Source organism: Flavobacterium sp. (assembly GCF_044376915.1).
Lineage (GTDB): Bacteria > Bacteroidota > Bacteroidia > Flavobacteriales > Flavobacteriaceae > Flavobacterium.
On record NZ_JBILKB010000003.1, the window covers coordinates 1 to 47,072 of the forward strand.

General features: G+C 34.7%; 44 protein-coding genes, 1 tRNA gene and 1 riboswitch. Of the genes, 29 read left to right on the forward strand and 16 right to left on the reverse strand.

The features are described 5' to 3' along the window. Positions 1-94: 94 nt before the first annotated feature. On the forward strand, positions 95-775 hold the full coding sequence (locus tag ACIQ6Z_RS00450; protein ID WP_396208979.1) for a copper homeostasis protein CutC: 681 nt from the start codon (positions 95-97) through the stop codon (positions 773-775). A gap of 19 nt (positions 776-794) precedes the next feature. After that, complete coding sequence (locus ACIQ6Z_RS00455) at positions 795-3,260, forward strand: glycosyl hydrolase 2 galactose-binding domain-containing protein (protein WP_396208980.1); 2,466 nt, start codon at positions 795-797, stop codon at positions 3,258-3,260. A gap of 44 nt (positions 3,261-3,304) precedes the next feature. Here the strand turns inward: ACIQ6Z_RS00455 and ACIQ6Z_RS00460 are convergent, their stop codons facing one another. Both ACIQ6Z_RS00460 and ACIQ6Z_RS00465 read right to left on the reverse strand, forming a co-directional pair. Then, on the reverse strand, positions 3,305-3,919 hold the full coding sequence (locus ACIQ6Z_RS00460) for a deoxynucleoside kinase (protein ID WP_396141125.1): 615 nt from the start codon (positions 3,917-3,919) through the stop codon (positions 3,305-3,307). After that, on the reverse strand, positions 3,919-4,716 hold the full coding sequence (locus tag ACIQ6Z_RS00465; RefSeq protein WP_396208981.1) for a hypothetical protein: 798 nt from the start codon (positions 4,714-4,716) through the stop codon (positions 3,919-3,921). The genes ACIQ6Z_RS00460 and ACIQ6Z_RS00465 overlap by 1 nt, the downstream gene beginning before the upstream one ends. Before the next feature lie 121 nt (positions 4,717-4,837). Between ACIQ6Z_RS00465 and ACIQ6Z_RS00470 the strand changes: the two genes are divergently transcribed. After that, entirely contained in the window at positions 4,838-5,737 is a 900-nt protein-coding gene (locus ACIQ6Z_RS00470) for a GLPGLI family protein (protein WP_396208982.1), read from the forward strand. Between the two features lie 4 nt (positions 5,738-5,741). On the opposite strand, the gene ACIQ6Z_RS00475 is transcribed toward ACIQ6Z_RS00470, so the two are convergent. Together ACIQ6Z_RS00475 and ACIQ6Z_RS00480 are read right to left on the reverse strand one after the other, a co-directional pair. Further along, positions 5,742-6,422 (reverse strand): response regulator transcription factor, encoded by a 681-nt coding sequence (locus ACIQ6Z_RS00475; protein WP_396208983.1) that lies wholly within the window; start codon positions 6,420-6,422, stop codon positions 5,742-5,744. Further along, positions 6,415-8,064: a sensor histidine kinase gene (locus ACIQ6Z_RS00480; protein ID WP_396208984.1), complete on the reverse strand. Its 1,650-nt coding sequence runs from the start codon at positions 8,062-8,064 to the stop codon at positions 6,415-6,417. Before ACIQ6Z_RS00480 ends, ACIQ6Z_RS00475 begins: the two co-directional genes overlap by 8 nt. A 119-nt stretch (positions 8,065-8,183) precedes the next feature. On the opposite strand from ACIQ6Z_RS00480, the gene ACIQ6Z_RS00485 reads away from it, so the two are divergent. Then, positions 8,184-9,011 (forward strand): GLPGLI family protein, encoded by an 828-nt coding sequence (locus ACIQ6Z_RS00485; RefSeq protein WP_396208985.1) that lies wholly within the window; start codon positions 8,184-8,186, stop codon positions 9,009-9,011. A gap of 70 nt (positions 9,012-9,081) precedes the next feature. Next, entirely contained in the window at positions 9,082-11,814 is a 2,733-nt protein-coding gene (locus tag ACIQ6Z_RS00490) for a carboxypeptidase regulatory-like domain-containing protein (RefSeq protein WP_396208986.1), read from the forward strand. A 68-nt stretch (positions 11,815-11,882) separates the two neighbouring features. On the opposite strand, the gene metK is transcribed toward ACIQ6Z_RS00490, so the two are convergent. Next, positions 11,883-13,133, reverse strand: coding sequence for a methionine adenosyltransferase (gene metK, locus ACIQ6Z_RS00495; RefSeq protein ID WP_396208987.1), 1,251 nt, complete (start codon positions 13,131-13,133; stop codon positions 11,883-11,885). 351 nt (positions 13,134-13,484) lie between these two features. Further along, positions 13,485-13,592, forward strand: a riboswitch (SAM riboswitch). 53 nt (positions 13,593-13,645) lie between these two features. Between metK and ACIQ6Z_RS00500 the strand changes: the two genes are divergently transcribed. The 3 genes from ACIQ6Z_RS00500 (at position 13,646) to metF (ending at position 18,417) form a co-directional block, all read left to right on the forward strand. Further along, complete coding sequence (locus tag ACIQ6Z_RS00500) at positions 13,646-14,635, forward strand: homocysteine S-methyltransferase family protein (protein WP_396208988.1); 990 nt, start codon at positions 13,646-13,648, stop codon at positions 14,633-14,635. Between the two features lie 10 nt (positions 14,636-14,645). Then, a complete protein-coding gene (gene metH, locus ACIQ6Z_RS00505) occupies positions 14,646-17,381 on the forward strand; it encodes a methionine synthase (RefSeq protein ID WP_396208989.1) in 2,736 nt (911 codons plus the stop codon). A gap of 79 nt (positions 17,382-17,460) precedes the next feature. Then, the gene (gene metF, locus ACIQ6Z_RS00510) at positions 17,461-18,417 is read left to right on the forward strand and encodes a methylenetetrahydrofolate reductase [NAD(P)H] (protein ID WP_396208990.1); all 957 of its coding nucleotides are present in this window, start codon (positions 17,461-17,463) and stop codon (positions 18,415-18,417) included. Here the strand turns inward: metF and gldA are convergent. Continuing rightward, entirely contained in the window at positions 18,404-19,309 is a 906-nt protein-coding gene (gene gldA, locus ACIQ6Z_RS00515; protein WP_396208991.1) for a gliding motility-associated ABC transporter ATP-binding subunit GldA, read from the reverse strand. The two genes, metF and gldA, sit on opposite strands and share 14 nt — an antisense overlap. A 163-nt stretch (positions 19,310-19,472) precedes the next feature. On the opposite strand from gldA, the gene ACIQ6Z_RS00520 reads away from it, so the two are divergent. Continuing rightward, positions 19,473-20,555 (forward strand): chorismate mutase, encoded by a 1,083-nt coding sequence (locus ACIQ6Z_RS00520; RefSeq protein ID WP_396208992.1) that lies wholly within the window; start codon positions 19,473-19,475, stop codon positions 20,553-20,555. Positions 20,556-20,591: 36 nt separating this feature from the next. Here ACIQ6Z_RS00520 and ACIQ6Z_RS00525 read toward each other — a convergent pair whose 3' ends face one another. Next, positions 20,592-21,041 carry a hypothetical protein gene (locus ACIQ6Z_RS00525; RefSeq protein WP_396208993.1) on the reverse strand — a complete coding sequence of 150 codons (450 nt, stop codon included), beginning with the start codon at positions 21,039-21,041 and terminating at the stop codon, positions 20,592-20,594. Positions 21,042-21,224: 183 nt separating this feature from the next. Between ACIQ6Z_RS00525 and rsgA the strand changes: the two genes are divergently transcribed. The 5 genes from rsgA to aroA are packed head-to-tail and all read left to right on the forward strand — an operon-like array spanning position 21,225 to position 24,458. Then, the gene (gene rsgA, locus ACIQ6Z_RS00530; RefSeq protein WP_396208994.1) at positions 21,225-22,205 is read left to right on the forward strand and encodes a ribosome small subunit-dependent GTPase A; all 981 of its coding nucleotides are present in this window, start codon (positions 21,225-21,227) and stop codon (positions 22,203-22,205) included. A gap of 21 nt (positions 22,206-22,226) precedes the next feature. After that, entirely contained in the window at positions 22,227-22,679 is a 453-nt protein-coding gene (gene dtd, locus ACIQ6Z_RS00535) for a D-aminoacyl-tRNA deacylase (protein WP_396208995.1), read from the forward strand. Further along, a complete protein-coding gene (locus ACIQ6Z_RS00540) occupies positions 22,679-22,870 on the forward strand; it encodes a hypothetical protein (RefSeq protein ID WP_396208996.1) in 192 nt (63 codons plus the stop codon). Before dtd ends, ACIQ6Z_RS00540 begins: the two co-directional genes overlap by 1 nt. A gap of 2 nt (positions 22,871-22,872) precedes the next feature. After that, positions 22,873-23,199, forward strand: coding sequence for a nucleotide pyrophosphohydrolase (locus ACIQ6Z_RS00545; RefSeq protein ID WP_396208997.1), 327 nt, complete (start codon positions 22,873-22,875; stop codon positions 23,197-23,199). A 2-nt stretch (positions 23,200-23,201) separates the two neighbouring features. Beyond that, positions 23,202-24,458, forward strand: a complete 1,257-nt coding sequence (gene aroA / locus ACIQ6Z_RS00550; RefSeq protein WP_396208998.1) for a 3-phosphoshikimate 1-carboxyvinyltransferase — start codon at positions 23,202-23,204, stop codon at positions 24,456-24,458. 21 nt (positions 24,459-24,479) lie between these two features. On the opposite strand, the gene ACIQ6Z_RS00555 is transcribed toward aroA, so the two are convergent. Both ACIQ6Z_RS00555 and ACIQ6Z_RS00560 read right to left on the reverse strand, forming a co-directional pair. Next, entirely contained in the window at positions 24,480-25,742 is a 1,263-nt protein-coding gene (locus ACIQ6Z_RS00555) for a T9SS type A sorting domain-containing protein (RefSeq protein WP_396208999.1), read from the reverse strand. A gap of 139 nt (positions 25,743-25,881) precedes the next feature. Then, positions 25,882-25,955: transfer RNA gene (locus ACIQ6Z_RS00560), tRNA-Pro, on the reverse strand. A 152-nt stretch (positions 25,956-26,107) separates the two neighbouring features. Between ACIQ6Z_RS00560 and queA the strand changes: the two genes are divergently transcribed. From queA to ACIQ6Z_RS00580, 4 genes are all read left to right on the forward strand, one after another. Next, positions 26,108-27,157, forward strand: a complete 1,050-nt coding sequence (gene queA / locus ACIQ6Z_RS00565) for a tRNA preQ1(34) S-adenosylmethionine ribosyltransferase-isomerase QueA (RefSeq protein WP_396209000.1) — start codon at positions 26,108-26,110, stop codon at positions 27,155-27,157. A gap of 121 nt (positions 27,158-27,278) precedes the next feature. Continuing rightward, positions 27,279-28,571, forward strand: coding sequence for a kynureninase (gene kynU / locus ACIQ6Z_RS00570; RefSeq protein ID WP_396209001.1), 1,293 nt, complete (start codon positions 27,279-27,281; stop codon positions 28,569-28,571). Positions 28,572-28,661: 90 nt separating this feature from the next. After that, complete coding sequence (locus ACIQ6Z_RS00575) at positions 28,662-29,024, forward strand: four helix bundle protein (RefSeq protein WP_396209002.1); 363 nt, start codon at positions 28,662-28,664, stop codon at positions 29,022-29,024. 80 nt (positions 29,025-29,104) lie between these two features. After that, on the forward strand, positions 29,105-30,181 hold the full coding sequence (locus ACIQ6Z_RS00580; protein ID WP_396209003.1) for an agmatinase family protein: 1,077 nt from the start codon (positions 29,105-29,107) through the stop codon (positions 30,179-30,181). Between the two features lie 36 nt (positions 30,182-30,217). On the opposite strand, the gene ACIQ6Z_RS00585 is transcribed toward ACIQ6Z_RS00580, so the two are convergent. The 4 genes from ACIQ6Z_RS00585 to ACIQ6Z_RS00600 all read right to left on the reverse strand — a co-directional run bounded on the left by ACIQ6Z_RS00585 (position 30,218) and on the right by ACIQ6Z_RS00600 (position 33,935). Then, a complete protein-coding gene (locus ACIQ6Z_RS00585) occupies positions 30,218-31,750 on the reverse strand; it encodes a cryptochrome/photolyase family protein (protein WP_396209004.1) in 1,533 nt (510 codons plus the stop codon). Further along, positions 31,751-33,055, reverse strand: a complete 1,305-nt coding sequence (locus ACIQ6Z_RS00590) for a DASH family cryptochrome (protein ID WP_396209005.1) — start codon at positions 33,053-33,055, stop codon at positions 31,751-31,753. Positions 33,056-33,160: 105 nt separating this feature from the next. Continuing rightward, on the reverse strand, positions 33,161-33,298 hold the full coding sequence (locus ACIQ6Z_RS00595; RefSeq protein ID WP_396209006.1) for a DUF2256 domain-containing protein: 138 nt from the start codon (positions 33,296-33,298) through the stop codon (positions 33,161-33,163). Then, entirely contained in the window at positions 33,288-33,935 is a 648-nt protein-coding gene (locus tag ACIQ6Z_RS00600) for a flavin reductase family protein (RefSeq protein WP_396209007.1), read from the reverse strand. The genes ACIQ6Z_RS00595 and ACIQ6Z_RS00600 overlap by 11 nt, the downstream gene beginning before the upstream one ends. 142 nt (positions 33,936-34,077) lie before the next feature. Between ACIQ6Z_RS00600 and ACIQ6Z_RS00605 the strand changes: the two genes are divergently transcribed. Further along, positions 34,078-35,424 carry an FAD-dependent oxidoreductase gene (locus ACIQ6Z_RS00605; protein ID WP_396209008.1) on the forward strand — a complete coding sequence of 449 codons (1,347 nt, stop codon included), beginning with the start codon at positions 34,078-34,080 and terminating at the stop codon, positions 35,422-35,424. Here the strand turns inward: ACIQ6Z_RS00605 and ACIQ6Z_RS00610 are convergent. Further along, complete coding sequence (locus ACIQ6Z_RS00610) at positions 35,421-35,783, reverse strand: cupin domain-containing protein (RefSeq protein ID WP_396209009.1); 363 nt, start codon at positions 35,781-35,783, stop codon at positions 35,421-35,423. The genes ACIQ6Z_RS00605 and ACIQ6Z_RS00610 overlap by 4 nt on opposite strands. 362 nt (positions 35,784-36,145) lie before the next feature. Between ACIQ6Z_RS00610 and ACIQ6Z_RS00615 the strand changes: the two genes are divergently transcribed. The 7 genes from ACIQ6Z_RS00615 to ACIQ6Z_RS00645 all read left to right on the forward strand — a co-directional run bounded on the left by ACIQ6Z_RS00615 (position 36,146) and on the right by ACIQ6Z_RS00645 (position 42,715). Continuing rightward, positions 36,146-36,979, forward strand: a complete 834-nt coding sequence (locus ACIQ6Z_RS00615) for a MotA/TolQ/ExbB proton channel family protein (protein ID WP_396209010.1) — start codon at positions 36,146-36,148, stop codon at positions 36,977-36,979. A 77-nt stretch (positions 36,980-37,056) separates the two neighbouring features. After that, positions 37,057-37,671: an ExbD/TolR family protein gene (locus ACIQ6Z_RS00620; RefSeq protein ID WP_396197275.1), complete on the forward strand. Its 615-nt coding sequence runs from the start codon at positions 37,057-37,059 to the stop codon at positions 37,669-37,671. Between the two features lie 17 nt (positions 37,672-37,688). Beyond that, entirely contained in the window at positions 37,689-38,249 is a 561-nt protein-coding gene (locus ACIQ6Z_RS00625; protein ID WP_396197274.1) for an ExbD/TolR family protein, read from the forward strand. Positions 38,250-38,318: 69 nt separating this feature from the next. Next, entirely contained in the window at positions 38,319-39,095 is a 777-nt protein-coding gene (locus tag ACIQ6Z_RS00630; protein ID WP_396197273.1) for an energy transducer TonB, read from the forward strand. A 241-nt stretch (positions 39,096-39,336) separates the two neighbouring features. After that, on the forward strand, positions 39,337-40,254 hold the full coding sequence (locus tag ACIQ6Z_RS00635) for a PstS family phosphate ABC transporter substrate-binding protein (protein WP_396209011.1): 918 nt from the start codon (positions 39,337-39,339) through the stop codon (positions 40,252-40,254). Positions 40,255-40,278: 24 nt separating this feature from the next. Next, positions 40,279-41,949, forward strand: a complete 1,671-nt coding sequence (locus tag ACIQ6Z_RS00640) for a tetratricopeptide repeat protein (RefSeq protein WP_396209012.1) — start codon at positions 40,279-40,281, stop codon at positions 41,947-41,949. 133 nt (positions 41,950-42,082) lie between these two features. Beyond that, on the forward strand, positions 42,083-42,715 hold the full coding sequence (locus ACIQ6Z_RS00645) for a 7-carboxy-7-deazaguanine synthase QueE (RefSeq protein ID WP_396209013.1): 633 nt from the start codon (positions 42,083-42,085) through the stop codon (positions 42,713-42,715). A gap of 91 nt (positions 42,716-42,806) precedes the next feature. On the opposite strand, the gene ACIQ6Z_RS00650 is transcribed toward ACIQ6Z_RS00645, so the two are convergent. Then, positions 42,807-43,514 (reverse strand): class I SAM-dependent methyltransferase, encoded by a 708-nt coding sequence (locus ACIQ6Z_RS00650; protein ID WP_396209014.1) that lies wholly within the window; start codon positions 43,512-43,514, stop codon positions 42,807-42,809. A 79-nt stretch (positions 43,515-43,593) separates the two neighbouring features. Between ACIQ6Z_RS00650 and ACIQ6Z_RS00655 the strand changes: the two genes are divergently transcribed. Both ACIQ6Z_RS00655 and ACIQ6Z_RS00660 read left to right on the forward strand, forming a co-directional pair. After that, a complete protein-coding gene (locus ACIQ6Z_RS00655; RefSeq protein WP_396209018.1) occupies positions 43,594-44,091 on the forward strand; it encodes a YkgJ family cysteine cluster protein in 498 nt (165 codons plus the stop codon). Between the two features lies 1 nt (position 44,092). Further along, entirely contained in the window at positions 44,093-44,482 is a 390-nt protein-coding gene (locus ACIQ6Z_RS00660) for a PH domain-containing protein (protein ID WP_396209015.1), read from the forward strand. On the opposite strand, the gene ACIQ6Z_RS00665 is transcribed toward ACIQ6Z_RS00660, so the two are convergent. Further along, complete coding sequence (locus ACIQ6Z_RS00665) at positions 44,479-45,696, reverse strand: exo-beta-N-acetylmuramidase NamZ domain-containing protein (protein ID WP_396209016.1); 1,218 nt, start codon at positions 45,694-45,696, stop codon at positions 44,479-44,481. The two genes, ACIQ6Z_RS00660 and ACIQ6Z_RS00665, sit on opposite strands and share 4 nt — an antisense overlap. A 10-nt stretch (positions 45,697-45,706) precedes the next feature. On the opposite strand from ACIQ6Z_RS00665, the gene ACIQ6Z_RS00670 reads away from it, so the two are divergent. After that, positions 45,707-46,939, forward strand: coding sequence for an ABC transporter permease (locus tag ACIQ6Z_RS00670; RefSeq protein WP_396209017.1), 1,233 nt, complete (start codon positions 45,707-45,709; stop codon positions 46,937-46,939). The last annotated feature ends 133 nt before the right edge of the window (positions 46,940-47,072 follow it).

A 47,072-nucleotide genomic window follows, 5' to 3' on the forward strand; every position in this document is an offset into this window, starting at 1 on the left:
CGGATCCTATTGTGTGCAAGGAGGTTTCAATTATGCCGTTCACGATGCCACAGGAAATCGATTACTGGATGCCAATTACTTTTTGAAATAATTTATGATCCAAGAAAAAAAAATAGAAATCGCTTGCTTTAATTTGGATTCAGTTTTAATTGCTGAAAAATCAGGAGCTGATCGTGTAGAATTATGTGACAACATTGCACTCGGAGGCACCACACCAAATACGCATCTTGTACAACAAGCTCGAGAAAATTTGACCATCGATTTATATGTGATGATTCGTCCAAGAGGAGGAAATTTCGTTTACTCAGTAGTAGAATTTGAGCAAATGAAATCAGAAATTAACGCCTTAAAAACATTAGGTGTGGACGGATTTGTTTTCGGAATATTGAAAGAGGACCAAACGATTCAAATCGAACTAAACAGCGAATTAGTCGCACTTGCAAGTCCGCTACCGTGTTCCTTTCACCGTGCGTTTGATGCGGTTACTCATTATGAACAAGCTTTGGAAGATGTGATTTCTTGTGGCTTTACGACCCTGCTCACCTCCGGAACTTTTTCTAATGTTATGGAAGGAAAAGACGTCTTGAAGCAATTAGTTGTTCAAGCGCAAAATAGAATTCAAATCATGCCCGGAGGAGGCTTGCGATCGACCAATATTTCGGAATTAAATGAAAGGGTAAATGCAAATTGGTATCATTCATCCGCCATCACCGATGGAACGGAAATCGCTAGCCCCGAAGAAATCAGCCAACTGAAGAAAAAGTTGCAATCATAAATTGATCTAATTGCCTTATATGTTTAAAAAAATATTCTTGTTTTTGATTATTATTTGCTGTTCGGTTTCGGCACAGACTTCCTATCGCAGTTTGTCCACCGAAAACTGGACATTCAACAAGCAAAACGAAACAAGAAAATACAAGGCAACCGTTCCTGGAACTATTCATACCGATTTATTCCAGCAGCATTTAATTCCGGATCCATTTTATGGGGCCAATGAAAAAAAATTGCAGTGGATTGAAAACGAGAGTTGGGAATATGAAACCATTTTTTCAGTTTCAAATTTCGAACTTTCTGCTGAAAATATAGAATTAGAATTCAACGGATTAGATACCTATGCCACCGTTTTTCTGAACGGGAATTCGATTTTAGAAGCTGATAATATGTTCCGAAAATGGACGCTATCGGTCAAAAACCGACTTAAAAAAGGGAAGAATCAGCTGAAAATTGTATTTCATTCGGCAGTACAAAAAGGAAAAGAAGCCGCCACAAAATTGCCGTATACGTTACCTGAAAGAGAACGTGTTTTTATCCGTAAAGCGCAATATCAATTTGGCTGGGATTGGGGACCACGTTTTGTTACGGCTGGAATTTGGAAGAATGTCCAATTGAAATTTTGGAATTCGGCAAAAATCGAAAATATTAAATACAGCCAACTCCAATTGAACGAAGAAAAAGCGCTTTTGGAATTTATTACGGATATTTATTCGCCTAAAGAACAAACAGTGCAACTCGCTTTGAATGATAAAGTTCAAACCTTTCATCTAAAAAAAGGGAAGAATATTGTAAAGATGCCTTATGAAATTTTGAAGCCTATATTTTGGTGGTGTAACGGATTAGGGAAACCTCATTTATATTCCTTTTCAGTTGAATTATTTCAACAAAATAAACTCTTAGAAAGTAAAAAATTAAACATTGGACTGCGTACCATCGAACTGGTCCAAAACAAAGACACTTTTGGAACGGGTTTTTACTTTAAACTGAACGGAAAACCCGTTTTTATGAAAGGGGCTAATTATGTTCCAAACGATAGTTTTTTGCCCAGGGTTTCCAAAACCTCTCCCTTAGAGTTGGTGTTAAATGCAAAAGCGGCGCATATGAATATGTTGCGTGTTTGGGGTGGAGGTGTCTATGCAGATGATGCATTTTATGACGCTTGCGATGCGAATGGAATTCTAGTTTGGCAAGATTTTATGTTTGCTTGTTCCATGTATCCAGGGGATGATAAATTTGTAGCAAATGTCAAACAAGAAGTAATTGATCAAGTCGACCGTTTGCAAAATCATCCAAGTTTGGCTTTATGGTGCGGAAATAATGAAAACGACGAAGGTTGGCACAACTGGGGTTGGCAAAAACAATATAATTATTCTAAATCTGATTCCACACAAATTTGGAACGACTATAAAAAAGTCTTTCACGAATTGATTCCACATACGTTAGACAGTTTATTGTCTAAAGATAAAAACAGCTATTGGCCTTCATCACCTTCTATTGGTTGGGGAAGAAAAGAAAGTTTGTTGCAAGGTGATTCTCATTATTGGGGCGTTTGGTGGGGCAAAGAACCTTTTGAAATGTATCAGAAGAAAGTGGGTCGGTTTATGAGCGAGTATGGTTTTCAAGGCATGCCCAATAAAGAAACATTAGAAAGAGTAATTGCGCAATCGGACTTAAATTTTGGATCAGAAGTGTTTAAAAATCATCAAAAACATCCTACAGGTTTTGAAACCATAAACGAGTATATGGCACGTGATTTTAGGGTGCCCATAGCTCTTGACAAATACATTTACGTTTCACAACTGTTGCAAGCCTATGGCATGAAAACGGCCATTGAAGCTCACCGATTGGCAAAGCCCTATTGCATGGGATCATTGTATTGGCAATTTAACGATTGTTGGCCGGTAACTTCATGGAGTACGGTAGACTATTATGGCAATTGGAAAGCTTCTCATTATCAAGTTAAAGAAAGTTTTGCACCCATTGTATTGCTTTTTTCGGAGGATGCAAAGGCACTTTCAATTATTGGAAGTAATGATACTTTCGACCTACAAACCGGAACACTAACGGCACAATTGCTTGACTTTTCAGGTAATGTCATTTGGAAAGCAGATAAAATATGTGAAATCAACCAGGAATCGAATACCGTTTGTTTGCAAATTGAGTATGACCAATTCCCAAATTTTGACAAGCAAAAATCAGTTTTGCAAGTCGAATTCAAAGGTAAAAACACGGAGTCTGTTGCCTACCATTATTTTGTAAAACCAAAAGAGTTGCTGCTTGAAAAGCCAACGATCGAAATTAAAGTTGTGGGTGAAACACTAATTGAAGTCACAACAAATACGTTAGCAAAAAATGTGTATTTGCATTCGAAAGACGGATTTTTTAACACCAACTATTTCGATTTGATTCCGGGGTTTCCTAAAATTATCAAAATCGATAAGCCTTCGAATGCCATTGAGGTACTGTCGTTATTTGATGCCAATTAAGGTATTTAGATGTAAAAAAAATGCCTCATTTGAGGCGTTTTTTTCTAAAATAAGCCGTTAAGTTCGGCGTCTATTCTGTTTATTATGTTTCCTAAATCTTCAGGATTGTTTACAAAATCAATATCATCTACATCAATAATCACTAATTTTCCTTTGTCATAGGTCTGAATCCATGCTTCATAGCGTTCGTTCAAACGACTCAAATAATCAATAGAAATAGAATTTTCGTAGTCTCTTCCACGTTTGTGGATTTGACTCACTAAATTAGGAATGGAACTGCGCAAATAGATTAATAGATCAGGAGCTCCTACCAAACCTTCCATCAATTCAAATAAGGAAGTATAATTGTTGTAATCTCGATTGGCCATTAATCCCATAGCGTGAAGATTGGGTGCAAAAATATGTGCATCTTCATAAATGGTTCGATCTTGAATAATGTTTTTACCGCTTTGTCTAATTTGTAACACTTGCCGAAAACGACTGTTTAAGAAATAGATTTGCAGGTTAAAACTCCAGCGTTCCATTTGATGGTAAAAATCATCTAAATACGGATTGTCTACTACGTCTTCAAAATGAGGCTCCCATTTATAATGTTTCGCCAATAAACGAGTTAGTGTTGTTTTTCCTGCTCCAATGTTTCCTGCTACTGCTATGTGCATTATGGTAAAATTAATTTATAATTCGTAATTTTATTTTGGGTAAAAATAACTAAAATTCCATCTTTAAAGAAAAAATTGTCTACGAAATTTTCAGTTATTTCAATTTTTCTGCTGATTCCTTTTGCTATTTCATACAAATAGAGTTGCTGTTTCATAAAATATAGTGCTGTTGTCGCATCAACCAGTTGAATACTATCATGATTTGGTAGGCTGCCTAGCGCGGTTACTTTCCCATAAATGGATGAAGTAGTTAGTTTTTTTTGACTGTCTATCCCATAAAAAAAGGTGTAGTCTGAAGTGTAATTAACGAGTGGATTTGAATTAGGTACCGTGATCCAATTTGTGAGATCTTTAGTTGTGGAATACAAGCCCAACCGATTGCTGTTTCCATCATACACCCACAATTGATTTTGTGCCGACAAACCCATAGCTTCCAACTGAATAAATGTGGGACTCAAATTGAAGTCAATACGTTTGGTCTCATTCAATTGGTTGTCTAATAACACTAATGTGTTGAATTCTTTATAAAAAACGACAAGTTGTAATGGATTTTGAAAATCAACCCGTTCAATTTTACCTAATCCTAGGTTTTTATAGACTAAAACTTCATTTTTAGTTCGTTTGAGTACAACATTATCTTTTATGGCATATTGATTTAGTTGTTGGTCAAAACCCAAATACCGATCAATATCCCATGAAATTGAATCTAGTTTTTCAGTTTTTACAGGAGTTTGTGAGAAGGTGATTGCTGTAACAAAACTACAAATCCAAGAAAAAAAATAGTGTGTGTGTTGCATGGGTTAAACGAAATGCTAATTAATGAGTCTAATATACTACTTTAGACAAAAATAAAGTCCAAATTGTGTAACAAATTCTATTATTTAAGGTCTTATTGGTTATCTAAAATTAATTTTTACAATGAAAAAAATATTTATTGCTTTTTTATTAGGCTTCTTGGGCATCATGAATGCCCAAAATTTTCAAGGAATGGCTGTGTATGAATCTAAAACAAGTACGGCCGAATTTACGAAAGGATTCAGTGGAAATAAGGACATGACTCCCGAAATGCAAAAACAAATCGAAGAGCGAATGCGAAAAATGTTTGAAAAAACATTTGTATTAAATTTTGATCGGTCGGCGTCTATTTATAAAGAAGAAGAAAAATTAGAAGCACCTGGGCAACAAGGCGGCGTTAGAATGATGTCTTCCATGATGGGCGGCGGCGGAACGCATTACAAGAATGTGAAAGAAAAACAATATATTGTTGATCGCGAGATTTTTGGAAAAGAATTTTTGATTAAAGATTCCTTGCCAAAATACAACTGGAAAATGGAGGGAGAATCCAAACAAATTGGAAATTATACGTGTTTTAAAGCTACCGCAACTGTAAAGGTTAATGAATCCGACTTTAGAAATTTCAGATTTAGAAACCGTGACAAAAAGGAAGAAGATAAAAAGGAAGAAGTGAAAGATTCTACTAAAACCAATAAAACGAATTTTACTAAAGATTGGGAAATGCCTAAAGAAAACACCATCACGGCATGGTATTGTCCTGAAATCCCCATCAATCAAGGTCCAGAGAATTATTGGGGTTTACCCGGTTTAATTTTAGAAGTGAGCGACGGGAAAACCATTATTTTATGTTCGAAAATTGTCTTGAATTCTAAAGATAAAGTTGAAATTAAACCAATTGCAAAAGGGAAAGAGGTTACGCAGACCGAATACAATGAAATCATCAAGAAAAAAATGGAGGAAATGCAAGAGATGAACGGTGGACCAGGTGGTGGAAACCGTATGCAATTTAGAATGAGTAGATAATAATCTAAAATATTATCTTATAACCTCGTCCTCTACTGTTAATAATTTCTACAGTAGGATCGAGGTTTAACTTTTTTCTTAACTTCGTTATAAATACATCCATACTTCTACCACTAAAAAAATCTTCATTTCCCCAAAAAGTATTTAATATCAAGGTTCTTTCTATTGTTTTTCCCTTGTTTTTCACTAAAAATTCTAGTAAAATAGTTTCTCTATTAGTTAATTTAACTGTTTTTTCTTTGTGGATTAATAATTGTGATTCAGTTTCAAATTCATAAGATCCAATTGTAAATCTTGTTGCATTAGTTTTGTTCTGAATATTATTGGTTAATGATATAATTCTTACAATTAATTCTTCTATGCTAAAAGGTTTTTTTATGTAGTCATTGCAACCTATTTTAAATCCTTTGATTACATCATCTGTCTGAGATTTTGCAGTTAAAAATAAAATAGGGATTGTTTTATTAATTTGTCTAATTTCTTCTGCTAATGTAAAACCGTCTTTTTTGGGCATCATTATATCTAAAACTAATGCGTCAAAGTTCGATTTTCTAAATTCTTCAAAAGCAAATTCTCCATTTTCACATAAGGTAACACTAAAGTTTCTACTTTCTAAACTTTCCTTAATAATTATCCCTAATGATGCTTCGTCCTCAGCCAAAAGCAGATTAATTTTGTTAGTCATTTGGTAAAGTTATTTTAAAAATAGTCTCGTTTGTTATAGTTAATTCAATTGTTCCATAGTGTTTTTCAACTATAGTTTTTGCAAAATATAAGCCAATTCCATATCCTTTTATGTCGTGAATGTTTCCCTTTGGAATTCTATAGAACTTTTCAAATATTAATTTCTCTTGTGATTTTAAAATCGAATTTCCGTTGTCTTTTACTTTAATTAAAGTAGTTTTATCCGTTTGAAAACAATTGATTTCGATCTTGTTTCCACCATATTTTATAGCATTATCAATTAAATTTGAAATTGCATTTTCTAAATAAAATGAATCTGCATTGATATATAATTCTTCTTTTTCAAATTCAAAGGCAATTTGTTTTTTAGAAATATCCTCATGTTTTTCAATAATTGATTTAATAAAAACTATTAAATTAATATTTTCTAAAGTCAATTGAAGTTCTTTAGCGTTTAAAGTCGCTGTTTCTAATATCTTTTCGACCATGTTTTCCAATTTAAACAATTGATTGAATGACATGGCAATATATTTTTTATTTTTTTCTAAATTATTTTCAGGATTAAATGTGCTCATTCCCTCTAAAGCAGTTGCTATTGTTGTTATTGGTGTTTTGAATTCGTGAGTAATGTTGTTGATAAAATCATTTTTAATTTCGTCAACTTTTTTTTGTTTTTTGATGATAAAAAGCAAAAAATACAAACAACCTATAACAGCTAATGAAAAAAGTAATGATAAAATCAATTCAACCCCCATTCGTTTAACTATTAATCCATTTGAATAATTGTAATTCAGAATAATACTTTCTTTAGGTTTTAGATAAGTTGAATTTGGTTTAATTTGAAAAGGTAATTCTTCTTTGCTTCTTATATAAGTGTGAAATAAAGTGTCTTTTTTAAAATGATGAAATTGATAATTTAAAATTATATTTTTTCGATTTAATTCTTTATTAAAGATAGAATCTAAAACTTTATATTTAATAGTGTCATTTACAAAAGTCATTGTAATTTTGTTAGGAAATTGATCACCACTAATAGAATCCAATGCTTTTTTACCCTTTAAAATAATAATTTTAGGTTTTTCTGACAGCGATGTAAAATGAAGAGAATCTATATGTTTTGTTGTTGTATAATTTATTTTATTATTTTCTTTTCTAGTAGAATCTTTTTCAATTTTAACGTCTCCTAATTTGAAATTTGATATGGATTTGTTTAAAGAATCTTTGATAATTTTTTTAGATATTACTGTTGTATCAGAGGGAATGGTTTTTTTTATTTTTATTTTTTTTGTGTTATCATTAACATCTTTAAAATCAATAGATATACTAGTTATATTATTTTTTGACAAATTTCTGGATTCTTTTTCATTTTTCATTTTTTTCCCAAAAATAGAATCTGCCTTTATTTTTGCTATAAAATCTTTCATTTCAACGGTTGAATCTTTGCTAAAAACACTTATGAAGGTTTCCTTTGAAGCTTCATCAAAATATTTTTCTAGCGAAAAATCATATGCAATCTGCACTTCATTGTGTAATCTGATTTTATTGCTCAAATAATTTTTATAATTCCAATAAACTTGCAAACAAATAGTTGCTATAACTAAAAGACTAATTAGTGCAAATATTCTTTTTAGATTAATTTTCATACTTCAAAAGTAAAAACTATTTGTATATTAATTTGGCCGTTAACACACGTTAACATTCATTAACTTATTATTTGAATTTATTGCTATTAATTTGCTTCATTAATTAAAAACTAAAAGACATGAAAACATTATTTTTTTTAAGTGCATTTTTATCGTTAACTCTAAGCTCATTTGCACAAAATTTTCAAGGAATAGCTTACTATTCTTCACAAACAAGTATGAAGAATATTAATATTACAAGTAACGATATGACACCTGATGTTAAAGAAAAAATGATGGAAAGCATGAAAAAGGCTTTTGAAAAAAACTATATTTTATCATTTAATTCCATTGAATCAATTTATTCAGAAGAAGAAAAATTAGCTACTCCAAAACCTTCTAGTAATGGAGTCTTTGTTAGTTTCTCTGGTGGTGGTGATTCAAAATATTACAAAAATTTTAAATCAAAACAATATATAACCGATTTAGATATTTTTGGAAAAGAATTTTTAGTCATAGATTCTTTGCCAAAATTTAACTGGGTCATAACTGGTGAAGAAAAGAAGATTGGCAATTACACTTGTATTAAGGCACAAATTATTATTCCTGTTACAGAAGAAGATTTAAAAGAATATGAAGATTACAAGAAAAAATCAGAAAGCGCTAAAACAAGTTTTTTTACACCAAGTGAACCTAAAGAAAAAATAATTGAAGCATGGTATACAGTTGAAATTCCAGTTTCAAACGGTCCAAATAAATATTGGGGTTTGCCGGGTTTAATTTTAGAATTAGATGAAGGTGAAACCATTTTTTTATGTTCAAAAATAGTTTTAAATCCTCAAGAAAAAATTGAAATTAAAGCACCTAAAAATGGAAAAAAAGTAACTCAAAAAGAATTTGATGATATTCAAGAAAAGAAAATAAAGAGTATGAAAAATGAAGATGGAGTTATAGAAATTAAAATGTAAAAAAATTTGATTAATAAATTTGTAACAAAACTTTATAAAATTAGTCTTATCTATTTAATACTATTAACAAATGAAAAAAAACATATTTTTTATATTTTTATTATTTAGTTCGATTTCTTTTTCACAAAATATTCGATTTGAAGGAACCATAAAAGATTCTACAGGAGTAGGGTTGGATATGGCGAATATTATGGCAGTCAATCAAGAGACAAAAGCCATGGATGCGTATGCAATTTCAAATGAAACGGGGAAGTTTTCATTGGTATTAAAAACCAATACCAAGTATACCATTAAAGCCAGTTATATTGGCTTTCAGTCGTATGAGAAGTCGGTGACAACGGGTACAACAAATATCAACTATACCATAACCTTAAAAGAAGGAACACAATTAAAAGAATTAGAAATTGTTTATGAAATGCCGGTTTCCATTTCAGGAGATACCATAATTTACAACGCGGATTCTTTTAAAAATGGCACGGAACGGAAATTAGAAGATGTCTTAAAAAAACTTCCGGGTGTTGAAGTAAATAAAGATGGAGAAATTGAAGTTGAAGGAAAAAAAGTGCAGAAAATAATGGTTGAAGGGAAAGATTTCTTTGATGGAGATACCAAATTAGCCACAAAGAATATTCCTGCAGATGCCTTAGAAAAAATCCAAGTTTTGCGCAATTATAACGAGGTGTCAAATTTGAAAGGATTGGAAAATAATGAAGAAAATGTAGCCATTAATATTAAATTAAAACAAGGGAAGAAAAACTTTTGGTTTGGAGATATGATGGCGGGTTTTGGTGTTGGGGATAAAGAAGACCGTTTCATAATTAATCCAAAGTTGTTTTATTACAATCCAAAGTTTAGTGTTAATGTAATAGCAAATAAAAACAATATTGGGGAACTCCCGTTAACGGCACAAGATTATTTTAAGTTTACAGGAGGTTTTAGAAATATGATGCGAAAAGGAGGTTCTTCTTTTAATGTGGTTTCCAATGATTTGGGAATTATGGGACTTCGAAACAATCAAGCAGCCAATATTGAATCGTCATTTGGTGCTGCTAATTTTAGTTTTAACCCTACAAAAGCATGGACGTTGAGTGGTTTTGGAATTGTATTGGGAAATAAAACTGAAATTGAGACCAAAACCGTTTCTAATCGTACCGATAATTTACCCGATGGATCCTCTCAAACAATCTCAGAAACCAGAAGTGATATTACACAACAAGACAGCAAACAAGCCTTATTTAAATTAAGTTCTAGTTATGTGCCGTCAGAAAAAGTGCATTTTGATTATGATGCCTTGGTAAAATTTTCGGATCAAAAAGAAAACACCGATATTAGTTCTAGCTTATTAACGGATTTGTATACCAATAAAAAACAGAATCCCTTTTCGATAAATCAGAATTTTAATTACTATTATACGTTAAGTGAGAAACATGTTTTTGCATTAGAAATGCAGCACCTGTATCAAGAAGAGGATCCAATTTACAATGCTAATTTAGCGACACAGCCTTTTGTTTTGTTGGGTTATAATGGCTCGCAAAATAGAGATGATATCAACCAAGTTAGGTTTGTAACAACCAATAAAGTCGATACCAAATTAGATTACTATTACATGGTTACTCCTAAAAGTAATATTAATTTGACATTAGGGAACACCTATTCGTATCAAAATTTTGACTCTTCCATTTTTCAAATTTTGGACAACGGTTTGCAAAACGATTTGACAGCTCCAGAAAATAATAATGACGTGAATTATATTTTTAACGATGTCTTTTTAGGCTTACATTATAAATTTTTAACCGGAAAATTCACCTTCAATCCTGGGTTTAGTGTGCACCAGTACAACATGAACGACCAGCAACTTAGTACTTCAAATAAGCAGTCTTTTACAAGAGTACTGCCCGATGTGTATGCTTTGTGGCAAATTAAAAAGTCGGAAACCTTAACCTATAATTATTCTTTCAGCAATAACTTTACGGATATTAATCGATTGGCTCAAGGTTATGTTTTTTCAAATTACAACAGTTTGTTTAGCGGTAATCGATTTTTAGAAAATTCGACATCACAAGTACATTCTTTGCGCTATTTCAAATACAACATGTTTAATTTTGAAAACATTTTTGCAAATATTACCTATACCAAACAACTAGACGCCATTAAAAACAAAGCTTTGTTAACGGGTGTAAACCAAGTTTCTTCTGCGGTGAATATGAATTCAAATTTTCCGGAAGAATCTTTTTCCGGAAGTGCAAATTACGGACGTTCGTTTTTTAAATACTATAAGGCAAATGCGCGCGTGTCTGTAGGATGGAACAAATTCAATAACATTCGAGTTTTCCCAGATGCAGATGCCGATCCAGACAATAACCCTACTCAAATCCAAACTACAGAGTCGGTAAGTCAAAGTTATACCTTAGGATTTTCGACCAATTATAAGAAATGGCCTAACTTAGGAGTGTCTTATAATTACTCCATTAGTGATAACTTTTCGGATACCGTATACACCGATAGTCCTTCTTTGACATTAGAGTATTATTTTTTAGAGGCCTTTTCATTGACTTCCGAATATAATTTCTTTCACAATTACAATAAATCAAAAACTATTGATAGTGAGTATGATTTTTTATCGGCTAATATTATCTATCAAAAGAAAGACAGTAAGTGGGAATGGAAACTTTCGGGGACAAACTTGTTGGATACAAAATCTTTAGACACCAATAGTTTCAGTCAGTTGGGAGGAACCAGTAGTTTTTCAAGCTACAGAGTACAACCACGATATATCATTTTAAGTTTGAAATACAATCTATAAGTTCTCTATACTACAACAAAAAAGCCTGACCAATTGGTCAGGCTTTTTTGTTGTATAAAGCAATTCGATTATAATTGAAAGGCTGCTTTTACTTGGTCTACAAAATCTAATTTTTCCCAAGTGAATAATTCAACAGTTGTTGTTTTTGTTAAACCACCAGGTGCTGTGAAAGTTTTGGTAACCGTTTCCGGAGTTCTTCCCATATGACCATAAGCTGCAGTTTCACTATAAATAGGGTTTCTTAATTTCAAGCGTTGTTCAATAAAGTACGGACGCATATCAAAAATGCTTTCTACTACTTTGCTGATTTCGCCATCGGTTAAGTTCACTTTTGCTGTTCCGTATGTATTTACGTTGATAGAAGTGGGTTCGGCTACACCAATGGCATACGACACCTGCACTAAAATTTCATCAGCTACACCAGCAGCCACTAAGTTTTTAGCGATATGACGAGTGGCATAAGCGGCAGAACGGTCTACTTTTGATGGATCTTTACCAGAGAAAGCACCACCTCCGTGAGCTCCTTTTCCACCGTAAGTATCTACGATAATTTTTCTTCCGGTTAATCCCGTATCGCCGTGAGGTCCTCCAATTACAAATTTCCCTGTTGGATTGATGTGGTATTTGATCGCGTCATTAAATAAATGCGCATATTGTGGATTTTTAGCAATAACTCTTGGGATCAAAATCTCGATGATGTCTTTTTTAATTTTAGCCAACATCGTAGGTTCGTCTGCAAAATCATCATGCTGTGTAGATACGACAATAGCATCAATGCGAACCGGTTTGTTATCATCAGAATATTCTAATGTTACTTGCGATTTTGCATCCGGACGTAAGTAGGTAATTTCTTTGTTCTCTCTTCTTAAGTCAGCTAAATCTTGTAACAATTGGTGCGACAATTTCAAGGCTAAGGGCATATATTCTGCCGTTTCGTTGGTAGCATAACCAAACATCATTCCTTGGTCACCTGCACCTTGCTCTTCTTTGCTTGCTCTGTCGACACCTTGGTTGATATCAGCTGATTGCTCGTGAATTGCCGACAATACCCCACAAGAATTGGCTTCAAACATGTACTCACTTTTGGTGTATCCAATTTTTTTGATGACATCACGTGCAATTGTTTGCACGTCTAAATAAGTATTCGATTTTACTTCTCCTGCTAGAATAACCTGTCCAGTAGTAACTAGCGTTTCGCAAGCTACTTTTGATTCGGGGTCAAAAGCCAAGAAATTATCAATTAATGCATCGGAAATTTGATCCGCAACTTTGTCAGGATGTCCTTCACTCACTGATTCTGACGTAAATAAATAAGCCATAATTAAATATATTATAAATTAAGCGAGAAAAAAAAGGATTGCGAAGTGCATAAAGGAGTAGGGAATACTGCTTTAGCATTTTTTTAATGAGGTTGCAATCAGTTCAAATTTTTCCTCTTTTGTTTCGTTGACAAAGGTATGAAGTGATTTTGATTTGAAAAAATAAAAAAGTGATTTTTAACAAAAAGTGTGTAAATAATTGGGTGTAGTATTTTTATTAGAAAAATAATCTAAATAAATTTACAATTATTGAATTTAAATCTAAATTATAGGCAATAGGTATTATTATTCTGAAAATATTTCATAATTTCAATTTTGTCACTACATTTGCACCGTTCATAAACATAATGGTAGTTATCACGAAAGCTGGAGGGAATAGACCCGACGAAAGCTTAGCAACCTCCAATTTTTGGAAAGGTGCTACATTCTAATGCGTCATGTAGACGGTACAGATAACCTGAAAAAAACTTCATTTTTCATGATAACTCGAACACTAATCAGTTATCAATCGTATGTCAAACATTCAACAAGCCATAAAAGAAAGAATCTTAGTCCTAGATGGCGCTATGGGGACGATGTTGCAACGCAACAATTTCTCTGAAGAAGATTTTCGCGGTGAACGCTTTAAAGATTTTCCGCATCCGTTAAAAGGAAACAATGATTTACTTTCCATTACGCAACCCGAAGCCGTTAAGCAAGTCCACCGTTTGTATTTTCAAGCCGGTGCCGATATTGTAGAAACGAATACCTTCTCGGGAACAACGATAGGTATGGCCGATTACCATTTGGAAGATTTAGTATACGAATTGAATTATCAATCGGCTAAAATTGCCCGCGAAGTAGCGGACGAATTTACCGACCGCCCACGATTTGTAGCGGGTTCCATTGGACCTACAAACCGAACCGCTTCGATGTCACCCGATGTCAATGATCCGGGTTACCGTGCCGTCACTTTTGACGATTTGCGCGTGGCATACAAGCAACAAGTCGAAGCATTAATTGATGGAGGTTGTGACGTATTGTTGGTAGAAACTATTTTTGATACGTTGAATGCAAAAGCAGCTCTTTTTGCTATTGAAGAAGTAAAAGAAGCACGCAAATTGGACATTCCAGTTATGGTGTCGGGAACGATAACGGATGCCTCTGGGAGAACCTTGTCAGGTCAAACTGTAGAGGCTTTCCTAATTTCTATTTCCCACATTCCGTTGTTGAGTGTTGGGTTCAATTGCGCTTTGGGTGCCGATCAATTAAAGCCTTATTTGAAACGATTGGCCATGAACACCCAATTGAATATTTCGGCGCATCCCAATGCAGGATTGCCTAATGCGTTTGGACATTATGACCAAACTCCCGAAGAAATGCAAGCCTTGATCAAAGAGTATTTAAAAGATCATTTGGTCAATATCATTGGGGGTTGTTGCGGTACGACTCCAGAACACATTCAAGCGATTGCTGAGGTTGCAAAAGCATTTAAACCGCGAACCTTTCTGAAGGAAATCTAATTTTTGTAAAATGTCAGAATCAAATAAAAATTTCTCAGTTTCAGTTCCCCCTTCGGGGGTTAGGGGGCTTAAATTATCAGGTTTAGAGCCGTTAATAATTACCCCTGAAACTAATTTTGTGAATGTGGGGGAAAGAACAAATGTAACTGGTTCCAGAAAATTTCTTCGATTAATCAAAGAAGAACAATACGAAGAAGCTTTAGATATTGCAAGAAATCAGGTAGAAGGTGGTGCACAAATCATCGATGTCAACATGGATGAAGGAATGTTGGACGGGGTGTATGCCATGACCAAGTTTCTGAATTTGATGGCTGCAGAACCAGACATTTCAAGAGTTCCCGTAATGATCGACAGTTCGAAATGGGAGATCATCGAAGCGGGATTAAAAGTAATTCAAGGAAAAGGTGTGGTGAATTCTATTTCGCTAAAAGAAGGCGAAGAAAAGTTCATTGAATACGCCAAAAAAATCAAACGATATGGTGCTGCCGTAATCGTTATGGCATTTGACGAAAAAGGTCAAGCGGATACCTTCGAGCGACGCATCGAAATATGTAAAAGAAGTTATGATGTATTAGTAGATCAAGTTGGTTTTCCTGCTCAAGACATCATTTTCGACCCAAATATTTTTCCCGTTGCTACTGGAATGGAAGAGCATAAATTGAATGCTCTTGATTTTTTCAGAGCGACCAAATGGATCAGAGAAAATTTGCCCCATGCACATGTTTCGGGAGGGGTGAGTAATGTATCCTTTTCGTTCAGAGGAAATGATAAAGTGCGCGAGGCCATGCATTCCGCATTTCTATACCATGCCATTAAAAACGGAATGACAATGGGAATCGTGAATCCTGAAATGTTAGAGATTTACGACGAAATTGATCCGGTTTTGTTAGAACATGTAGAAGACGTTTTATTAAACAGAAGAGAAGATGCTACCGAGCGTTTATTGGATTTAGCCGAAAGTTTTAAGGGCGACCCGAGCGATAGTGAACAGGCGAAGCATTTCAAAGCCAATGAAAAGGCGATTGCAGCATGGAGAAATGGAACGTTTCAAGAGCGATTAACCCATTCACTCGTGAGAGGAATTGACGAATTTATAGAAATAGATGTAGAAGAAGCAAGACAAGCCGCCTCGAAACCTATTGAAGTAATCGAAATCAATTTGATGGCCGGAATGAATGTGGTTGGAGATCTATTTGGAAGCGGTAAAATGTTTTTACCACAGGTGGTTAAATCGGCTCGTGTAATGAAAAAAGCCGTAGCCTATTTATTACCTTACATCGAGGCTGCGAAAGACGACGCGACTTCTTCGAGTGCTGGAAAAGTGCTAATGGCAACCGTAAAAGGAGATGTTCACGATATTGGAAAGAATATTGTTTCGGTGGTTTTGGCCTGTAATAACTATGAAATTATTGATTTAGGTGTCATGGTGCCGCCGGAAAAAATTATTGCGGCAGCGATCGAACATCAGGTAGATATCATAGGATTGAGCGGGTTGATTACACCTTCGTTAGACGAAATGGTGTATTTGGCTAAAGAGTTAGACAAAATCAATGTTCAAATTCCGATAATGATTGGTGGTGCTACCACTTCACGTGCGCATACAGCCGTGAAAATTGCACCTCAATACAACGCAACGGTGGTTCATGTAAACGATGCTTCGCGTGCGGTTACTGTGGCTGGAAATTTATTGAATTCGGAAACCAACTCCAACTATACACAAGACATTCGTTCCGAATACGATGCGCTTCGTGAAGGCTATTTGAACCGTAGTCGTGATAAAAATTTCTTAACGATTGAGCAAGCCCGGGCCAATAAATTACAGTTGGATTGGAGGAATTACACACCCGCTAAACCGAATTTCATTGGAACAAAAACCGTGGATGTTGCGATTACTGATTTAGCCGATTATATTGATTGGACTCCGTTTTTCAATTCTTGGGAATTGTATGGTAAATACCCAGCAATTTTAACGGATGAGGTAGTTGGCGAACAAGCCACTTCTTTATTCGCCGATGCGCAAAAAATGTTACATCAGTTAATTCAAGAAAATTGGTTGACCGCTAAAGGTATTTTAGGTATTTTTCCTGCCAATACTATAAATGATGACGATATTGAGCTAGTCACTTCTAGTGGAGTTGAAAAGTTTTTGACCTTGAGACAACAGAGTGCTAAAACGGCTGGTGCACCTAATATTGCTTTAGCCGATTTTATTGCGCCAAAAGAAAGCAGCATTCAAGATTATATGGGATGCTTTTGTGTTACAACTGGTTTTGGAATTGAGGAAAAAGCCACTGAATTTGAGATAGCCTTAGATGATTATAATTCGATTTTGATCAAAGCACTTGGGGATCGTTTGGCAGAAGCTTTTGCCGAATACCTCCATTTAAAAGTACGTAAGGAGATTTGGGGCTATGCTTCCGATGAAAAATTATCAAATCAAGAATTGATCGCTGAAAATTACAAAGGAATTCGCCCAGCACCGGGTTATCCAGCGTGTCCTGACCATTTAGAAAAACCGACGATTTGGAAACTCTTACATGTCGAAGAAGAAATTGGGGTAAAGTTGACCGAAAGTATGGCCATGTGGCCTGCTTCGTCTGTATCAGGGTATTATTTTGCCAATCCTGAAAGTAAGTATTTTGGGTTAGGCAAAATCAAAAAAGATCAAATCGAAAATTACGCTAAAAGAAGAAATATTAGTTTGGAACAAGCCGAAAAATGGTTGGCTCCGAATAGTGCAGAATAAAAATACTTGTTTCAGGTTTAAAGTTTCAAGTTCAATAACCTGAAACCTATTAAACTTGAAACTTGAAACAAAACAAAAAATGAAAGTAACAGAACACATACAAAATGCCAACGGAAAACCGTTGTTCTCCTTCGAAATATTACCACCGTTAAAAGGACAAAATATTCAATCTATATTTGATAGTATTGATCCCTTAATGGAGTTTAATCCGCCTTTCATAGACGTCACCTATCATCGTGAAGAATATGAGTTTAAGGAATTGGAAAACGGGTTGTTACAAAAGAAAATTGTCAAAAAACGTCCCGGAACCGTAGGGATTTGTGCGGGTATTCAAAATAAATACAACGTTGATGCGATACCGCATATTTTATGTGGGGGTTTTACCAAAGAAGATACCGAAAATCTATTAATTGATTTGGATTTTTTAGGCATTGACAATGTGGTGGCGCTTCGTGGAGATGCTGTAAAAAGTGAAATTTATTTTAAACCCGAAAAAGAAGGGCATGCTTTTGCCTCCGAATTGGTTTCCCAAATCCATAATTTGAATAACGGAATTTATTTAGATGCCGATTTGCAAAATTCTGCTTCCACCGATTTTTGTATTGGAGTAGCCGGATATCCTGAAAAACACATGGAAGCCCCTAGTTTAGATAGCGATATTCATTTTTTAAAGCAAAAAATAAAAAATGGCGCCGATTATGTCATCACACAAATGTTTTTTGACAATCAAAAATTTTTTGAATTTGTGGCCAAATGTAGAGCGGCAGGGATCACTGTGCCAATCATCCCAGGATTGAAGCCCATCGCTACAAAAAAACAATTGAATTTAATTCCGCACCGATTCAGTATCGAACTTCCCGATGCATTAATTATGGAAGTGGTTAAAGCCAAAGACAACGACGCGGTGAAGCAAATAGGAATAGAGTGGTGTATTCAGCAAAGTAAAGAGTTGGTTGCTGCCGGAATACCCGTTTTGCATTACTATTCGATGGGGAAAGCTGAAAATGTTAAAGCAATTGCGACTACTGTTTTTTAGCCGTTTTTTCTCTAAAAATTTGCTCTAAATTTTTGTTTTTCAGTGCAATTTGAAGTGTTTTTAATCCTTTGTTTTGTGCAAAATCAAACACATCACTACGTCTGTCGGTTACAGTAGAAAATGTGAGTTCCCAAAGAGTATCGTGGATGTTGATGGCCTTTATTAAATCGGGTAAAACAGCAAAATCAGATTGATCTACAACTTTGTCAAATTCTACTTCAAGAATTTGTTCGGTAGTATCGGTTACCAAGGTATTGAGTTTTTTATCGGTTACAATTTTTCCTTTATCAATAATAATGACGCGATCACAAATGGCTTCTACCTCTTGCATGATGTGTGTGGAAAGAAAAACAGTTTTGTCTTTTCCAATGTTCTTGATTAAGGCCCTAATTTCAACCAATTGATTAGGGTCTAAACCGGTTGTAGGTTCGTCTAATATTAAGACATCGGGTTGGTGCAATAATGCGGTTGCTAGTCCAACACGTTGGCGATAGCCTTTAGAAAGAGCTCCTATTTTTTTGTGACTCTCCGATGTTAATCCAGTAAGTACAATTACCTCTTCAATTCTCGATTTTGAAACTCCATATATTTCGGCGTTAAAACGTAAATATTCACGCACATAAAGATCTAAATATAACGGATTGTGTTCGGGTAAGTATCCTACCGATTTTTGCACGTTTTTTTGTTCCGAAATCACATTAAATTCGTTCACGATTGCAGTCCCATTATCGGCTTTTAAATATGTAGTCAATATTTTCATCAAGGTAGATTTACCGGCACCATTAGGTCCTAAAAAACCTACAATTTCTCCTTTTTTTATCGAAAAACTAATGTTGTCTAAGGCTTTTTGATCGCCGTAATTTTTCGAAATATTTTCTACAACTATTGACATACGTACTAAATTTTAGCAAAAATAACCTTTTTTAAAAGAACTCAAATTTATTTAAAAAAGTATTTATGATTTGAATTATTTTGTTTTTACTTACAGTGACATTTTCTATTTTTTAATTACACCAGAAAAGAATAAATCGTAATTTTACAACGAATAATAAAGTATGGAAAATAAAAAAGAATTTCGAACTTGGTTAGATGATTTTCAGCTGAAGCACCCGCTAGTGATTGCCGGTCCTTGTAGTGCGGAAACAGAAGAACAAGTTTTACAAATAGCAACTGAATTGAAAAATTCGGATGTCACTATTTTTCGCGCTGGGATTTGGAAGCCCAGAACACGTCCCGGAGGTTTTGAAGGGGTGGGTGCTGTTGGTTTAAAATGGCTACAAAAAGCTAAAGAAGCTACTGGATTGCTAATGGCGATTGAAGTGGCTTCAGCAGCGCATGTTAAATTGGCACTGGAACATGATATAGATGTCTTATGGATAGGAGCACGTACTACGGTGAATCCATTTGCGGTGCAAGAAATTGCCGATGCATTAGAAGGAACCGATAAAATAGTATTGTTAAAAAATCCAGTAAATCCAGATTTATCCCTATGGATAGGAGGATTAGAACGATTATACAATGCCAATATAAAAAAATTAGGGGTAATTCATCGTGGATTTTCTACGTATGAAAAAACAAAATTTCGCAACAATCCTGAATGGCAAATTGCCATTGACTTACAAAATCGTTTTCCCGATTTGCCTTTGATTTGTGATCCTTCGCACATTACTGGTAAGCGAAGCATGATTCAAGAAGTCGCACAACAAGCTCTAGATTTGAATTATGACGGATTAATGATTGAAACACATTGTGATCCTGATCATGCCTGGAGTGATGCTGCCCAACAAATTACGCCCACTGTTCTAAAACAACTATTTTTGGATTTAAAAGTTCGAAAAACAACTGATGAAGCCAATGATTACAACCAGCGCATGCATACATTGAGAATGCAAATTGATGGTTACGACGAAAAGTTATTGGAAATTATTGGAAAAAGAATGCAAATAGTAGATCAAATAGGTTTACTGAAAAAAGAGAAGAATGTGGCTATTTTACAAAACCAGCGATGGAATGCAATTCTTCATAAAATGACCATTGAAGGAAAAGAAATGGGTTTGAGTCCCGATTTTATCATGCAGCTGTTTAAAGCCATTCATCAGGAAAGTATTTCGCATCAAGAGAAAGTTATGAATAATTAAAAAAAACGCCCTAACAAATTAGGGCGTTTTTTTTAATTATTTAATTGCTTTTCTAAAATAAAAGCGACTAATAAAAATACCAACACCATCATATTTACCAGCGTCACTCTCTACTGCGCTAGTAGTATGAATTAATTCCCAACCCTCAGCATTATATTTTTTTAATAATGAAGTCATCATCGCATCATTTGAAGCGATATTTTGAAAATTAATACCTACTAAACTGTAAAAGTTAACTAAGGTACTTTCTTTTAAATCGTCAATTTTTACATCGGAACGGTCTTTTGTAGTTTTTTCTTTTCCGTCTTTTGTTCGAGTAGTTGTAAATTGGGTATAATCTACTTCAGTCCCATTTTCAATAATTCTAGATCTTCCTAAACCACCAGGAACGATAGATTCAACAGTAGTAACAATTTTAAAATCATAGTTTTGTGCTAACAAAAAATTGTTCAACAATAGAGCTAAAATAACAACCAATTTTTTCATTTGTATAAATTTATATTTATACAAAAATATTAATATTATTTTAAAAAGAAAAGGAGTAAACAATGAAATTAGGGGTTTTAATTGTTAATTTTTCTTTAAAATACTATATTTGCTTAAATAAATTTAATCGAATGTTTTGAAGGCTTTGTGTTATAGTCTCAACCAAATAATTTTTCAGTTTAAATGATAGGAATTGTCTATAAATCTACCGGGAGTTGGTACACCATAAAAACAGAAAACAATCTTTTTTTGGAGTGCCGAATTAAGGGTAAATTTAGGATGCAGGGAATTAAGAGTACCAATCCTATTGCCGTTGGAGATGTGGTTGATTACGAACTTGAAAACACAACGGATGAAACCATTGGAGTCATTGTAAATATTCATGAGCGGAAAAATTATATTGTTCGAAAATCGGTTAATTTATCCCATCAAATGCACATTATTGCATCAAATATTGATGTGGTATTTTTGTTGGTAACCATCAACAATCCACCCACAACTACTAGTTTTATCGATCGTTTTTTAGTCACCGCAGAAGCCTACGGAATTCAAGCCGTACTCGTATTTAATAAAATTGATACATTTGATGAGGCAACGTTAGAGGAACAATTGTATTTGCAATACATTTATACAGAAATAGGCTACAAATGCCTACGGGTATCGGCCAAAGAAGGAAAAGGTATCGACGAGCTAAAAGCTTTAATGAAAGATCGGGTGTCTATGTTTTCTGGTCATTCTGGGGTAGGAAAATCAACATTAGTCAACACCTTAGAACCAGCACTTAATTTAAAAACCAAACAGATTTCGGCTTCGCATGCACAAGGTAAGCATACTACAACATTTGCAGAAATGTTTGATTTGTCCTTTGGTGCAAAAATAATTGATACGCCTGGAATACGAGGTTTTGGTATAGTTGATATGGAAAAGCAAGAAATAGGAGACTATTTTCCCGAATTTTTTGCCTTGAAAGACCAATGTAAATTTAATAATTGTTTGCACAAAGACGAACCCCATTGTGCTATAAAGAACGCTTTGGAAAATGATGCAATTGCATGGTCGCGGTATAAAAGTTATACCCAAATTTTAGAAGGAGATGAGGAGCAATACCGAGCGGATATTTATGATGCCGAACGAAGAGCGAGTGATGAAACCAGAAAATCGTAATCTTAATTTGTTAAAATAGATATGAAAGCAGTCATCCAACGCGTTTCTCAGGCCTCTGTTACGATTGAAGATCGAGTGGTCGCACAAATCGAGAGTGGCTTATTGGTATTGATTGGTATTGAAGAAGCTGATGGCTTGGAAGACATAGAATGGCTTTCGTCTAAAATTACAAATTTGCGACTCTTTGCGGATGCAAACGGTGTAATGAATGTCTCGATAAAGGAAATGGGTGGAGATGTTATTGTAGTGAGTCAGTTTACGTTACATGCTTTAACTAAAAAAGGAAACCGACCGAGTTATATAAAAGCCGCACGACCCGAACTAGCCATTCCAATTTATGAATCATTTGTACAACATATGGAAATTGAATTGGGTAAAGAAGTGCAAACCGGACAGTTTGGGGCTGATATGAAAGTAGCACTTTTAAATGACGGACCAGTAACCATACTAATCGATACAAAAAACAAAGAATAATGGCACAAAAATTCGCACGATTCATCATTATTTCAGCAATAAATGCAATACTTTATAGCGTAATTATTTATTTCATGGAGGTTAAAATGGAGTCCTTACGTTTTGTGCTTCAAGCCTTATTTTTTGGCTTTTTCATGGGATTTATGCAAGTGTTTGGCTTGCCATATATGAATCGAAATAAAAAACAATAAGCATGGATATACAAAATGCCCAACTTGTAGTCGATCATTGGATAAAAGAACACGGAGTTCGTTATTTTAATGAATTGACAAATATGGCCCAACTTACGGAAGAAGTGGGAGAAGTTGCCCGTATCATTGCCCGTCGATATGGCGAACAATCGGAAAAAGAATCGGATAAAAATAAAGATTTAGGCGAAGAATTAGCCGATGTGGTTTTTGTGGTCCTTTGTTTGGCCAATCAAACAGGTGTAGATTTACAAGCAGCGTTTGATAACAAAATGGATTTAAAAACAAAACGCGATCACGACCGTCATCACAATAATGAAAAATTGAAATAATTGTGAATCTAAAGTTGCAACAATCAAAGCCAGTTGATGCTCTAAAAACAATCAAAATAAGTGGTTCTAAGTCGGAAACCAACCGACTCTTGTTGCTACAAGCGTTGTATCCGGAAATTAAGGTAGAAAATACCTCAAATTCAGACGATGCTAAGGTAATGCATAACGCATTGCAAAACACCCAACCCCCATCCCCAAACTCCCAATTCGTAGATGTGCACCATGCCGGCACGGCAATGCGTTTTCTTACTTCCTATTTTGCGATTCAAGAAGGAAAAGAAGTAGTTTTAGGAGGTTCAGCTCGTATGAAAGAACGTCCGATTAATATTTTAGTTGACGCTCTTAATCAATTGGGTGCCGAAATCATTTATGAAGAACAGGCAGAATTCCCTCCGATTCGCATCAAGGGTAAAAAGTTTTCAAAAAGTAAAGTTACACTACATGCAAATGTGAGTAGCCAATATATTTCTGCATTGTTGTTAATTGCACCCAAATTAGAAAATGGTTTAGAACTAACTTTAGAAGGAGAAATTACATCCATTCCGTATATTAAAATGACTTTAGCTTTGTTGAATCAAATAGGAGTGAAGACTTTATTTGAAAACAATACAATTAAAGTCACCCATCACCCATCACCCATCACCCATCACCCAATTACAGTCGAATCCGATTGGAGTTCTGCTTCTTATTGGTATTCCATAGTAGCCTTGTCTGAAATTGGTTTTCAAGTGACACTTTCCAGTTTTAAGAAAAATAGTTTGCAAGGCGATAGTGCTTTGGTTGAACTATATAAAGAATTTGGCGTTGAAACAACTTTCAATATCGATGATACAATCACGCTTTCGAAAATTAACTGCTGCAATCAAAAATTGGTAGTTTTCAATCTTCAATCTACTCCCGACCTGGCACAAACTATTGCGGTTACCTGTTTCGGATTAAGAGTTGGTTGTCATTTGACAGGATTACATACCTTAAAAATAAAAGAAACCGATCGATTAGTAGCTATGCAAACCGAATTGACAAAACTAGGCGCTGAGGTACAAGTGACTTCCGAGGCTATGCTGTTACAGCCGGCTGCTAGTATCAAATCCGACATCGTAATTTCAACCTATCAAGATCATAGAATGGCCATGGCTTTTGCACCTTTAGCCTTAAAAACAACACTTACTATCGAAGAAGCAGAAGTCGTTTCAAAATCATATCCTAATTTTTGGAATGATTTGAAACAAGTTGGTTTTGAAATAATAACAGTGAATTGATTTAGTCTATACTATCAAAAACTAGTTTTTAATAAACTTGATGTTTTCTATACTATTTTGTGAACCTATTTTCATCAAGTACGTGCCAGATTGTAAGCTAGAGACATCAACAGTATTTGTCGATTTTTTAGTTAAAACCAAACGACCTAAGGCATCAAAAACTTCAATCGTGTCAATACTCTTTTCTGATTGGATCGTTAAAATAGAAGAAACAGGATTGGGGTAAATTTCAAAATTTCGTTTCAAGTCGAAAATAGTGTTGCTCAAATTTGGATCCAATCGAGAAGCAGTTGCTCCAGAGCAGTCGTTAGTATTTGCAATAAAATTGACAAAATTACCATTTTCAAAAACAAGAGGAGTAGTACTAACTGCAATACCAGTTACAGTGGAAATTCCATACAGATTGGTATTGTCACTACAGTAAAACGTATTGGTTGAAGGGTCTATAGTTGCTCCTGCGGTTACTGAATAATATAGATTAGGCAATATGGTTTGTGATACTCGAGTCACTATTCCAGTTGCCGGATCAATTTTTCCCAAACGCGAATGTTGAATGAAAACGCCCGAAGGTGCATTTGGCATTTGAATGGTTGTCATTTCTCGAACAATGCCATATATGCTATTATCCGCACAATTGTACGTAAAATTTGAAAAATCATAATCATTTGAACTGTACACAATATCAGGTTGGCTATAGATCGTACCATTGTATAAATCGATGCCTAAAAATTTGGGTCCGGTTTTAAAATAATACACCATGAGTTCTGGGTCTATTATTGTTCCTGCCAATTGGTATCCGTTTGCAATTGAATTGGTAGAGAGCGTTGTCACTTGTCCAGTGGTAGTGTTCAATTTACCAAAAAATACACCCAAAGAAACGTTATTTGCGCCAAAGGGTCGTACTAATCCATATAACGTATTATTTGAATGGCTATAACTCACGTTATCAAAATAAGTTGTACCCGGAAATGAAGTAGTGTATGGAATTGTAGTGATACTACCGTTATTGAAATTAAAGGTAGTAAAGGTTGAATTCCCGGTCATCAAAAACATTTTTGATTGAATAGGGTCAAAATCACCTCCAGCCACATTAAAACTTTGTTCGGTAAAGGTTGTACTTACATCATTAACATAACCGGTACTAATGTTAATTGATCCCGCTTTGTTTTGATTGGGACCTGAATTTGAACTAGTATTTGATCGCGTTACTAGGGTAAACAAATTGTTAACCGGTTGTGCAACCATCAAATTGATTAGGAATGTAAAGAGTAGATTTAATTTCATAGTATTTTTAATATAAACACTTGTTTTTCAAACGAGTAATAAAAATGTAAATCTAATAAAAAAACAGTTAACGCCCGAATTATTGTTGCAATATTACACTAAAAAAATCGAATAGGTTACTAGTTATAAATGAAAAAAGTCGGGATGACTGGATTCGAACCAGCGACCCCTAGCACCCCATGCTAGTACGCTACCAGGCTGCGCTACATCCCGAAGGTTGCAAATTTAAGGATTTCAATTGTAATTTAAAAAAAATAAACCACAAATTACTTGACAACGCCTATTTCATAATTGTATATTTGCACTCAATTCGTTTTTGAAGTGTCAAATTTCAGACGATTATTGCTAAATTCTAAATGCTATTTATGAAATTATCTCATTTTCAATTCCATCTTCCTGAAGAGTTATTAGCCGAATTTCCAACTGAAAACCGTGACGAATCACGTTTAATGGTAGTTGATAGAAAAACAGGAACCATCGAACACAAATTATTTAAAGATATTATCGATTATTTTGATGATGGCGATGTAATGGTGCTAAACAATACAAAGGTTTTTCCAGCTCGTTTGTACGGTAACAAAGAAAAAACTGGCGCGCGCATTGAAGTTTTTTTATTAAGAGAGTTGAATGCAGAACAACGTTTGTGGGATGTATTAGTAGATCCAGCACGAAAAATTCGTATCGGAAATAAATTGTATTTTGGAGACGATGATTCTTTAGTTGCTGAGGTTATTGACAATACAACTTCTCGCGGACGTACCCTTCGTTTTTTATACGATGGCTCGTATGAAGAGTTTAGAGAAAAATTAGTTGAATTGGGTGAAACTCCGATTCCAAAATACATCAATCGTGAAGTAACTCCAGAAGATGCAGAACGTTACCAAACGATTTACGCAAAAGAAGAAGGAGCTGTGGCGGCACCAACTGCAGGCTTACACTTTTCGAAACATTTATTAAAACGTTTAGAAATCAAAGGAATCGATTTTGCAGAAGTAACCTTACATGTTGGATTGGGAACATTTAATCCGGTTGAAGTCGAAGATTTATCAAAACATAAAATGGATTCTGAAGAAATTAAAATTTCTCAAGAAGCTTGTGATATCATTAATAACGCAAAAGCAAAAAAGAAACGTGTTTGTTGTATAGGGACTACCGCTATGCGAACCATGGAAAGCTCAGTTTCTTCTCAAAGAACACTTAATCCCTATACTGGCTGGACCAATAAATTTATTTATCCACCTTATGATTTTAGCTTGGCAGATGCAATGGTGACCAACTTTCACACGCCAAAATCTACTTTATTGATGATGATTTCTGCTTTTTGTGGTCATGATTTGATGATGAAAGCCTACAAAGAAGCCATTCAAGAAAAATACCGTTTTTATTCCTATGGTGATGCCATGTTAATCATTTAGTTACCAGCTATAAAAAATACCCAAAATCTCATCAGCAATGGTGAGATTTTTTATTTATTGCAGTGTTTTGACACGTTACAACTTTTACCTATTTTTACCCATCAAAAAATCCAATAATCTTATGATTTTTCAAAATACACGCGAATTTGCACAAAGTTTAGACGCTCAAGATCAATTGAAGGACTACAGAAATGAATTTAATTTTCCAAAAGTAAATGGTAAACAAGTTATTTATTTTACGGGAAATTCATTGGGGTTGCAACCTAAAAGAACCAAGCAATATGTAGATGAAATCATGACCGATTGGGCAAACCTAGCCGTAGAAGGGCATTTCTATGCGGATAAACCTTGGTGGGATTACCACGAACGATTTGCAGCGCCGCTAAGTGAAATTGTAGGTGCAAAGCCTACAGAAGTAACCGTAATGAATACTTTGACGGTGAACTTGCACTTGCTTATGGTTTCGTTTTACCGTCCTACACAAAAAAAATTTAAAATTATTTGTGAAGAGAAAGCTTTTCCAAGCGATCAATACATGTTCCAAAGTCAAATCGATTTTCACTCGAAATCAGTGGGGTTCAATCCTACAGAAGCCTTGGTGGAAATTAAAAGAAGAGAAGGAGAACACAATATCAGAATCGAAGATATTTTAGCTAAAATCGAAGAAGTTGGTGAAGAGTTGGCCTTAGTGTTAATTGGAGGTGTAAATTATTATACCGGTCAAGTTTTTGACATGAAAACCATTACTGAAGCAGGCCACAAGCAAGGCGCTTATGTCGGTTGGGATTTAGCACATGCTGCCGGTAATATCGAATTGCATTTGAACGAATGGAAGGTAGATTTTGCGGCTTGGTGCAGCTACAAATACATGAATTCGGGTCCGGGAAATGCATCAGGTTGTTTTGTACACGAAATGCACCACAACGATTCAGAACTACCAAGATTCGCCGGCTGGTGGGGTCACAACAAGGAACGTCGCTTTAAAATGGAACCCAAATTTGATCCTGTTCGCGGTGCCGAAGGTTGGCAAATCAGTAATCTGCCCATTTTATCGTTAGCGCCATATTTAGCCTCTGTTGATATGTTTGCTGAGGTTGGAATGACCAAATTAATTGCCAAGCGTAATTTAATAACTTCATATTTGGAATTCATCTTGCACGAAATTGCAAACGAAATAGAAGGGGCTGATTTTGAAATCATCACACCTTCTAATCAAGAAGAACGTGGTTGTCAATTGTCGGTTTACTTGCACGGACAAGGAAGAGAATTATTTGAACGATTAATGAAAAATGGGGTCATCACCGATTGGAGAGAGCCAAATGTAATTCGTTTAGCGCCAGCACCTTTTTATTGTTCTTTTGAAGATATGTATGAGTTCGGACAAATATTGAAGAAACTGATTTTGGAGAAATAGATTTTAAGATATTCGGATGTTTAGATTTTCAGATTTTGAGACTTTCCGAACATCCAATGTCAGAATATCTGAACATCAAAAATAAAAGCCATGCACAATTATAAAGAATTAGAAGTTTGGAAAGAAAGTATTAAATTTTGTCCAGAAATTTATAAACTAGTCCGAAAATTACCAGAAGACGAAAAATTTGGATTGATAAGTCAACTGAAAAGGGCTGTTATTTCTATTCCATCAAATATAGCAGAAGGTTCGGCAAAATCATCTGATAAGCATTTCGTTATTTTCTTGGAAAATTCTTTAGGTTCGTGCTATGAAATAGAAACACAATTACTAGTATGTGTAGAATTAAGTTTCATAACTGAGGTTGAATATAATCAAATTATGGAAAAACTATTTTCTATCATCAAAAAGTTGATTAAATTTATAAAGTATTTAAACGATAAAAATAAGTAGTAATGATTTTCAGATAATCGGATGTTCAGATTTTCAGACTGTCCGAACATCAGAATATCAGAAAATCCAATATCAAGAAAATGACTAAACAACAAATCATAGACAATTTCGACCCTTCACAACCGGGTTTAGCCGAAGCTACCGTTTTTGGATTGCCTTTTTCAGCCGAACAAAGTGAAATAATTGTAATTCCAGTGCCCTGGGAAGTAACCGTTAGTTATGGTGCAGGAGCTTCTGAAGGTCCAGCCGCTGTATTAGATGCTTCTTTTCAAGTCGATTTAAATCATCAAGAGTTTCCAGAATTATGGAAATTAGGTATTTTTATGGATGAAGCGCCAGCACATTGGGCAAAGAATTCTGAAAAGTATAAAGGATTAGCACAACCCATCATTGAAGCTTTAGAAAACGGGAAAGAGGTGGCTGCTTTTCCAACATTACAAGCCGATTTGGATCAAATCAATAAAGTTTGTAAAGAATTGCATCAAGAAGTAAAAGACCGCGTGTTGCATTGGATGAGCCAAGGTAAAAAAGTGGTGCTTTTAGGAGGTGATCACTCAACGCCATTGGGTTATTATCAAGCGCTGGCGACCAAATTTGATAACTTTGGAATCTTACATTTAGATGCGCACATGGATTTACGAATTGCTTACGAAGGTTTTACCTATTCGCACGCTTCTATTATGTATAATGCCTTGCAAATTCCCCAAATTTCTAAAATTGTGCAAGTAGGAATTCGCGATTTTTGCGAACAAGAAGTTGAAACAGCGCTTAGCGATAGAGTCTTGGTACACACCGATAGTGATTTAAAATACGAAACTTTTGAAGGCAAAACGTGGCAACAACAATGCGATCAAATTATCGCTTCGTTACCTGAAAAAGTGTGTATTTCATTTGATATAGACGGTATGTATCCTTGGTATTGCCCCAATACGGGTACTCCAGTTCCAGGCGGATTTTCGTTTGAACAAGCGGCATATTTGTTCAGTCGCTTAGCGGAAACCAATAAAGAAATCATTGGTTTTGATTTAGTAGAAGTGGCTCCAGGTGATGACGATTGGGACGGAAACGTAGGCGCAAGAATTCTATTTCACATGTGTGGCGCTTTTGCCAAATCACAAAAAATGAATGTGGGGAAGAAGATTCAATTCAAAAAGTAAATAGTAAAACCGAAGACCTAAAAAGCTTCGGTTTTTTTATAAGTTATCTATATCCTCCAAAATCGAAATCGCTTTCTCTTTCGTAGCCGCTAATTCTTCGGGTTTCATTTTTCTTAGTAAGGCTAACATCATACTCATTCTTTGATTAGTAGCGAAATGCTGTTTTTTCTCATCTAAAAAATGCCAATACAAACTGTTAAACGGGCACGCATTTTCGCCTAATTTATCTTTCACATTATAATGACAATTGCCGCAATAATTGCTCATTTTATTGATGTAACTCCCTGAAGAAACATACGGTTTCGTAGCTAAAATTCCACCATCTGCATACTGACTCATACCTCTTGTGTTGGGCATTTCAACCCATTCAATGGCATCGATGTAAACCCCTAAATACCAAGCGTCCACTGCATCAGGATGCAATTGTGCCAACAAAGAAAAATTACCAATCACCATCAACCGCTGAATATGATGTGCATAGGCTTCCGATAAACTCTGGGAAATTGAATGTTGCATGCATTTCATCTTCGTTTTTCCAGTCCAAAAGAATTCCGGTAGTGGATTATAGTTTTCTAAAACGTTCATTTGGGCATAATTGGGCATTTCTTTCCAATAAATTCCTCTTACATATTCGCGCCAACCGATAATTTGTCTGACAAAACCTTCCACTTGCGCCAATTCAATCGTTTCTTGATTTTGAAAATAATATGCAATCACACTTTCAATTACTTCTTTCGGACTGATCATTTTAGAATTCATTGCAAACGATAAACGCGAATGAAACAGAAATTTATGTCCAGAAAATAAAGCATCTTGATACGTGCCAAAATGTTCCAACAAATGTTCACAGAAATAATCAATCAATTGCAAACTTTCGTTTCTTGAAGTAGGCCAATTGAAATGTTCTGTATCAATTGTTCCAATAGTGGTAATGTTTTGAGTTGTAATTTCGGCAACAAGTTCACTTACATTTTTATGAAATTCCAAAGGAAACGGAATCGGAACTTCGTTTTTATATTGATTGCGGTTGTTGTGATCAAAATTCCATTTTCCGTCTAAAGGTTGATCGGCAAACATTAAAACATCATGTTTTTTTCGCATCATGCGATAGAAACTTTCCATCAAAAGTTGTTTTTTACCTTTGAAAAAATCGGCTAATTCATTTCTACTCGTATAAAAATGTTCCGAATCTAAAGCTTTTGTTGGAATAGAAAGTTTTTCGCAGATGGATTTCATTTGTTCATCCAAGCGATATTCATCGGGAAGTTGGTATTCAAAACATTCAAATTTATTTTCAGTAACCAAATCCAAAATCAATTGTTCCAAACTATGTGGATTATTCGCACCTGAAATGGTATAATAAACCACTTGATGCCCTTGTTTTATCAATTCCTCTGAAAAATTGCGCATCGAAAGAAAAAACGCCACCACTTTTTGAATGTGATGTTTCACATAATCGGTTTCCTGACGCATTTCGGCCATTACATACACCACATCCGCATTGACTTCTTCAAACCAAGAATGTTGAGAATTGAGTTGGTCGCCCAAAAGTAATCGAAGTGTTTTCATCTAAAATAATTCAGGAGTTAACCACATTTTCTGAAATTTTCCATTGGCATCATATAGTTCCGCTTGGCGTTTGATGTTGAATTTTCTATCACGTGGATCGTTGCCAACACCCGCATTGTATATCCAATTGCCATAATTGCTGTGCACGTCATAATCAATCAACATACTTTCAAAATAGGCAGCACCTATGCGCCAATCTTGTTCCCATTCTTTTGCCCAATAACTCGCTACATTTTGTCGACCGCGATTGCTCATCCAACCTGTTTTTTGAAGTTCAATCATGTTGGCATTCACAAAATGTTCGGGTGTGTTGCCGTTTGTCCATTGATTGAAGGCTTTTGTATTTTGGTTCCAATGGTATTCTTTTTGCAAAATGCCATTCAATTGAAAAATTTTGTTGCCGTGTTTTAGCGAAATGTATTTGAAATAATCGCGCCAAATCAATTCAAAAATCAACCAATACGTATCTTCGTTTTTGACTACTTTTTTCTCAAATTGTTGCACTTCCCAATAAATTGTTCGTGCCGAAATACTTCCATTAGCCAACCAAGCCGAAAGTTTTGAACTGTAATCTTTTCCAATTAAACCATTGCGGGTTTTCTTATAAACTGCTAGTTTTTTGGTGTCCCAAAAGTAGTCTTTGATGCGTTTTTTGGCCTGATTTTCGCCACCTTTAAATGGAAAAGCGGTTTTGTTGGGTTGCTTAAACTCCGAAGCTTCGGAGTCAAGTCCTAAATCTTCTAACCTTGGAATAGTAGTTTTTTCTTCAATTAAATTTGAAATGGGTTTGGCTGAAATAGAAACTGTGGTTCGCACTCGAATTTTCTTTTCTAATTGCTTTCTGAATTCGGTAAAAACTTCAGGGATTTTCTCCCAATCGTCATATGGAACTTCGTCAGGATGAAACAAGAATTGGTCGTAACAGGTTTTCCATTTCGCCGCTGGAAATGAATTTTTAACTTCAGTTGCTACTTCTATTTCTTCAGGTGTCCATTCGTTTTGGATATAAATCGTATCAATTTGGTATTTAGCAGCTACTTCCGGAATTAATTGTTCGGGATAACCGAAATAAACCAATAATGAGATGTTCTTCTCGGCTAAATTTTGTTGTAATTCGGATACTGTTTCCAACAGAAATTGCGCTCTAAATTTTTCTGTTTTTTTGAAACCGTATTGGGTGGTTTCAAAATGTCTCGGGTCTAAGCAATAAACAGCAATTACTTTTTCATTTTCTCTACAGGCATTGTATAACGAATGATTATCAATCGTGCGCAAATCATTTCTAAACCATACTAATCCGTTCATTTTTTTTGATTATTGCTCGCAAAGACGCAAAGTCGCGAAGGTTTAATTTTTATTCGAATCAATTTTCCGAACATCCGAATATCAGAACATCCGAATATCTTTAAATCAATCCTTCTTTTTCCTACATTTGTCACTACAATACACTACTTCTTCCCAGTTTTTCTCCCATTTTTTGCGCCAAGAAAAAGGAAGTTGGCATGTTTTGCAAATTTTTTCTGGTAGATTTACTTTTTTATGTACCATGCTTTACCATCGATTTGCTTTTTTGCTTCGGACGCGCATATTCAAATCGGTCGATTAATTTAGGTAACGCATAACCATCTAATCCGTTTATGGCGACAATGTTTCCTTTGTCCAATTGCAACCAATTATCTTTTTGGATCAATTCTTCATCAGCATAAATTGTTTCAATTGAGGCAATAATATGTATACAATCATTTTCCTTTAGATAGTATTCGTTCACATACTTACACAACAATTGCACCGGACTTCCTTTTACAAAAGGACATTTATAATCATCCAAGTATTCAGAAGTTAAATTTGTTTCGTCAAATTCAGAGACACCTTGCTCATAATTGGCAGATGTATGGTGCGCATCGGCAATCATTTCTTCGGTAATATGATTTATAGTAAAAAAGTCCGTTTCCTTAATGTTTTTATAGGTGTCACGTGGAACGGTTGTAGGGCGCAATATGAAACCAACAAGTGGAGGTTCACTACCAAGGTGCGTCACGCTACTAAAAATAGCTACATTCTCAATTCCATCCACCGAACACGTGCCTATTAAATTTGCCGATTTATATCCCGTTGCACTGTTTATTAAATTCAAGCGCGGCACTTTGTCCATTTTTAATATTTCTGAAAGCGATATTTTTTTCATGTAATTTTTTTTCAAAAGTACGCTTGTTTAACGAAAAATAAAAATTAGTAAACAAAATAAAATTTAATGATAAAATCACTTTGCGCAATAGGGCCAAAATGGCATTATTGTGTACTTTTGCACATTATTTTACAATAATTCCATGCAAACGCCACAAAAAATTGCTGTAGTAGGTTCTGGATTAGTAGGTACACTATTGGCAATCTACTTAAAAAGAGCTGGACATACAGTACATGTTTTCGACAGAAGTCCCGACATTAGAACCGTTGAGTTTTCGGGGCGTTCTATTAATTTAGTGATGTCAAATCGTGGTTGGAAAGCACTGGAGGATGTTGGTTTGGATGAAGCTATTAGAGCAATAGGAATTCCTGTAGATAAAAGAGCCATTCACCTTCAGAACGGCACGCTCAATTATCAGTCTTACGGAAAAGAGGGAGAAGCTATTTTTTCTTTATCCCGAGGTATTTTGAATCGGAAAATGGTTGATTTAGCCGAGGCAGAAGGCGTAGAATTTTTCTTTGAACGCAAAATTTGGGATGTCACATTAGCTACGGCAAGTCTATGGGAGGGCGAATCGGAACAAGGCGATTGGACAGCATTAAAATACGATAAAGTATTTGGAGCTGACGGAGCTTTTTCTAGAATTAGGCATAGAATGCAGCGGCAATCTATGTTTGATTATTCGCAAGAGTTTATGAAAATAGGCTACAAGGAATTGCACATTCCAGCGAATGCAGATGGCTCTCCAAAAATAGATATTCATTCCTTACATATTTGGCCAAGAGGAAATTTCATGTTGATGGGATTGGCAAATTTGGATAATTCATTTACATGTACATTGTTTATGCCCATAGAAGGTGAAAACTCATTTGAATCGTTAACAAATGAAGAAAAGTTGGTTTCATTTTTTGCAAATTATTTTCCAGATACTCAAGCAGTGATTCCTGATTTGGTAAGCGATTTTTTTAGAAACCCAAATAGTTATTTGGCGATTATGAAATGTTTTCCATGGACATATGAAGATAAGGTTGCGCTCATTGGAGATTCGGCCCACGCCATTGTTCCATTTTATGGGCACGGAATGAATGCTGGATTTGAAGACATTACGATTCTTAATGAAATGATGCAGCAATATGGCGATGATTGGCATCAGATATTTAAAGCCTACCAAACTTCAAGAAAGCCCAATGCCGATGCCATTGCCGAACTTTCCAGAAGAAACTTTGAAGAGATGAGTGCTAAAACTGCCGATGAGCATTTTATATTGCAAAAGAAAATTGAAAAATGGTTTGCTGATAAACATCCTGAAAAATGGACCCCTTTATATAGTAGGGTTACTTTTAGTTTGCAACCCTATGCTGATGCACTTGCTATAGGTGATTATCAAAACACCATTATGCAAGAAATTTTAAAAATGGATAATATAGGAGAAATATGGAACTCCGATCGAGTAGAAAATAGAATTCTTGAATTATTGCAACGGTCTTAATCTTCTCTATTTACCAAATCCATACTAAAAGCCGGCGTGCAAATTGCTATATATTCGCAAGGCTCATCAAATGGATTTGAATATTGTATGCGCGTATTTTTTTCAATTTTAATGGATTGTCCAGCTTCTAAGATTATGCATTCATCTTCAATAATGAATTGTTTTTTCCCACATATTATATAAGTATACTCATCAAACTTCGGGGTTTGAAACGGTTCGCTCCAACCGGGTGGCGCAATCATATGGGCAATAGAAATTTCCGAATTGTTTGTAGTGGCTAGTCCATGGTGCTCTTCAATTAATTTACCATCAGATGTGGGTACTACAAAAGGTGATTTTTGGAGAATGTATTTTTTCATTACTATTATTTGTTGAATCTGCTTCAAATATAATAGTAAAATCTGACAACCTTAAAATACAGAAAAGAATATTAAAAATTTTAAAAACAATTAAAATATATTGACTTTTTAGACGCAATAATTCATAATTTCTTGCGTTTTTATAGGTAAAGTGTTAAAGTTATGCGAATTAAAAAAACAACAATTTAACAATAATTTTACGTGAGGGTAAACATATTGTTATTATTTCTTAACATTGGGCGTAAAAACACAAAAAAAGTTTTTTTTTTCAAAGTAAAAATTTAAATTTGAACCCTGTTAAGTAACCACTCAAGGTCTTGGCAATATTATCGACATTTTAAAACTAATAAAATTTAAAAAAAATGACAAACGTATCTAACGAATCTATTGAAAACGGAGCAAGCTCTAAAGGTTCAAATGTATTTGCAGCTTTAACAATTGTAATCTGTATTGTAATTGGAATTTTAATTTGGAAATTTGTAATGGGTCACCCTTCAAATTTTGAAAACAACGATCCAGAAGGCCACCCACTACCAGGAAATTATTTAGGAATGGTTTACAAAGGAGGATTTATTGTTCCTGTTTTGATGGGATTACTTTTAATGGCTTTAGTTTTTTCAATTGAAAGATTTATTGTGATCGGTAAAGCAGCTGGAAAAGCGAATGTTGAAAAATTCGTTAAAAATGTACAATCGTTAGTAGCTCAAGGTAAAGTTGATGAAGCTATTGCTGAGTGTGATGCACAAGAAGGATCTGTAGCTAATGTAGTTAGAGCAGGTTTAACTAAATACCAAGAAGTTAAAAAAGAAGGTTTTGATAGCGAAAAAGCGACTGAAACGATTCAAAAAGAAATAGAAGAAGCTACGTCATTAGAAATGCCAATGTTAGAGAAAAACATGACCATTATCGCAACATTAGTATCTATTGGTACTTTAATGGGATTATTAGGAACGGTATCGGGTATGATTAAAGCGTTCTCTGGATTAGCAGCAGCAGGAGCTCCTGACCAAGCAGCATTAGCAACGGGTATCTCTGAAGCGTTAATTAATACAGCTACAGGTATTGGAACGTCAACTTTGGCTATTATTTCTTACAACTTATTTACATCTAAAATTGATAAATTAACGTATTCTATTGATGAGGCTGGTTTTGCCATTACTCAAGCTTATAGAAGAATGAAAGGAAAAGCTGCATAATTCAGCAATTTTAAGCGTTAATTATTAATAAATTTCAATAATTCAAACTGAATATTGAAGTTAAAATTTTAAAAAAGATGGCAAAAGTAAAAATGTCAAAAAAGAGTACAAAAATAGACATGACCGCAATGTGTGATGTTGCCTTTTTGTTGCTTTCTTTCTTTGTAATGACGTCTACTGCCAAAGTACCAGAACCACTTCCAGTGGATACACCAGCCTCTACTCGTGAGACTAAATTGCCAGAAACTGATTTGGTAACAATTACAGTAGGTAAAGAAAAAGTGTTTTTTGGTATGGTAGGTCAAGATGTTCGTGCAAACGCTTTGGGTAAAATTGCAGAAAAATACAAATTATCATTCACTGAAGAAGAAACAAAACGTTTTTCTTTAATTGATGGTTTTGGTGTGCCTGCAGGAAGTTTGAAAGGATTGATTTCCCTGAAAAGCGATGAACGTAATAAAGATGGGGTTCAGTCTGGAATTCCTTATGATTCAATTGATAATCAATTAAGAGAGTGGATCTTAGCAGCTCGTTTTGCTACTAAAGAATTGCACCAAAAAGAATTGAAAGTTGCAATTAAAGGAGATGCTAAAGAAGAATATCCAACGATTAAAAAAGTAATTGATATTCTTCAGGATCAAAAAGTGAACAAGTTTTTCTTAGTAACAGGTCTTAGAACCGAAGATTTTTAATTTAATAATACTATATAATGGCAGAATTAAATACGGGCGGAGGCGATAGTAAAGGCAAAAAAGTAAGAAGTAAGAAACAAGATGCTGGTGTAGATTTGACCGCGATGGTGGATTTGGCATTTCTTTTGATTACGTTCTTCATGCTTACTACTTCGTTGTCGAAGCCACAGTCCATGAACTTGGCGATGCCGGATAAAACTCCTGAAGATCAACCTCCAGTTGAGTTAACTATTTCAGAAGATAGAACATTAACGATTCTTTTGGGGGAGAAAAATAAGATGGTTTGGTATTATGGTTTAGCAAAAGAGCCAATCGAAGGGCCAACGGTTGTTGGGTATGGTAAAAATGGTATTCGTAAAGAATTATTATCTAAGATTAAATCTGTAGTAGCAAAGTATCAAGGTAATTCTGAAAAAGGATTGATCGTTTTAGTAAAAGCAAGTAAAAAATCTACTTATAGAAATTTAGTAGATATATTAGATGAAATTGCAATTACTAAAGTACCTGCTTATGCAATCGTAGATATTACCCCAGAGGAAAAAGCAATGTTAGAAAAAGAAGAATTATTAACTAAATAAATTCTTTTTCTACTTAATAAAATTATAATTATGTCAAAATTAAACATATTTCAGCAAGAGTGGATTGATATGGTTTTTGAAGGGCGCAACAAAGCTTATGGAGCTTATGAATTGCGTGCTCATGATCCAAAAACAACTACGAGAGCGTTATTGATTGGAGCTGTTTTTTTTGCTACTGTAATTGCTGCACCGGTAATTAAAAACATTATCAGTGAGCAGTTAGCTTTAGCAGACAAGGATAGTAATGATAAAGTAATTGAAGCTGCTTTATTACCTCCACCTCCAAAAGAAGATTTACCGCCTCCACCACCACCAGAACCACCTAAATCGGTGAACGATCAGGTGAAGTTTCCACCACCAGTTGTGGTTGAAAAAGAAAAGGTAAGAGACGAAGATCCACCAACCGTGGAAGAGCTTGAAACAGCAGATCCTGGACAAAAAGATATGAAAGGAGATAAAGATGCTGGAGATATCAATATCGATGTTCCTTCTGGAGAAGGAGAAAAAGGTAATGAGGTTATTGAGGATACCAAAGTATATGTGGCGGTTGAAGTTCAAGCGGCACCTCCTGGAGGAATGGAAGCTTTTTATAAAAAGTTTGCCAGTTTGTTTACACCGCCAGAAGTTGACGAAGGTGTTTCTCAAATTAGAGTTTTAGTAGGCTTTGTTGTCGAGAAAGATGGAACTTTTACCGATATTAGAGTAATTCGTGATGGTGGTTATCCTGATGCAGGAAAAGAAGCTATCCGTGTACTAAAAAGAATGCCAAACTGGAAACCAGCGGTACACAATGGTCGCTCAGTTCGTTCACAATTTGCATTGCCTATTGTTGTTAAAGTTCAGTAATTTTAACATGAACATATTTAAAAATTATAAACAGAAATCCCTGTCTCAGAGATTTCTGTTTGTTTTAGGACTAGTTTTTCTTTTGTTGTATGTCTTTTTAGCCATTACATTATTTGTATGGAAAACAATGCCTGTAGAAATTCCGTATACCCGACGGGTAATTTTAGGAATCATTCTAATTGTTTATGCTATTATTCGTTTCTATCGACTCAATGCTAATGCATCAGAATAATCACTACGTATGAAAATTAAATTTTTTGGCGCCTTATTTTTTTTGGTAACTTTTGTTTCGTGTGAATTAGGTACGAAACTAACAAAAGATACCAAAGAAACTGTGGTAACGGGTACTACTTCAATTTTAGTGGATGAAACTATTTTCCCTATCGTAGAGGATTTAGTTGCCGTTTTTGAAAATGAGTATAAAAATGCTAAAATCAATTTAATTGCAAAGCCAGAAGGTGAAATCTTACGTTTATTAAAAGATGACAAATCAAAGATTGCAATTTTGGCAAGAAATTTATCGCGTTCCGAAAAGCAATATTATTCGAATAAAAATATTATTCCGAGAATTACAGCCTTCGGTGAAGATGCAGTTGTTTTTATCGCACACCATTCAAATGATCTAGAAACTATTTCAATTGATCAGTTTGCTTCAAAATTAAAAGGAACGACTAGTGACTGGAGCCCTACAATTGTTTTTGAAAATCCAGAGTCGAGTACCCTTGCTTTTTTGAAATCAGAATTAGCTATTGACACACTTGATTCAAAAGCAGTCTTTTCTATGAAAGACTCAAAAGAATTGATTCGTTTTATCGCAGCCAATAAAAATGCTGTGGGTATTGTAGGTGTAAATTGGCTTTTACAACCAAGTTTAGATATAGAAAAAGAGGTTCAAAATGTTAAAATTTTAGGAATATATACTAAAGGTATTATAGATGGGAAACCTTGGGTAAAACCGAATCAATCCAATATTGCAGATCATTCCTATCCTTGGACCCGCAAATTATATTTGTTAAATTTTCAAGGAGCTAATGGTTTAGGCATGGGTTTTGCCTCATATATTGCTGGAGAAAATGGTCAACGTATTCTATTGAAATCCGGCCTTTCTCCCATCAAATTTCCATCAAGAGAAATAAATGTTAAAGGAAGTATTGAATAAATAAATTAAGTAAAATAAAATAAAATGAAGAAGACAGCAGGTTTAGGTTTTTTATTGGTTATGCTATCAACAATTGGTTTCGCACAAGATTTAGGCCAAATCAAAAATGATATTGACGCAGAGCGATTTGATACCGCTAAGAAAACTTTAAAATCTTTAATTAAAACTTTTCCAGATAACGGAAAGTTGTTTTTTTATTTAGGCGATGTATATCTGGCTCAAAAAGAAGCAGATTCTGCAGCTATCGTTTTCAATCAAGGATTGTTGGCTAAAGACAAATCATTTTTAAATAATATTGGGTTGGCTCAATTGGATTTAGATGCTAAGAAAAATGCAGAAGCCATCGCAAAATTTGATTTGGTTGTTAAAGAAATCAAGAAGAAGGATGTCGATGAGACGTTATTGATCGCTAAAGCCTATATGAAGTCTGAAAATCCAAATTATAAAGCAGCAATTGATGTTATCAATAAAGTTTTGGCTACTAATATGGCAAACGCAAGTGCTCATTTACTATTAGGAGACGCGCAATTTGCTAATGGTAATTCAAATGAAGCCTATGCATCCTATCGAAATGCATACGATTATGATAATTCTGTTTTGTTAGCGAAAATGAATTTAGCAAAAATTACTAAAAATGCTAAAGCATTCAATGAAGCGGTTGCCTCATTTGATGAAATTTTAAAAATCAATCCAAATTTTGGACCGGTATATCGTGAATTGGCTGAGACCTATTATTTTTGGGCCAATTCAGAACAAAGCAAGTACCAAGAATATATTTCAAAGGCTTTAGGTTTTTATGAAAGATACATGAGCTTAACCGATTATTCTTTGGATTCAAGAATGCGTCATGCTGATTTTCTTATCTTGGCAAAAGACTACAAAGCATTAGAATTAGAAGCTAAGGAAATGAAAAAGTTGGACAATATCAATCCAAGAATTTTAAGATATTTAGGCTACGCTGCTTATGAAAACGGAAATTTTGTAGAAAGTTCAAAAGCTTTGACTGATTTTTTTGCAAAAGTTGATCCAAAACGTATCATTGCACGAGATTATTTATATCTTGGGTTGACTAAAATGGCCGAAGCTAAAAAAGCAGATGGAACTTATGATGATGTTATTTTCAATGAAGGTGTTGTGGAATTAAACAAAGCTGTAGAAAAAGATCCTGTTATTGCAAGCGAATTGAATCCGTTAGGAAAGAAGATGTTCAACGACAAATTGTATAAAAATGCTACTAAGCTTTTTGAAGTAGCTATAAAAAATCCAAAATCTAAAAATTATACGTTAGATAACTTTTACTTGGGGTATGCATTATACTTAGATTATGATGCTAAAACGTCTTCAAAAGAACAAATTACACTTGCTGATCAGGCTTTTTCAAAAGTAATTGAAGTATCTCCAACAACTCAAGACGCTCATTTATATAAAGCACGTGTAAATGATTTAGTTGAAACGCCTGAAGCAAAAGCTATCGTATTGGCTTCTTATGAACAATACATTAAAATTTTGGATACCAAAGGAGATGCAGAAAAAGCAAAACCAAGCAACAAAAAAGGATTGATAGAAGCATTGACGCATGTAGGTGCTTTTTATGCAAATAGTGGTCAGAAAGACAAGGCTGTTGAAAATCTAAATAAATTATTAGTGGTAGACCCTGCTAATAAATATGCTACAGATACTTTAAAAGCGTTATAACAGTAATAACATAGTAATAAGACCGATTTATACTTCTGTATATTTCGGTCTTTTTATTTTCAATAAAAAACTAGGTAACTTAATTATGGCTTCCCACTGTAAATAAGTATCTTTGTCCCAATTTCAATAATACATGTTGCAAAAAGAAATACAATTAGCAGTTGAAAGAGGCGAAATGTTGCCTTTAATGGAAGAGTTTTATACAATTCAGGGTGAAGGATTTCATACTGGAACCGCGGCCTATTTTATTCGTATAGGTGGTTGCGATGTAGGATGCCATTGGTGTGATGTAAAAGAGAGTTGGAATGCCGAATTGCACCCGCCTACAAATACCGATGTAATTGTCGCTAATGCAAAAAAATATGCGGATACGGTTGTAGTTACTGGTGGAGAGCCCTTAACTTGGGACATGAGTTTATTAACTTCTAAACTTAAAGAACAACAATTAAATGTGCATATTGAAACTTCTGGAGCCTATGAAGTTACAGGAACTTGGGATTGGTTTTGTTTGTCGCCTAAGAAAAATAAATTACCGGTTCAAAGTGCATATGATATCGCCGATGAATTAAAAGTCATTATTTACAACAAACACGATTTTATTTTTGCAGAAGAACAAGCGGCAAAAGTAAATCCAAAAGCTATTTTGTTCTTGCAACCCGAATGGAGTAAAAAAGAAGAAATGACCCCATTAATTGTTGATTATGTAATGACTAATCCAAAATGGAGGGTGTCGTTACAAACGCATAAATATTTGAATATACCTTAGTTTTTTTCTTGACACAGAGACGCAAAGTCGCAAATAAAAAGCTTAGTGTAACTTTGTGCTGAACTTTGTGAGACTTAGTGTAACAAAAATTTTAAATTTTGGTAAGTTTCGCCAAATAATCATAATGTTCGCCTTCTAAAATCAATTCACATTGTAAGCCATTAGCAACAGCCGCATTTTGTAGCGTATTATAATCGATATACATCCAATCAAAAGAAGCTTCTTTTTCACCTTTGTAGGCTATATCAAAAACTACTTCACCATAATAATCCACATCGGTTGGAATCCATTTTCCACCATCTTCGTCTTCGTCAAACATGTATATTATATCCGAACTGTCCACTAAAATCTGACCTGTATCTGTCAGTAATGATTTTAGTTTTTGTAAAAAATTTGGAATATTTTTTAAACGACCACACATTCCGGCACCATTCATTAATAATAATATCGTATCAAATTTTTCACCTTCAAGTTGCATAATATCTTGCACTTTTGTTTTTTTCAAACCACGAAGTTCGCAAGCTTTTATTGCATTTGCAGAAATATCAATTGCGGTAACATCAAAACCTTTTTCTTGCAAATACAAAGCGTGACTTCCAGCGCCACAACCCACGTCTAACAATTTCCCTTTAGCCAATTGTAATGCTTTTTGTTCCAATTTTGGCATTTCAGCATAGGAACGAAACAAATAGGCAACGCTCATTTCATCGGCTTCTGAAATAGAAGTTTCAGTGATTAAATCTTCGTGAGAATTATTTGTTTGGTAATCTAAAATGGCTTTTCCGAAAAGGTCTTTCATGGTTTATATTTCAAAATTCAACAGTCGTTATTCAAAATTCGGAATTCAAAATCGTAACTTTGCAATAGAAATTCATAAAATGCTAAAGCCAAATTTAAACGAACTCGGAAAACTTGCCAAAGATACGCATATCGAAACCAAAAAGTATTTTGATAAGCTAAAAAAGAAAACACCCAAAAATTTGGATTATGTGATGCATGATTTACACGAAGCCGAATTCAAAAAAACGGATTGTTTGGATTGTGCCAATTGTTGCAAAACAACAGGCCCTTTGTTTACTTCGGCTGATATTGAACGCATTTCAAAAAGTTTTCGTCAGAAACCACAGCAGTTTATCGATCAATATCTTCGCATAGATGAAGACAACGATTATGTGTTGAAAAGTGTGCCTTGTACATTTTTAGATAGCGACAACAAATGTTTTATTTACGATGTGCGCCCAAAAGCATGTCGAGAATTTCCGCACACCGATAGAAAAAAATTCAATCAAATCACCGATTTAACTTTGCTTAATGTGGCGATTTGCCCGGCAGCGTTTAATATCGTGGAGAAAATGAAAGAAAAAATGCCGCTTTAGCATGAAAATTTATAAATCAAAAGTCGATTGGTGGTTGATTATTCTTATTGGATGTGTTTTTGGTTATCCAATTATAGATGGAATTTTGACAAACGAATATTTTTTATCTGCAATATTTGCATTTGTACTAGTTTTATTTTTCTTGCTTTCAAAGACAATTAGATATAGGATAGAAGGTGAAAATTTAATGATTTGGAACACAAAAATTGAGATTAAATCAATCCGCAAAATATATAGAACAAATAATCCGTTAAGTTCACCCGCTCTTTCATTAGATAGACTTGCAATTGTTTACAATAAATTTGATGAAATTCTTATTTCACCCAAAGAACGAAATGAATTTATAGATGAGTTGTTAAAAATAAATCCAAGTATTGAAATCCAAGACTAAAAATAAATCAAATACTTCGCTCTAACTTGCTTAAATCGCTCCAAACCTTCTTGCCACGTTTTTCTAATTTCTTTTTCGGTCATTCCGGCTTCAATTTGTTCGCGTAGTTTTTTGGTTCCGGTTAATTTGGTGAAGAAATCATTGAAAAAAACCGTTTTGTCAGCGGTATTTTCGTAGGCTTTCAACAACCATTTCAATTCCAATCGGTTTACTTTTCTAATTTCGGTTAAATCTTCACCAAAGCATAACTTTCCATTATACACAGGATCTTTTGCGCCAAAATTTGGTTGCGGAGTAAAACTAAAATTAAATTCACTTTCAGGTAAAAAAGGCGAACCGTAGATTTGGAATTGTTTTTCGGTACCGCGACCTAAGCTTACATTTGCGCCTTCAAAAAAGCATAAACTCGCATATAAATTAATCGATTGGTCGTTGGGTAAGTTGGGCGAAGGCTTCACCGGTAAACTGTATTTCATATCGTGCGAATAGTTCAAACACGGAATCACAGTCAAGGTACATTGTAATCCGTCTTTCAACCATTTCTCGCCATTAATCATTTTGGCATATTCGCCAATCGTCATGCCATGCAAAACGGGAATTTCGTGCATACCCACAAAACTTTTGTATTCTTTTTCTAAAATCGGACCATCAATAATAGTTCCGTTCGGATTGGGTCGGTCTAAAACCAAAAGCGGAATGTTGTTTTCGGCACAAGCTTCCATCACATAATGCAACGATGATATATAGGTGTAAAATCGAGCACCCACATCCTGCAAATCAAAAACCAAGACATCAATTCCTTCTAATTGCTCTGGTTTTGGTTTTTTGTTGTTTCCATAAAGGGAAATAATAGGCAAATTCGTTTTGGTGTCTTTTCCGTCTACGATTAATTCGCCAGCATCCGCCGTTCCTCTAAAACCATGCTCGGGCGCATATATTTTCTGAAGATTAATGTTTTGTTCTAATAAGTAATCGACTAAATGTTTTTCTTTCGAAAAGACCCCCGTCTGATTCGTTACAATTCCTACTCGTTTGTCTTTTAAAAACGGTAAATAGTTTTCTGTGTTTTCGGCTCCGGTTTTGAATTTTTCCTCTTTTAGAGGAGCGACTGAGGGGTTGGTCGTTGAAACTACATTGTTTCTTGTTGTTGAACATCCCACTAAAATTAATAGTATAGAAATAAATAAAAACGTATTTTTGAACTCAATTTTCATATAAGATATCTTGAATTTAGAATATTTCATAGCCAAAAGATTAATTGCTGCTAAAAGTTATAAAAGTAGTATTTCTTCGCCAATTATAAAAATTGCGATTACGGCAATTGCCATCGGAATTATTATGATGATTATGGCGGTGGCTACAGGTGTTGGACTTCAAGATAAAATCAGAGAAAAAGTTTCCGCATTTAACGGACATATTATTATTTCTAATTTCGATGACAATCAATCGCAAGTTACAACCGAACCGATTTCTATCAATCAAAGCTTTTATCCCAAATTTAAAAACCTAGCAGGCATAAACTATGTGCAAGCTGTGGCAAGTAAAGCCGGGATCATTCGTACCGAAAAAGCTTTCGAAGGAATCATATATAAAGGAGTAGGGAAAGATTACAATTTTGCCAATTTAGAAGAATATTTGGTCGAGGGTAAAATCCCAAATCTAAAATCCGAATTAAATACCGAAGTTTTGATTTCGGAATACTTAGCCAAAAGATTACAACTAAAAGTTGGCGATAAGTTTCTAACGTTTTTCATGAAAGAAAACGGAAAGTTGCCCAACAAAAGAAATTTTAAAATCACGGGAATTTACAATTCGGGTTTTCAAGAATTTGATGCTACGTATGTTATTGGGGATATTCGACATGTGCAACGCATTAACAAATGGCAGCCTACAGAAGTTGGGGCCTTCGAAGTTTTTATTAATGATTTTTCAAAAATAAAAGAAAAAGGAGAAGCGGTCTATAAAGAGATTCCAGCAACCTATAACAGCACTACTATTGAAGAGAAGTACTACAGCATTTTTGAATGGCTTAAATTATTTGATTTTAATATTGTAGTGATATTAATTGTCATGATCGTCGTAGCTACAATTAACATGGTAGTGGCGCTTTTGGTGCTAATTTTAGAGCGTACTCAAATGATTGGTATTTTAAAAGCGATGGGCGCTACCAACTGGAATGTCCGAAAAATTTTCTTGTACAACGCTTTTTATTTAATCGTAAGAGGATTGTTTTGGGGAAATGTTATTGCACTGAGTTTGTTGTTCGTTCAAAAGTATTTTGGGGTCATCCAACTCAATCCCGAAAGTTATTATGTAAACCAAGCGCCCGTAAGTATTAATTTTATGCACATTGCCCTTTTGAATGCCGGAACCATAGTGGTTTGTTTGTTGGTATTGCTAATTCCGTCCTATATCATTACCAAAATTTCGCCTGTCAAAGCCATTCGCTTCGATTAATTTCAACAGCACTACATTTAATTTCCATAACTCAAAACGTCCCGCTGTTTACTGTATCTTTTATAAACCTTTCAGGATTTATAAAAGGATGCCGTTTCCATCGGGGCTATATAGGAAGTTTTGTGTATTTATG

What these genes read in the sequence shown, in the direction of transcription:
- ACIQ6Z_RS00450 (WP_396208979.1), top strand. Translation starts at nt 95, where the DNA reads ATGATCCAAGAAAAAAAAATAGAAATCGCTTGCTTTAATTTGGATTCA.
- ACIQ6Z_RS00455 (WP_396208980.1), top strand. Translation starts at nt 795, where the DNA reads ATGTTTAAAAAAATATTCTTGTTTTTGATTATTATTTGCTGTTCGGTT.
- ACIQ6Z_RS00460 (WP_396141125.1), bottom strand. Translation starts at nt 3,919, where the DNA reads ATGCACATAGCAGTAGCAGGAAACATTGGAGCAGGAAAAACAACACTA.
- ACIQ6Z_RS00465 (WP_396208981.1), bottom strand. Translation starts at nt 4,716, where the DNA reads ATGCAACACACACACTATTTTTTTTCTTGGATTTGTAGTTTTGTTACA.
- ACIQ6Z_RS00470 (WP_396208982.1), top strand. Translation starts at nt 4,838, where the DNA reads ATGAAAAAAATATTTATTGCTTTTTTATTAGGCTTCTTGGGCATCATG.
- ACIQ6Z_RS00475 (WP_396208983.1), bottom strand. Translation starts at nt 6,422, where the DNA reads ATGACTAACAAAATTAATCTGCTTTTGGCTGAGGACGAAGCATCATTA.
- ACIQ6Z_RS00480 (WP_396208984.1), bottom strand. Translation starts at nt 8,064, where the DNA reads ATGAAAATTAATCTAAAAAGAATATTTGCACTAATTAGTCTTTTAGTT.
- ACIQ6Z_RS00485 (WP_396208985.1), top strand. Translation starts at nt 8,184, where the DNA reads ATGAAAACATTATTTTTTTTAAGTGCATTTTTATCGTTAACTCTAAGC.
- ACIQ6Z_RS00490 (WP_396208986.1), top strand. Translation starts at nt 9,082, where the DNA reads ATGAAAAAAAACATATTTTTTATATTTTTATTATTTAGTTCGATTTCT.
- metK (WP_396208987.1), bottom strand. Translation starts at nt 13,133, where the DNA reads ATGGCTTATTTATTTACGTCAGAATCAGTGAGTGAAGGACATCCTGAC.
- ACIQ6Z_RS00500 (WP_396208988.1), top strand. Translation starts at nt 13,646, where the DNA reads ATGTCAAACATTCAACAAGCCATAAAAGAAAGAATCTTAGTCCTAGAT.
- metH (WP_396208989.1), top strand. Translation starts at nt 14,646, where the DNA reads ATGTCAGAATCAAATAAAAATTTCTCAGTTTCAGTTCCCCCTTCGGGG.
- metF (WP_396208990.1), top strand. Translation starts at nt 17,461, where the DNA reads ATGAAAGTAACAGAACACATACAAAATGCCAACGGAAAACCGTTGTTC.
- gldA (WP_396208991.1), bottom strand. Translation starts at nt 19,309, where the DNA reads ATGTCAATAGTTGTAGAAAATATTTCGAAAAATTACGGCGATCAAAAA.
- ACIQ6Z_RS00520 (WP_396208992.1), top strand. Translation starts at nt 19,473, where the DNA reads ATGGAAAATAAAAAAGAATTTCGAACTTGGTTAGATGATTTTCAGCTG.
- ACIQ6Z_RS00525 (WP_396208993.1), bottom strand. Translation starts at nt 21,041, where the DNA reads ATGAAAAAATTGGTTGTTATTTTAGCTCTATTGTTGAACAATTTTTTG.
- rsgA (WP_396208994.1), top strand. Translation starts at nt 21,225, where the DNA reads ATGATAGGAATTGTCTATAAATCTACCGGGAGTTGGTACACCATAAAA.
- dtd (WP_396208995.1), top strand. Translation starts at nt 22,227, where the DNA reads ATGAAAGCAGTCATCCAACGCGTTTCTCAGGCCTCTGTTACGATTGAA.
- ACIQ6Z_RS00540 (WP_396208996.1), top strand. Translation starts at nt 22,679, where the DNA reads ATGGCACAAAAATTCGCACGATTCATCATTATTTCAGCAATAAATGCA.
- ACIQ6Z_RS00545 (WP_396208997.1), top strand. Translation starts at nt 22,873, where the DNA reads ATGGATATACAAAATGCCCAACTTGTAGTCGATCATTGGATAAAAGAA.
- ACIQ6Z_RS00555 (WP_396208999.1), bottom strand. Translation starts at nt 25,742, where the DNA reads ATGAAATTAAATCTACTCTTTACATTCCTAATCAATTTGATGGTTGCA.
- queA (WP_396209000.1), top strand. Translation starts at nt 26,108, where the DNA reads ATGAAATTATCTCATTTTCAATTCCATCTTCCTGAAGAGTTATTAGCC.
- kynU (WP_396209001.1), top strand. Translation starts at nt 27,279, where the DNA reads ATGATTTTTCAAAATACACGCGAATTTGCACAAAGTTTAGACGCTCAA.
- ACIQ6Z_RS00575 (WP_396209002.1), top strand. Translation starts at nt 28,662, where the DNA reads ATGCACAATTATAAAGAATTAGAAGTTTGGAAAGAAAGTATTAAATTT.
- ACIQ6Z_RS00580 (WP_396209003.1), top strand. Translation starts at nt 29,105, where the DNA reads ATGACTAAACAACAAATCATAGACAATTTCGACCCTTCACAACCGGGT.
- ACIQ6Z_RS00585 (WP_396209004.1), bottom strand. Translation starts at nt 31,750, where the DNA reads ATGAAAACACTTCGATTACTTTTGGGCGACCAACTCAATTCTCAACAT.
- ACIQ6Z_RS00590 (WP_396209005.1), bottom strand. Translation starts at nt 33,055, where the DNA reads ATGAACGGATTAGTATGGTTTAGAAATGATTTGCGCACGATTGATAAT.
- ACIQ6Z_RS00595 (WP_396209006.1), bottom strand. Translation starts at nt 33,298, where the DNA reads ATGGTACATAAAAAAGTAAATCTACCAGAAAAAATTTGCAAAACATGC.
- ACIQ6Z_RS00600 (WP_396209007.1), bottom strand. Translation starts at nt 33,935, where the DNA reads ATGAAAAAAATATCGCTTTCAGAAATATTAAAAATGGACAAAGTGCCG.
- ACIQ6Z_RS00605 (WP_396209008.1), top strand. Translation starts at nt 34,078, where the DNA reads ATGCAAACGCCACAAAAAATTGCTGTAGTAGGTTCTGGATTAGTAGGT.
- ACIQ6Z_RS00610 (WP_396209009.1), bottom strand. Translation starts at nt 35,783, where the DNA reads ATGAAAAAATACATTCTCCAAAAATCACCTTTTGTAGTACCCACATCT.
- ACIQ6Z_RS00615 (WP_396209010.1), top strand. Translation starts at nt 36,146, where the DNA reads ATGACAAACGTATCTAACGAATCTATTGAAAACGGAGCAAGCTCTAAA.
- ACIQ6Z_RS00620 (WP_396197275.1), top strand. Translation starts at nt 37,057, where the DNA reads ATGGCAAAAGTAAAAATGTCAAAAAAGAGTACAAAAATAGACATGACC.
- ACIQ6Z_RS00625 (WP_396197274.1), top strand. Translation starts at nt 37,689, where the DNA reads ATGGCAGAATTAAATACGGGCGGAGGCGATAGTAAAGGCAAAAAAGTA.
- ACIQ6Z_RS00630 (WP_396197273.1), top strand. Translation starts at nt 38,319, where the DNA reads ATGGTTTTTGAAGGGCGCAACAAAGCTTATGGAGCTTATGAATTGCGT.
- ACIQ6Z_RS00635 (WP_396209011.1), top strand. Translation starts at nt 39,337, where the DNA reads ATGAAAATTAAATTTTTTGGCGCCTTATTTTTTTTGGTAACTTTTGTT.
- ACIQ6Z_RS00640 (WP_396209012.1), top strand. Translation starts at nt 40,279, where the DNA reads ATGAAGAAGACAGCAGGTTTAGGTTTTTTATTGGTTATGCTATCAACA.
- ACIQ6Z_RS00645 (WP_396209013.1), top strand. Translation starts at nt 42,083, where the DNA reads ATGTTGCAAAAAGAAATACAATTAGCAGTTGAAAGAGGCGAAATGTTG.
- ACIQ6Z_RS00650 (WP_396209014.1), bottom strand. Translation starts at nt 43,514, where the DNA reads ATGAAAGACCTTTTCGGAAAAGCCATTTTAGATTACCAAACAAATAAT.
- ACIQ6Z_RS00655 (WP_396209018.1), top strand. Translation starts at nt 43,594, where the DNA reads ATGCTAAAGCCAAATTTAAACGAACTCGGAAAACTTGCCAAAGATACG.
- ACIQ6Z_RS00660 (WP_396209015.1), top strand. Translation starts at nt 44,093, where the DNA reads ATGAAAATTTATAAATCAAAAGTCGATTGGTGGTTGATTATTCTTATT.
- ACIQ6Z_RS00665 (WP_396209016.1), bottom strand. Translation starts at nt 45,696, where the DNA reads ATGAAAATTGAGTTCAAAAATACGTTTTTATTTATTTCTATACTATTA.